Origin of the sequence: Shewanella sp. AC34-MNA-CIBAN-0136 (assembly GCF_040309945.1) — a bacterium.
Taxonomy (GTDB): domain Bacteria; phylum Pseudomonadota; class Gammaproteobacteria; order Enterobacterales; family Shewanellaceae; genus Shewanella.
This window is the reverse complement of record NZ_JBEOPJ010000018.1, coordinates 1-57671: the sequence shown is the minus strand read 5'-3', so window position 1 is coordinate 57671 and position 57671 is coordinate 1. Positions and strand designations below refer to the sequence as shown.

Genomic DNA, 57671 nt, shown 5'->3' with positions numbered 1-57671 from the left:
CTACAAAGCGCCTAGCATCAAGGATCACAACATGATATTGCTGGTTGGTGGAGAAAAAGGTGGCAGTGGCAAAAGCTGTTTAGCACAAAATATTGCTGTACATATTAGCCAAAAACACGATGCAAATGTACTTATGGTTGACTGCGATCCGCAACGAACCACATCCGACTGGATCCAAGCTCGTAATAATGACCCCAGCCTAAAAGCCATCAATTGTATTCAGCTTTATGGAAAAATCCGTAATGATCTACTGAGTCTTAATGATCGGTTTGACTATGTCATTGTTGATTGTGGTGGCCAGGATAATCTAGCAATGCGAGCTGCCATGTCTGTCGCAACCTATGTTGTTATCCCACTTCGTCCTAAGCGACGCGATCTTAAAACCTTACCTCATATGGAAGACATGCTCAGTACTTGTAAAATGGTCAATCCTAAAATGATTGCCGCCATTGTGATAACACAATGCCCTGCACTGCCATCTCAAGGTAAACGGATTTTAGAAGCTAAGGAAGTGGTTGAGTCTTTTGGTTTACGCGCACTCAATTCAGTGACGTTTAGTCGTAACATCTATGATGACAGCGAAGAAAGCGGTTCTTCAGTGCTTGAAATCGATCCTAGCGGTAAAGCGGCAGATGAAATTAGAGCCATTGCCGATGAGCTTTTTGCCATTCCACCAGAAAATAGTTATGAGTTTAACTGATCTTAAGCGCAAGAAACCCAAAGATACCCGAGTAAAGGTATCTGTAGACGACTTTATCGAAGATGCTAATAATTATGCGTTAGGTCTTGGGGCATCGCATGGTCAACCCGATATCACTTCAACAACTCAAGAGTTCTTAAAAGGGCTCGATAAAAAAAGCACTAAAATTTATCGTCATGCCACTTTCACACTGACCGAAAAAAGCATTTCACAATTGGATGAGATAGCCAAAACCAGCAAAGTTGCCAAATCCAAAATTCTCAGAATACTCATTGATGAGTTTTATCAGCAAAGTAGTGTGAAACAATCTGATTTATTGCGTAAAACATCACGTTAACAGCAACAGTTTTTGGTTAATATCTTCAGAATATACTGGCATAGATGCGGTCCTGTGATGCACCAAATACCCAAGTTATAGCGTATTATCGATTGTGAGCAATGATATGTTTAGACAACTCATCATGGTCGACTCATCATGGTCGACTCATTAGTCGTGACAAAACGTGATAGTTCAGCGATGCATCGAAATACAATATCCCGGTTCTAAAACAACCTTAGTTGATAACCTATTATTACTGTTGATAGCTTTTTAACAATAGACTGAAATTGAAATAGTATGGTTTTATATTACACTCACATTTTGAAAACCAGATGCTGAGAACTAGACTTGACTAACCTGTTAATACACGCTCACAAGAGTCAATAATATATCCACCACAATTTGACTGCGTTTAATTAATCCAAAGAGAATATATGTCGTTAATAATACTGCTAACACAGCAAATGTGTGTTTACTTAGTTATCGTTTACTTAGTCAGTAAAACGCCATTGTTTAAACTTTTCGCAGAAACATCAAAAAGATTACCGCACAAAATTTTTATCTATCTGGTGTTCTCCAGCTTTTGCATTATGGCGACTTACTTTGGTGAGCAAACATCTGGAGCCATCGCCAATACTCGTGCTATGGGTGCTGTGTTGGGCGGATTATTAGGTGGACCAGTCACTGGTCTACTGGTTGGGTTAACAGGTGGATTACACCGTTATTCAATGGGTGGATTCACTGATATTGCTTGCGCCATATCCACCACCTTAGAAGGCTTATCCGCGGGTATGATCAGTTATTACTTCAAAAAAGCCGGTAAATCAGAAATGGTTTATCAGCCAATTGTGGTATTTGGTGTGACGTTTATGGCTGAAATAATGCAGATGTCGATAATTGTATTAATCGCAAAACCCTTTGACCAAGCCTGGGAATTAGTCAAACTCATCGCCCCGCCAATGCTACTGATTAACTCATTAGGCGCGGCGATGTTTATGAGTATTGTTCGCGACCAAAAGGCCATGTTTGATAAACTTTCTTCCAGCTTTTCGACTAAAGCACTCAAAATAGCTGAGCGCAGTGTCGGCTTACTGTCTAAAGGGTTTGATTTAGAGTCGAGCCAAAAAGTCGCCCAGATAGTAATAGAAGAAACCCAAGTCGGCGCAGTCGCCATTACCGACACCACTAAATTACTGGCATTTATTGGGCTTGGTGCCGATCACCATATACCTAATACGCCTATTTCCTCAAAAATCACTCTCGAAGCCATCGCACAAAATAGTGTGATGTTTGCTGATGGTGTCGATACCACTTATTCCTGTTCTATATCGCCCAATTGCAGTTTAGGCTCAAGCCTAGTTATTCCGCTGCGCAGTAACGACGAAGTCATTGGCACCATTAAATTATACGAGCCTAAAAACAAATTGTTTTTAAACATTAATCGTACTTTAGGCGAAGGCATTGCCAGGTTACTGTCTAACCAAATTCTTTATGGCCGCTTTGAACAACAGCAAAACTTATTGATACAAGCAGAGATAAAACTACTACAAGCTCAAGTTAATCCACACTTTTTATTTAATGCACTCAATACAATCAGTGCAATTATTAAGCGTGACCCGCAAATGTCTAAACAATTATTACAGCAGTTATCGCAATTTTTACGCATCAACTTAACCCGAACGACTGGACTTGTGACAATGGCTGATGAACTTGAGCACATAGACGCTTACCTAGCCATTGAACGCGCCCGTTTTATCGACAAACTGCAAGTCAACATAGATATTGCTATGATTTATCATCACCAAAAAATGCCTGCATTTACCTTACAGCCTTTGATTGAAAATGCAGTTAAACACGGTACGTCGCGGATGCTTGATGCTGGTGTTATTGATGTTAAAGCCACATTAGACGGCGATGACTTATTGCTTAACGTGACCGATAATGCCGGTTTATATCAACCCTCTAAAAACACAGATGGTTTAGGCATGAACTTAGTCCACAAACGAATTCAAAATTTATTTGGCAGCCAATACGGTATTGAAGTTGAGTGTGAACCCGATGTATTCACCCGCGTTAGTGTGCGTTTACCGTTAAAGGAAATTGACCAATGATCTCGTGCTTAATCATTGATGATGAACCCTTCGCCCGCCAAGCAGTGGCAGATTTACTCGACAAACATCCTGATATCAAAGTCCTTGGACAGTGTAGTAATGCCATTGAAGCACTACAACAAATTAACCTGTTAAAGCCCGATCTGATTTTTGTTGATATTCAAATGCCACGGATAAATGGCATGGAGTTAATCGCCATGCTTAATCCTGAAAAAATGCCACGAGCAGTATTTATTACCGCATTTGATGAATATGCGATCAAAGCATTTGATAACAATGCATTCGACTACTTACTTAAACCCATCGATGAAAAACGCTTTAACCAAACTTTAGACAAAGTACGCACCAACATGACGCCGCAATTAATGACGCAGATACTGCCAACGCAATTAGCCCATTTACCCTGCTACAGCGGCAATAAACTCAAAGTTGTCGCTACCGCTGATGTAGAATTTATAGTCAGTGATGTAGGCGGTATTCATGTGTGCTCCAATAAAGGTTTCAGTCACACCCAATTAACCCTTAAGGTATTAGAGCAAAAAACCGCGTTATTTCGTTGCCATAAACAATACTTACTGGCCCCAAGTGCTATTTCAGAAATTGAAATCACCGACACGGGTGCAGAAGTCACCACCCATAGCGGGGCAAAAGTGCCGGTGTCACGTCGTTATCTTAAAGAGTTAAAGCAGTTGCTTGGATTTCAATAACCAGGTATACACCACATAAAGCGTGACATGCACCACATTTGCCCAACCACCAACACCGCTCAGGATGACTATTTACCGCTTACTCAGCCTTTTTAACCTGTCACTCAGTTAGTCCCAAATTACCTATTTTGATGTTTTAAAATGATGTCACTATAAAAATGGGGAGATAACAAAATGACGTGGTTTTTACTTTGTGTAGGCCTGCTAATTGGCGGCTATTTTATTTATGGGGCTTTTGTCGAAAAAGTGTTCGGCATTAACACCCAAAGACAAACGCCTGCTTTCACTCAGACAGACGGTGTCGACTTCGTACCGATGTCTAAAGGGAAAGTATATTTAATTCAGCTGTTAAACATTGCTGGTGTCGGTCCAATTTTTGGTCCGATCCTTGGTGCCCTTTATGGCCCGGCGGCGATGCTATGGATAGTATTTGGTTGTATTTTTGCCGGTGCGGTTCACGATTATTTTTCGGGGATGTTATCGGTACGCAATAACGGTCAATCAGTTCCTAACTTGGCTGGTAAATATTTAGGTAAAAATGCCAAACACTTTATGAACTTGTTTGCCATTATCTTATTGTTGCTAGTTGGCGTGGTGTTTATCTCTGCTCCTGCAGGATTACTAAGCAAACTTACCGGACTAGATGTCACCATCTTTGTTGGTATCATTTTTGTGTATTATTTAATTGCTACCATCGTGCCTATCGACAAGATTATTGGTCGCTTATATCCATTCTTTGGTGCATTACTGGTCTTTATGTCACTCGGACTGATTATAGCGTTAGCATTATCAACCGAACATACCATGTTACCTGGTTTTGAAATGGGTGACTTCTTTAGCAACTTAAACCCAAATGACATGCCATTATGGCCAGCCTTGTTCATCACGATTGCATGTGGTGCAGTATCGGGATTCCATGCAACACAATCACCTTTAATGGCGCGCTGCGTTGAAAATGAATCAAACGGCCGCTTTGTATTTTTTGGCGCCATGATTGGTGAAGGTGTTATTGCATTAATTTGGTGTGCAATTGCATTATCATTCTTTGGTGGTGTTGAAGGATTGAATGTCGGTATGGCTGGTAACCCAGCAAATGTTGTATACGAAGCATCTAATGGGCTATTGGGTACATTTGGTGGCTTCTTGGCTATCTTGGGTGTCATTGTATTGCCTATCACCTCTGGCGATACCGCATTTCGTTCAGCGCGGTTAATTTTGGCAGAGTTCTTTAACATCAAGCAAATTGAGTTACCGAAGCGTTTATTGCTCGCGTTACCATTATTTGTCGTCGGTGCCGTATTGACTCAAGTCGACTTTGGTATTATCTGGCGCTACTTTGGTGTCGCAAACCAGACTACTGCTGTATTAATGTTATGGACCGCTTCAGCTTACTTACTGCGCTACAATAAATTCCATTGGATTTGTACTGTACCGGCTATGTTCATGACCTGTGTTGTGATTAGCTTTATGTTGAACTCATCAACATTAGGTGCAGGTCTACCGATGACGGTGTCAACCATTGCAGGTTTAGTCACTACCGCAATCATTGCGACAATGATTATTATTAAAACCAAAGGCAAAGGGGATATTGACACTGACGAAGATGACAAAGTTGAACTAGTCAACGAGCTATAGAGGTTAATATCATCAATAAACGGCAGCTTCGGCTGCCGTTTCTGTGTTGATATCACTTTGGCAACAATGTGGGTATAATATTGCCAAACTTAATTAGCTCGCACGGCTCATGACACAAGCAAACAATCCGCTTCACGGCATAAAACTAGAAACTATCGTGACTTCACTCGTTGAAAAGTACGGCTGGGAAGAGCTCGCATCTAGGATAAACATTCAGTGTTTCAAAGATAACCCGAGTGTAAAATCAACCTTGAAGTTTTTACGTAAAACGCCTTGGGCTCGTGACAAAGTTGAATACTTATATCGTAAAGCAAACAAGCTGCCATTACCGCCGCCTAAAGAAGATAGCCGTGGATCATTTTCTGCTAAATCTCGGCCAGCCAAAGCCAAAGTGAATGCGGCTAAACCTGCAGCAAATAAAGTCGTTTCTGCTAAAGCTAGCTCAGAGACTGCATCGACAGAACCTGTGAATGCCAATATTTGGGGAACTAGCTCAAATTAATGTATTCACCTATTCACATTGGTAGGGCTTATAGCGGAAATTCAAAAATTAAGCGCCACACTTTAAGCCCACCACCGACTTGATAACTTAATCCAAAATGTTCAATTTCGACACTGTCTAAGCCTATCGCACTCAAGTTGATAGGTTTAGAGAATGCTAGCGTTGCGCCTATTTCATAGGTGTATGAGGTTAGAACATCTTTCCCAACTGGGGTAACAAATTTTAGTTTATCGAAATACCAGTGTCCGGCAATAAACAATCTCGGTTCAACCCGGACATCTTGCCACTGCCAATCATAATTAACCCCAAAATCTACACCTGTTTTAAAAACCGAATAGCCTTCTGTGCTGTCGTTTTGATTACTTTGGTAACCTGCATAATAAATCCGATTTACCCAAATAGGGGTAAACAAAGGCGCATCAAGTTTATAGAGTGCAGAAACGCCAGTGGAAAAAATACCCACATGACTGTAAGTTGAAAAATTATGTCCATAGCCTAAATCAACATAGCTCTCAAGCGTTAACTTGTCGTCCACCAGCCAGTGATATTCAAGCCCAGGGGTTAGAGTAATTGTGCCGACATTGTTAGGAATGCTGCCTTGAGGTAGGTCATTAAAGGAGTAATCAAAAAAACCAAATGATGCAGTAAAGCGTAACTTCAATAAATAGTCATCTGTTGAGTCAAGCACAAATCCCATAGGAATATTGGCGACAGCAGCGCTTTGGCCAGAAGTTCGATACACACCGCTGCCTAGGTAATTGGCAAATGCATAATGAGACGCGTCAGGTTCAGTGATCAGCTCTGGTGGTGTAGTCGGCGTTAATTCAGTAGCATGACTCATACTGCTACAAACAATAAGCAATATCATCAAAGATAAGCGGAAGGTTACATCTATAAAACGCAGGTAATCAAACAATGATGATTCAATAAGCGGTAAGTTCTGCCTTTGTTTCATCATCATTTAGACTATTATTGTTGCAGACTATTCATCGTGGAAATGGTATTCCGACATCATATGGCCCAACTCTGTTGATTTGGTCTTTAAGTATGATTCGTTATAGCGATTCTTTCCCACTTGTAACGGAATACGTTCTGCGACTTCGATACCCATATTTTGCATCGCCATCACTTTACGCGGGTTATTGGTCATCAACTTTACTTTAGTCACGCCAATTTGCGTTAACATCGGCAAAACCATGTCGTATTTACGCATATCAGCTTCAAAGCCTAAACGCTCATTCGCTTCAACCGTATTGGCACCAGCATCTTGCAGCTCGTAAGCTCTTATTTTATTAAGCAACCCAATACCACGGCCTTCCTGGCGCAAGTACAGAAGAAACCCCTGCCCTTGTTCAGCAATACTCTGCATTGCTGCTTGTAATTGAAAACCACAATCACAACGTAAACTAAATAATGCATCACCGGTCAAACATTCAGAATGAATACGACCTAACATGGGCTCTGTGGGATCCAGTTGACCAAATGTCAAAGCAACGTGTTCTTTACCTGTCGCGGTTTCTTCAAAACCGTGCATAGCAAAAACACCCCAAGGAGTGGGTAACTTAGATGTTGCGATATACTTTACCGACATGAATTAACCTTACGACAACTAACTGTAAAAGAAAATATTAGAACTTAGCAGGCGCAAAACCCGTCACATCTTTTATGCCCATTTCACGGCCTAATGCCGTTAAAGGATGCACAACGACTAAACCTTTAACCGACTTGTTTAACTTACCCATATCGGCTTGTTCGGCTTTAGTCAGCACGCGCTTAAATCCTAACGCTTTCAACGCCACACCTTCTTTGCTAAACTCGCGAGTTTGCTGGCCTTTAATGCTGGCGATTCGCTTAGTCACTGTCGCCACTTCTTTCTTAAACTGCAGGACAATCGTGGCATCGCCACGTGCTTCAGCCGCAGCTAACTTGCGACGAAACTTGTCTAATTTATCATTCAATGTCTGCAGTTCTAGCTTTAAATTCATTTGATTACCTTAAGTGCTTTGGCGTGTTAGTGAATCGTTTACGCTTATACGTTTATCACAACACCGTTTCGGAGGCAGATTATATACCCAAAACCACCTAAGATGCGAATAGCAAACGCTTCATATATGAATGTACAGGCAAAGTTTTTCACCCTGTACAAACAATCTGGATATTATCGCATTACAATTAATCATCAGCGTGAGACGCGGTGCACTTATTGGATAACAAATACTAATGTGTGCTTAAGCCACTTAATACCTAAGCTTTACCATGATTTATGCCCTTTATTGGCAAGTTAACCATGCTCATTCCTCACTCAAATTGTGCAATTGATCAGCAATCAAATCACCAAAACCCATTCTTTGCCACATTTATCACAACACACCATTGCAATACTTATGATAATCATTATCATTCGCAACATTGTTAATAAAGAGCCTAACCCGTTATGACGCCATTACGTTTATCGCTACTCGCCCTTGCTTGTCAAAGTGTGCTGTTTCCCGTTTATGCTCACGCACAAACGCCTACTTCCCAATCTGAGGTTACAACACAACCTGCAGATGATACGACCAATGCATCATCCTCTACCAATTATGAACGAATAACAGTTTATGGCAGACAAAACCAAGTAGTGATGAACTCCGGCTTAGCAACCAAATCTGATATGTCGCTGATGGAAACGCCTGCCGCGGTGGTGATTGTTGATGAAGCATTAATTGATGCCCAAGGCATCACCAACATGCAAGATTTGGTTCGTAACATCAGCGGCGTAACTCAAGCGGGTAATAATTATGGTATTGGCGACAATTTGGTCGTGCGCGGATTAGGCGCCAACTACACTTACGATGGTATGTATGGCGGTGCTGGATTAGGTAACACCTTTAATCCAACTCGTTCACTAACCAACGTGAGTTCCGTTGAAGTACTCAAGGGCCCTGCTACTGGTCTGTATGGTATGGGCAGCGCGGGTGGCGTGATTAACCTTATTGAGAAAAAACCTCAATTTGACAGTAAACAGTTGTTTGAAGCTGAAGTGGGTCAATGGGATAGTTATTCTCTCATGGCTGATTCTACGGGCGGAATAACTGACGATTTAGCCTATCGCCTCGTGGCAAAAACGGCTCGTAGTACAGGTTATCGAGATCTTGGTACCGACCGCGATGAAATATATGGCTCGCTTAAATATGTATTGAATGAAAACCAAAATATTATGCTATCAACAGCATATATTAGCGATGCGATCCCCGTCGATTCAATCGGCCATCCTATCCGCATTTATAACGCAGCTTCAGTCGAGGGGAAAACCGCTGGTGAAGTCAGCTGGCAAGACTTAGTCAACGACCCTACCAGTAATGGTTTACAACTAACAGACGATCAGCGCCAACAATTAACCGACTCGTTAAGCGCAAATGATGGCCTAACACCGTATGAGTTTGGTCATAACGGTCTTATTTCACCAATGGCGAAAGACAATGAAGGCGAAGAGTTGCGCTTTAAACTAAGTCATAATGTGTACTTAACCGATGACTTATTTTTAAACCAACAACTGCAATACCGTAATTACGAAACCAGCTTTGCTCGTCAAACAGGGGCTTATAATTATGTTTATTGGCAACGTAGTGGCGTCATTAACGCTGACCCACGTGCGCCCTTGGTTGAAGATGGCACTCTATACCCTTATGCGGCACGCCGTCAGGAATACCGCAAAGTCTCGGCAGAAGAAAAGTCATGGCAGTATTTTGCCGACTTACGTTATGACTTCGACATTGGCAATATCAGTAACGAATTATTAGTTAATGCTAACTTTGAAGATCGCGATATTCGCTTTAAACAGTATTCAATTTACGACGCAGATTACACCTTGAAAGATGCCGATGGTAATTTGTCATATCAAGGTTCGCTACCGTATATTTATGATATCCGTAACCCCAATTGGGGCGAAGGTGAATTTGAAGACTACGATCCATTATTAACCAGTAACTACAATAAATCTGTCACAGCTTGGGGCTTGGGCTTACAACATGTGGGTTATTTAGGTGGCGGATTTACTAGCCGTATTGGTGTCGCATTCAATGAAATTAAACAAAGTTATGAACACTTGGGTGTCGATGCTCGTTACAGTAGTAGCTTAGCAGACCCTCAACCAGAAGCGGATACCACAGATAACGGTGTAACCTACAATTTAGGCCTAACTTATATGCCTACTGACGATATCTCTATTTTCGTTAATCATTCTAAAGGCCGTACAGCATACAGTGTGTTAGGCGATGTAAAAGGCAATGAAGCAGACCGTGAAGATTCTCAATCTATCAGTAATGATTTAGGTATTCGTGCCAAAGCATTTGATGATCAATTGCTCGCCTCTTTGGTCTTTTTCAAAACATCACGTACTAATGTGGCTTATAGCAATCCAGAATACGAAAGCAGCGAAGCAACACCTGATATCTTCCCGTATTTTTACGACGGCAGCGAAGATACTAAAGGGGTTGAGTTAGATCTGAATGCATATTTAAGTGACCAATGGAAAGTCAACGTTAACGCGGTTTACCAAGATGCTAGAGACAATCAAAATCCAAATAGCAGTGATTATGGCCAACGTCAAAAAGGTGTACCTTATGTCACAGCGGGCGCTTGGGTAACTTATGCCGCAGAATTTGCCTTACCAGCACCGGTATCAATCAGTCTTGGGGCTAAATATGTCGATGAACGCAGCACACACTCTAGCTCATTTGGTATTCCAGATGGTTATGTGCCAAGTTATACGGTAATCGATTCAGCGATTAGTTATGACGTTGAACGTTATAAAATCCAATTGAACATTAATAACTTATTTAATGAAACATATTACGATAAAGCCATGTTCTTAGGCGGATTACCCGGCGAAGAGCGTAATGCGAAGTTAACCCTAACTTATCGTATTTAAAAACATATCAATCTGGATTTTTTTTGCTCGAAATCTAGATCTCAATTTAGCGTTAAATCTAGCGCTAAATTGAGTAACGAGATGATGAAAGCACTGCCTGTGGCAGTGCTTTTTTATCCCTTTCTAACTAAGGACAATTGACTATCTAGGCTACTTGTAGGATAAACAACACATTAATTTAGCGGCTTACCTTAGGATATTATTTCATGGCTAATACCATTTTCACACCATACACCTTGAGCAATGGTGCCATCATCCCCAATAGATTGGTTAAAGCCGCAATGGAAGAAAACCTTGCTAACACCTTACAACAACCTGATGACGCATTGTTCAACTTGTATGAAGCATGGGCAAAAGGCGGCGTAGGATTAATGATCACCGGTAACGTGATGATTGATCCCTTAGCCATGACCGGCCCTGGCGGAGTGGTATTAGATCCCAACAGCGCACTTGAGCCGTTCATCCAATGGGCCAAAACAGCTAAGCAAAATAACGCCAGAATATGGATGCAAATCAATCATCCAGGCCGTCAAGTGTTTAAAGCGATGGGCGGTAAAAATCTAGCCCCTTCTGCCATCGCTCTCGATTTAGGCAAACACTCATCCATGTTCTCTCAACCAAAAGCGATGACAACAGCAGACATTGAAGAGGTTATCCAACGGTTTGCTACCACGGCACAATTGGCTCAACAAGCTGGGTTTGATGGAGTACAAATTCATGCTGCACACGGATACTTGCTGGCTCAATTTTTATCGCCGTTAACCAATCAACGTAATGATCAATGGGGCGGAAAGCTTGAAAATCGTGCCAAGTTATTACTCGAAGTGGTTAAGCAAGTAAGACTTAAATGTGGTGCCGATTTCGATGTAGCAGTAAAACTCAACTCTGCCGATTTCCAACGCGGTGGCTTTGATGTCGACGACGCCGAAACCGTCATTAATATGTTGGCACAGTATCACGTTGAAATGGTGGAATTATCAGGTGGCAGCTACGAAGCACCAGCCATGCAAGGTCGCAGTGCTGATGAGCGAACGTTAGCTCGAGAGGCTTATTTTTTAAGTTTAACAGCGCAATTGGTCCAGCGTAGCCCTATTCCATTAATGTTAACCGGAGGTATTCATCGCCTACCTGTGGCTCAACAAGTTATTGATGCTGGTTTTGCATTATGTGGTATCGCTAGCGCCCTCGCCTTCTATCCTGACTTAGCCAATAGATGGCAAATTCAGCCAGAGTTTGTCCCGTCAATTCCAACAGTCAATTGGCAGAGTAAACCTTTGGCTGGACTGGCGACGATGGCCGTCATTAAACGCCAACTTCGTCGTGTAAGCCAAGGTAAGTCGCCACACACTAATGATTCACCATTGTGGAGTTTATTAATCGATCAATATAAAACCAAACAGCGCACTAAACGTTATCGCCATATTGTGGGTCTTTCTAATCATTAACGGGTTAACGATTAGCGGATTAAACATTTATTTGCTAACGATTAGCGCGCTGACAGTTAAAGAGCTGACAGTAAGCGACTCGTCTTAACGCCTTCATATAAAACGCTAGCGCGTAAAACGATGGATCTGTTGATTGCTACTGCCGCGCCATAATAGCGCGGGGTCGGCTTTGTCTTGCTCATACTTACCGTCAATCAACACATCCACAAAGTTCACCACAGCTTGTTGCTGCGGTGTAAGTTCAGCCAGTTGATAACCGGTCCACAGCCAAATATCTTTATCGGGACATTCCAGCTTTATCCGCGTAACCAATTTTAGTACGACTTCAAGATTGGCGGGATGCAGCGGATCGCCACCACTTAACGACAAGCCTCGACGGTAAATACGAGTATCGATTAAATCGTCAATGATCTGATCTTCTAGTGCCTGGCTAAAGACATGACCAGCATCTACACGCCAAGTACTTTGGTTATAGCAACCTTTACAACCATGCTCGCAACCGCTGACAAATAACGTACAGCGGGTGCCTTCGCCGTTGATCACATCAACGCTATGATATGCACTGTAATGCATTATAAATGCTTCACTCTACGCTTAACCTCTTCTTGCTTACCGAAGTTAAATGGTCGTGCATCTGGGCTACCTAAATAACCACACACGCGACGAGTAACAGACACTCGGCTTGGCTCATGATTACCACATTTAGGACACACAAAGCCCTTACTAGTACAATTAAATTCACCAATAAAACCGCAATCGTAACACTCATCAATGGGAGTATTGGTGCCGTAATATGGCACTCGGCTATAACTGTAATCCCAAACGTTTTCGAGCGCTTCAATATTGTGCTGCATGTTGGGATATTCGCCGTAACAAATAAACCCACCATTAGCGATCGCTGGATAAGGTTGTTCAAAATCAATCTTATCAAAAGGATTTACTTTCTTTTCGACATCTAAGTGAAAACTATTGGTGTAATAGCCTTTGTCGGTCACACCTGCCACTACGCCAAACTGGGTAGTATCAAGCTGACAAAAACGGCTGCATAAATTTTCACTTGGGGTACTGTATAAACTAAAGCCATAACCCGTTTGTTGTTTCCAAGACTCAGTGGCTTGCTTTAAATGACTAATAATGGCGACAGCTTTATCACGTAATTGTGTGTTATCAAACACATGTTCAGCATTGCTATATAAAGCATTAATGGTTTCGTGAAGACCAATAAACCCTAACGAAATTGATGCCCGGCCATTTTTAAAGATTTCGCTCACATCATCATCCGCATTTAGGCGCACACCACAGGCGCCTTCCATATAAAGGATTGGTGCCACTCGTGCTTTGACTCCGGCTAAACGGGCAATACGCGTTTCTAAGGCTTTGCGGGCAATTAACAAACGCTCATCGAGTATTTGATAAAAACGCTGTTCATCTTTACCTGCTTCCAACGCTATACGCGGTAAATTAAGACTGACAACACCTAGATTATTGCGGCCTTCATGGACCAATTGACCATTTTCTTCATAGGCGCCCAAAAATGAGCGACATCCCATTGGGGTTTTAAACGAACCGGTGACTTTCACGACTTGATCATAATTGAGAATATCTGGGTACATGCGCATACTTGAACACGTTAAGGCCATCTTTTTGATATCGTAATTAACATCAGTCGCTTTATGATTCACGCCATCTTTAATGGCAAACACCAATTTTGGAAAGACTGCTGTTTTACGATTTTTACCTAAACCCGCCATACGTACAGTTAACATCGATTGCTGAATTAAACGCGACTCCCACGACACGCCTAAACCAAAACCAAATGTGACAAATGGCGTTTGCCCATTGGCGGTATGCAGGGTATTCACTTCATATTCAAGTGACTGGAATGCGTCATGACACTCTTTTTCGGTTTGTGTCATCGCATAACCTTCTACGTCAGCCACTTGCCATTTTTTTGCGACGCTAAGGTGCTTTTGGTAACTGATTTGCACAAACTCAGCTAACACTTCGTCGATACGGTTAATTGTGGTACCACCATAAATGTGGCTCGCGACCTGGGCAATAATTTGCGCCGTAACAGCAGTGGCAGTTGAGATAGACTTAGGCGGTTCTATTTCAGCATTACCCATTTTAAAACCATGCGTTAACATGCCGGCTAAATCAATTAGCATGCAGTTAAACATCGGAAAAAAAGGCGCATAATCTAAGTCGTGATAGTGAATTTCGCCTTTTTCATGGGCGGCTACCACATCTTTTGGCAGTAAATGGGTTTTGGCATAATGCTTGGCCACAATGCCCGCTAATAAGTCTCGCTGGGTCGGGATGACTTTGGCATCTTTATTGGCATTTTCATTTAAAATCGCACTATCCGATTGCTCAACTAAACCGCGAATAGCACAATTTAATTTACTCTGGGTTTCACGGTGTTTATCTCTATCGTGACGGTACTCAATGTAATGACGCGCCACCGACTTAAACGGGCCCGACATTAATAAATTTTCAACTGCATCTTGTAGTTCGTGAATATCAACTTCGGTCTTCACAGCCATTTGCTGCTCTACCGTCTGCGCTAATTGCTGTGCATATTGATGGTCGGCTATACCTGCAGACTCCATTGCTGCCACAACAGCCTCTTTGATTCGACATCCATCAAAAGCAGTTCGGCATCCATCCCTTTTCACTACTACAAGCATATAACCATCCTTTACAAGCACTATATATAGCGCTTTAATACACGCACAACACAAGATAGAGTGTATTAGACACATTTACGCGGAGTAATACCTTGATCCAGATCATAATTGTCGGCAGTACTTAATATTGAAAAAACACTTGCTATCAACGATAGATATTGTAGGAATAGCAACTAATTTTGACAGGCTAATACAAGGGGATAAAAACGACATAATTTAGCGATTTGGGATGCTTTGCTGAATCGATAATCTGATGTGCAAACGCCATAAGGGTTGTATTTGACAACTTAAAATGGTGCTGAATGACGGTATTAAGTCATTGATCGAACCTTAAATGGCTAGATCAACAACATAAATAACGTACCCACTGTATCTAATGACTCGGTAGTTATCGTTAGATAATTGCGGGTAGACCATTGCGGATAGATCATTGCGGGCAAGTCACTACTAGATAATGACTAAAACACCATGAGTTAACTATGAGATAACTACTAGATAACGATGAGAGAGTGAATAATCTTATCAACTACATCAGACTGCGCAGGTTAGACAATGCCCTAGTTGAATAACAAACGCGGATTTAATGACAAACACCGATAAAATAGCAAGCATTCACTTAGCGGCAATCAACGGGTGTATTTATCATAAACACACCACTATATTCGATACTGCTTCAACATTTCTTTAAGGTCGCTTCGATTAAATGTTTAATATCACTTACAGCCTGCTCACCTGCTTTAATCGCTTCTTTAGCGCGATGAAACTCCATGGTGCCAATATCACCCACATCAGGTACGATGCAAATATCAGGTGGCTCGCCCATTAGGCGTGAACGTTTATGGCGTTGTTCTAAAATATCCATCGATTGTGACATCACCGCCAGCATACCCGGATGGGATTTTGAACTTCCTAAAGAGAATTTATCGGTTAAGCCATTCATATAATCTTTGCCTTTACCCCATAGGTCCATAAAGCCAGATTCAAGCTCGCGCTTTTCATCAATAGGTTCAGACTTAGTGGCTTTGCGGCTTTTTACTTGCTCTGGGATTAAGTGCATTTGGCCACGACGATGGCCATTTAAATCCACCGCAATAACCACATCAACGCCCATAGAGCGAGCTAATGATACCGGCACAGGATTCACTACCGCACCGTCAACAACCCAGCGATGCCCTTGCTGTACTGGGGGTAAAAAGCCCGGCATTGAACATGAAGCCCTAACAGCATGGCGTAAGTCACCTTCTTTAAACCAAATCTCTTGCCCAGAATATAAATCTGTCGCGACTGCAGCAAAGGGACGATTCAGCTGTTCAATGTTAAGGTCGCCAATACGATTAGCCAATACATCAAATACTTTTTCACCACTGATAAGTCCGCCTTTGCGCCAGCCTAAATCCATTAACCCGAGTACATCCCAACTTGAAAATCCACTCACCCAGGTTTCAAGTTCACCCAAATGATTATTGGCATAGGCAGCACCCACTAATGCACCTACCGAACAACCTGCCACTTTGTCAGGATAAATATCTAACTTGGCTAAACCATTCAATACCCCAATATGTGCCCAACCTTTAGCGGCTCCACTGCCTAGCGCTAATCCCACGGTGAGCTTTGTCATCTTTCTTTCCTTCCATGCTCGGTATTCAATTTTACGATACGCCCGCCTGAATCGTCCCATAGCGACGTCGAACTCAGGCAATAATATAAAGCTAAGAAATAGCATAACTAAAGCGACTCTTGTTGGCTATAGCAAGGTGAAACAGCTATAATCGTCGGCTATCATTTTTTAGGGGATTTACCTTTGCAATTTACCGATTTTTCGTTGGACAAGCGCCTGCTTGACAGTCTAAAGCACCTTGGCATTTCTACGCCTACCGATGTTCAAGCGCAAGCACTTCCCATTGCCTTATCAGGTAAAGATTTAATGGCATCGTCTAAAACCGGCTCAGGTAAAACCTTAGCGTTTTTATTGCCCGCAATGCAACGCGTGATATCCACTAGAGCATTGTCGAAAAAAGATCCTCGGGTACTTATCTTGTTACCGACTCGTGAATTAGCCCAGCAAGTTTATGGCCAATTACGTTTATTAGTCGCCAATACCCAATATAAAGCCATTAGCGTACTCGGCGGTGAGAACTTTAACGACCAAGCCAAAGCATTGGCCAGAGATCCACATTTCATTGTTGCCACACCGGGACGTATTGCGGATCACTTACAACAGCGCCACTTATATTTAAATGGCTTAGAATTACTGGTTCTTGACGAAGCTGACCGTATGCTCGATTTAGGTTTTGCGCCACAGCTAAAAGCCATTAATGATGCCGCTGATCATAAGCGTCGCCAAACGTTAATGTTTTCAGCTACGTTAGATCATGAAAGCATCGGTGACATTGCAACAACATTGCTAAAAACACCAAGCCATGTCTCTATCGGTGAGTCTTACACTGAACATAAAGATATTGAGCAACGAATTATTTTGGTTGACCATTTAGACCATAAACAAGCCTTGCTACAGCACATCTTAAGCCAAGAGCAACACAAGCAAGTGATTGTATTTACCGCTACGCGTTCAGATACCGACCGTTTAGCCACGCTATTGGCTGCGCAAGGTTTTGCCACCTCAGCACTCAGTGGTGATTTAAAGCAATCGGCTCGTAACCAAATTATGGATCAATTTGCTCGTGGCCAATCAAAAATATTAGTGACAACCGATGTGGCATCACGCGGCCTTGATTTAATCAACGTATCATTAGTGATTAACTTTGATATGCCAAAGTTTGCAGAAGAGTACGTCCACCGTATTGGTCGTACTGGCCGTGCAGGCGCTAAAGGTGATGCGGTTTCATTTGTAGGTCCTAAAGATTGGGACAGCTTTAAAAAAGTACAATTGTTTTTACGTAAAAATTTCGACCTCACGGTGATTGAAGGCTTAAAGGCCAAATTTAGCGGTCTAAAAGATAAGCCTCAGGCAGGCAAAGCTGGTACCAGTGCAAAAGCAGCTGTGATCAGCAATAGAGTTAGCGCACCTAAAAAACCTAAAGCGGCACCAAAGAGTGATAAACGCTTTATCACTGGCGTCGATGTCGGTGATGCGCCAGTTCGCCGTAAAGTTAAGCCTATTGTCATTATCGAAGACGACGGCACAGCAGAAGACTAAATAGCCCATAAATCGCAGGTAATCTGCAAGTAGATGACCAACAAACCGCGATGACAGAATAATGAATGCAGGGCAGTACACTGCCCTGCAACAAATGAACGATAACGAGCATGCCAACGGCACACTCGTATGAATAAACCAGTAAGGATTAACATGAAAATTTGTGGTGTGGAATTAAAAGGCGGCGAAGCCATTATCTGTTTACTGACCTATGAAGGCGAAACCTATAACGTGCCAGCATGTCGTAAAGTTTCATTCAGTATTTCACAATCAGCTAGCACGGACTCAATTCGTGAGTTTGATTTTGCGTTTAAAAAACTAATGAGCGACTACAAAGTCGATGAAATAGCTATTATTGAACGTGAACAAAAAGGCAAGTTTGCCGGCAGTGCCACCAGCTTCAAACTTGAAGCGGTACTTCAATTAATGGACCTTCCAGTTTCGCTTATTTCTCCATTGATTATTAAAGAGCAATTAAAGCGTAACCCGCCACAAGTTGACTTTGAATCATTGGATCTAAAACGCGTGCAGCTTAATGCATTTGATGTTGCTTATGTTCAGCATAACCGACTCATCTTCGGTAAAGTGTAACCCACCGCTTTCACCGTTCTATATTGGCGTTATCGATACCGACTCAGATAACGGTAACGCCAAAAAATCAGTTGAACTACAACCATGTCAGATACTAAAACTAAAAAACCTAAAGCCCCACCTAAAATGCCAGTCAAGTCGGCAAGCCAATCATTAAAGCCAAAAACAGATCTCAGCCTGTTAGTCACCAGTGCCGACATTAAAAAGCAGCAAAGTGAACAAAGTGCATTGCGTTATTTGAATGGTTATCGTCCTGACGTGGTCGAGAAAATTCGCCAACTCGTTGACGCTAACGCCTTAGCTGCCCACTTTTTAACACGCTACCCCAAAATACACGACGTTCGCACAGACAAAGCCTTATACGATATGGCGCTGACATTAAAAAATACCTATATGCGTCAGTCAGACCCATTAGCCAAAGTCATTTTTGACGAAAAAATCAGCTTAAGCCACCATGCCCTGGGTTTGCATTCTTATGTTAATCGCCGCCAAGGTAATAAAGTGAAAGCCAAAAATGAAATTAGAATTGCAGCACACTTAAAACACGTTCCGTTTGAGCTATTACAAATGGTAGTGGTGCACGAATTGGCCCATCTGCGGGAAAAGGAACACAACAAAGCTTTTTATCAACTATGCAGCTTTATGTTAGCAGATTACCACCAATTAGAATTTGATATGCGAGTATGGTTAGTAGCTGAAGAAGTCGGTCAATCGCCCTATGCGAAGTAATCGATAAGCTATTGGCTCAATATTTTGTTTTAAAAAGACCCAGATACTGAGGGCTTGCAAACAGACCCCTCCATACTGAACAGAACAAATTAATCCATAAGTTAAGCACCGACATATTCAAGTTTGATTGTGTTGTAACTCATTTATGGACAAAGGTTAGTTTAAGATCTGGCCTGCAGCCACTAACGTCGCAAATAACCGGATATCAAAAGCCGCATAGCGCGAAGCGGCGCAGTTCTTGACAGTCCGAGTTATTTTGCCTTGTTAGATTTTTGCCTTGCCGGCTTCTGTTGCCTCTGGAACTTCTACAAGGCTTCCAGATTTACAGTCATAAATATAGCCATAAATTGGAATATCACCTGGAACCATTGAGTTACTTCTGATTCGCTGAACATCCTCCAAAACACTTTTTTCTTGATCACTGATAGTTAACCAATTGATGTATTTACCATCGGTTGTACCACCACCAGCATTGCTATCGTGCCAACCCGAGGCATCAACGCTTGCGGTTTTGAGACTACCAGACAACAAACCACCCATAATTTCATTGTTGAATGTTTCCATCCCACAATCCGTATGGTGAATTACAAACCATTCTTTCGTTCCAAGTAACTTATATGAAATTACCAAGGAACGGATGGCATCATCACTTGCTCGGCCACCCGCATTACGAATCACATGGGCATCACCTTCAGCAAGACCTGCATATTTTGCAGGATCTAAACGAGCATCCATGCATGTAAGTATTGCAAACTGCCTTCCAGGAGGCATTGGTAGATTACCTTTATCTCCAAAGTCAGCCACGTAATTAGCATTTGCAGATGTTACTTCCTCTACTATTTTACTCATCATCATTCTCCTTTGTTTTGCCGCCAATTTTTCTCTATTGCTAGTTTCCACGACAGATTATGAAAACCTAACATTTTAGTCTTTATGCGTTGTGCTATTTGCGACGCATTAATCGCTTGTTGGACTTGGCCGATGCCTAGTCAAAGTTAATTGGCATACTTAATGCTATTTTTGATGCTGGCTCTGGGCTACAGAGCAGTTTTTGGGTCAATTGATATCGAGTAGTGGGTAAGTTTTCATTGGAATCACTTTTCATAGTATTTTTCTATCATACATCTTTAAGCTTGGCTGATTCAATGAGGGTTATAAACTCAATTGAAACCGAAAATTTTTATGATTACATAACGAGAAACAAAACGGCTAATTTACAAAAGGCAAATTATAACTGTGCTTATGCACAGCATTAGAGGTCTATGCCTTCTATGGTATTTGTTGAAAAAAATAGCATGAAGCTCACATGATTGTGAGCTTAGCTTTCGCGGTACAGGTCGTTATTTGGCATCCATGCCACCACGACATTAGTGAATCCATTCACATCAGATTCCAATCGAAATCGAAAGCGTTAGCATTTTCACTCTTTACAACAAAATGGGCCGAAGCCGTATTCAAATGAGATTCAACGCTGAATTAATCCCTATGGCGACCTTTTCGCTCTGTTGTTTAAGTAAATAAGGAAAATATTGCGGGGCAGCGGGGCCAATTATTTTGTAAACTATAAGAGGGAACTACCGTTGGTTTCCTCTTGGTCTGGTGTGGTCGAAGCGCCACGTTCGTAGTGGCCGCAGGCCAGGAAATTAACCATGATCCCTATTTCTATAATGAATTAACATAACTACTTTTAGCTTTAATTACGATAGCTTTAATTACGATAGCTTTAATTACGATAGCTTTCAAGATGATACAACTGTATAAATTGAACAGGAATTACTCACAAGCAGAGCGTTAGATAGAAAGTTCTGTCCAATTCAGTAGATTCAAAGCAGTGCTAGTGGTTTGATCCGCCTTGTGGCTTCATCACGGCCAATACTAGCCCTTTTATCACGAGTCCCTTATCACCAACCTAATGCCGCCATTTTATTATTCGCTATGCTTTTATTAGTAACATGCTCAAACATTAATAACCGAGTCACAATTTTCGCACCTAAGTCCAAGGCAAGATATATAAAAACTGTAACCACTGTAACAACTGGTATATGCTGCAAACCACTGTTAAATCAATTCCTTATTCGATTTATTCTAAGAGAGTTTCATCATAATGACTCTTTTCAAATAAGCAGTTTGTTACAAAGGTTATGACTGGTAAACATTTCAATTTATATCATCTTTATTGAAAGCATTTATCACAATATTTAGAGTAAATATTGTTCGATTTCAGTGCAATGCTGCTCAGCATTGTACCGCTGTAAAACTAATCTAAACTGCAAAACCAAAAGCCATACTCTCAACGTGCTGATTTATAAAATAAAAAAATAATAACCACACTTGGCATAAATCTTCCTTTCATATTGTGTGTCAGTGAAATGTGTAAAACGCAGGTTACATCAGCGTTAACCAACGTCGTTTCTTGCAACAACATCGCCCAGTTCTGTCCCAAATAGTACGATAAGCAGCGTCACACGCGGTATTAATAAACTAAAACACGCTTTAATACCTGGGCAAATTCGGAGTTCATTACAATCAATCTTGGTTATTAGCTGTGTGAATTGGTGACGTATCACACACAAAACCTATTGGAGTGACATGTTAAACGCGTTAATCCCACTTTCAGCATTACTCATATCTAATGCATTCTTAATTCTTGGCCATGGTTTATTACTGACTCTGCTCCCCATTGCGGCGAGTGAATCTGGTTTTAGCGATACTCAAGTCGCTTTAACCGGATCGGGTTACTTTTTAGGATTTGTTTCCGGCTGTTTAGCCACACCCTATATGCTAAAACGAGTTGGGCATATTCGTAGCTTTGCTGTATTGGCAACATGTTACTCGGTGGTCATCTTACTATTTCCTTTATTACCCGTGTTTTATAGTTGGATGTTATTAAGGTTTTTAATCGGGGTGATGATTTCTGGTTTATATATGATCATTGAAAGCTGGCTAAACGGCACGTCAACAGCGAATAATAGAGGAACAATACTGTCTATTTATACCACGCTAAATTTAATCATGGTGATGTGTGGCCAACAACTGTTCAATTTAGGCAGCGAGCACGAATCGATGCTATTCGGTCTAGCCGCTATATTTATCTCTATCGCAATCATTCCGGTGTCACTGACACGTTCATCAGCACCTGCGGTGGTAAAACACGTTAAGTTGAATATGGCCAAGGTATGGCGGCACTCTCACGTTGCATTGATTGGAGCCGTGGTTGCCGGTTTTGTCACAGGTGCATTTTGGGCATTAGCGCCTATTTACGCTAAAGATAATGGTTTTGACAGTATTCAACTCGGTGCATTTTTATCTGCTACCGTCCTTGGCGGAGCTTGTTTTCAAGTACCACTAGGTAAGTTATCCGATAGGTTTGATAGGCGCAGTGTTTTGATGTTTACTGCCTTAGGTGGCTCCTTGGTGTCATTACTCTTCGTCACTCTGCCTTACGTAGTCACTACTTTTGGCGGTTGGCCAGCAGCAATATCAGCCTTTTTTTGGGGAGGGACATGTATGACGCTATACGCAATATGCTTAGCCCATGCTAATGACAACGCCACCGCTGAAGATTTTGTTGAAATAAGCAGTGCCATGCTTATCACTCTTGGGTTATCGTCGGCTATTGGTGCGCCTATGGCTTCACTTGCGATGGGATTATTTGGCGCCAAGGGTTTATATGCCTTTACCAGTTCATGTTTGGCGATTTTCTTCGTGATAGTATTATTAAGACGCCGCAGCCATATTGCCCCCTCAACACTTGCAACAAAAGAAAGTTTTCGTGCCGTCACCGATATGGCAAGCCCAACAGCATATGAAATGGACCCCAGAACTGAGATAGATCCACAAGCGGAAGCACTGCAACGATAAGTAACAACAAGGGACAACCGTTACCGCTAGTATTGAGCACTCTATTAAGTACTGTGATTTAACAACAAAAAATGCAGCCAATATAGGCTGCATTTTTATCGATCAGAGTTCGCTTACACGCGTTGTGATTAGCCTAAATCCATCATCATGCTACGGCTATGCACCAAAGCTTGAAACGCTTGTAGTTGCTTTTTAGGTAATACAGTAGCTTCTGCAATATTGGCTTTCATTGCGTCGATAGGACGACCATTTACAATAAACTCATAATGTAAGTGAGGACCTGTTGAAGCACCAGTATTACCCGACAATCCAATCGGTTGACCACGAGTTACACGTTGGCCTCTTTTAACTAAAAACTTCGATAAATGCAGGTAGCGTGTGCTGACCTTATTGTCGTGTTGAATCACAATATAGTTGCCTGCATAAGGATGTTTAGTCACCATAGTGACTATGCCATCTCCCGGTGCTACGACTTGCGTACCTATTGGGGTAGCAAAATCAGTGCCGTTATGTGGACGAATACGACCAGTAATTGGGTGTTTACGATTAGGGTTAAAGCGCGAACTTAAACGAACTTTTCGGTTAAGCGGAATACGTTGAAAAGCAGGCGTTAAACTTTGACCTTCAATGTCGTAATAATTGCCATCGACATTTTGAAACGCGGTAATGTCGCGACGGCCGGTATTAATACGAATGCCTTCAATCGATGTTGTGCCTGTTGGTTCACCTTCAACAAATTGGTCGTTAACCAAAACCGAAAAAGTATCACCTGCGCGCAACTCACGAGAAAAGTTTAATTTCGTTTTTAACAGAGTTTCAACTTTTTGAATTTCAGCGGCACTTAAACCAGCGTTTTTAGCCGATACATAAAAAGAGCCGTTAATTTCTCCGCCAACGATGCGATTTTGCCAAATGCCATCGATGTTAATGTCATTAACACCGTAAGTTCCGTCTTTAAAACGGGAGAATACCACTTGGTGAGCAGGGCTAAAGTACAGTTCTAACTTATCAAGCTCGCCATTAGCGTTGTCCCAAAATTGAATTCGGTTACCCGGCAGAAGTGTATCTAGTGCTAAGACTTCTAAATCAGCCTCAAGTACTTTATACATGGTTCGTTGGTCGATACCGGCTAATTCAAATAAATGACTTAAGGTATCACCACTTTCAATCACGCGATTTAAAATCGGTGAAATAGGCTTTACCAGCTTCAAAGCGCTATCTTGTTGAGCTATGTGTGGCAATAACGAATCGATATCGATTGCCACTGGAATACGTTGTGATGAAAACTCTTGTTGTGTTGGCCATAATAAAGCCGCCCCGACAACAAATACACTCGCTAGCAAGACTTTCTTGTGCAAGTTTGGCAAGTTCAATTGACTTACCGCTGGCCTTTGGAAGCCCATAATTTTACTCATTAGCAATGTCTAATCCACCCTAAAAGATGACGCTTTATATTTTTTATTTTTCTTTTACTGCAAATTGTTATTGCGATATTGGGCATAAATTCAGTTAACGCTATGCCTTCATGTCGTTTTTATGGTGAATATGACCCAATATTTGATACTACGGCATCCGGTATAAACAGCTAAAAATACGGACTTTTGCACTCAAATTGCATATCAACGCTCTTTTATATCAAAAAATAATCATTTTACAAATATAAAATGATATTTAATTAATAATTAATTTGAACTCGATTACAGTAATCATGGGAGTTTGAGGCAGATCAAGACCCACTTACAGCAAACTCACCCTGCAATTTACTGATACCAAGACCGTTCATTTTAGTCACTTTTATCTGTACGTCGATCCGCTCTTTCATGGCTTCAATATGGCTAATGACACCAATCATTTTGCCCGAAGCATTTAAATTATCTAATGCGTCTAAAGCGGTATCTAACGTTTGACTATCCAACGTACCAAAGCCTTCATCTAAAAACAGTGAGTCAATGCTCGTTTTATGACTAACAAGGTCAGATAATGCGAGTGCAAGGGCCAGGCTCACTAAAAAGCTTTCACCGCCCGACAAGGTTCTGGTGTCTCGTACTGCATCACCTTGCCAGGTATCGAGTACTTGTAGCTCTAACGCATCGGACTCTTTGCGTTCAAGTAAGTAACGACCTTGCAAACGTTCCAGCTGTCTGTTCGCCAATGCCACTAAATGGTCTAAAGTAAGCCCTTGAGCAAACTTACGGAACTTATCGCCTTTTTGTGAGCCAATTAACGAATGCAGATACGCAAGATCGTCGTAATCTTGTTGCATTTGAGCTTGTTCCGCTAGCAGTTGCTGTTGCCCTGCCCGCTTATTGGTATCTTGCTCCAACTCATGGCTTAAGCGCCACAGTGTTTGCTTGTCTTGTTGGTGCTTAGCTTCAATCGTTTGATGTTGCAGCATTATATCGCTGTGTTGAGCAATATCGTATCCGTGTTGCTCTGCCAGCTGCGCTAAATCCGTTTGTTTTGTTAAGGCTTGCTCAACTAACGTATTGGCTTTGACAATGTCGTTATCAAGTTGCAGTTTTAATTGCTGTAAGGTGTGACGCTCTTGTGGCGTCAATAAGGCTTGCTCAAATGATTGTCGATCTGCAAATGGACTTGATTGTAATGCCGCTTGCCATTTTTCCTGCAACTGCTGTAACTCTTGAGTAGCCTTGGTTGTTTGCTGCGTTGTCGATTGCAACTGTACTTGCAAACCAGCAAAATGTTTATCCGCCGTTTGCAATTGTTGTTGAATTGAGACAAATACCTGCTGAGCTTGATCTACTGCGTGTTGGCTAAGCAGCTTTTCATCTTCAACCACTTTCTCTGCAAACACGGCTTTACGCTTTGTGAGTACCGAATCGAGTTGCTCGTTAAGCGTAACCACTTGCTCAGTCACTTCCGCTAGCTTGGTTGCTATTTCAGAGGTGTGTAGATTGTTTGCGGTGAATTTTTCTGCGGTGACACTGAGCTGCTGTTGGTTATCGATAGCCTGCTGCTGCGCTTCAATCCAACGTTCAAGTTGTTGTTGTAAGTGATGAAGCCAAGCGTCGGCATTCTCTAGTGTCGGCGGCGTTAACCCTGTGGCAATAATGTGTGCATCCAGTGCGCTGCTAAGTTGCTGTAGTTGCTTGTTAACAGATTCAATTTGCTGCTGATGACTCACTAAACCTTGGGATAAATTATCAAGCTGTTGTTGCAATAATCCTTGCTGATTAACCAACACTGCCAACGCTTGCTCTGCTTGGGTAGCATTGTGCTGATGTTGATGTAAGGTTTTTTGGCATTGGTTAAGCTGACTTATCGTTTGGGCAAATTGCTGCTGCTTGGCTTCTGACTGGGTAATATAATCAGTTAACTTATGTTGTTGCTGCTCATGTAATTCAAGCGTTACCGCAAGCACCTGAGTATGTTGTTGCCACTGTTGCTCAGTTAATTGTAATTCAGTTTGCGCTAGGCTCAATTGCTTGAGCGAATTGTCAAAGTTAACTTGCAACGCCGTTTGTTGATTTTTCAGCAGCTCACCTTGCTGTTTAATCGCATCAAGTTCAATTTGTAGTTGCTGCATTCTTTGCTCGGTAACAGACACATTCAATGCTTCATAACGCTCAACTAACGGGTGCTCTGTCGAACCACACAATGCACAAGGTTCACCGGCTTTAAGCTTGGCACGCTCTAAGGTTAAATTGGCTATTTGCTGTTCTTGCTGCAATATGGTTTGCAGATCTTTTACTTGCTGATTTTTTTCACTCCACTGGGTTCTTACCTGCGAAAGTGACTGCGCTAAAGCCTGTAAATCAGTGTTAAATTGCACCGATTGACTGCTTAATTGCTGGCATTGTTGCTGCTGACGCACATAATGACTAAATAGCTGGGTTAACTGATAACGCCCAGCTTGCTGCTCGACCAGTTGTTGGTAATCATGATTAATCTGACTTTCGTCTTGGCCAGCCAATAATGCCGTTATTGCTTGCTGGCTGTCGGCTTGTCGAGCCAACGCTTGGGTGACCGTCGTTTTGGCCAGTTCTATTTGTGGCGAAAGCTCAGATAACGTTGTTTGAGTTTGCTCGATATTATGTTGTTGCTGAACTCGTTGAGTGTCAAGTTGGCTCAACTGCTGGTTTAATTGCAACACTTGGCTGTATTGTGTCTGCCAAGCCGCAAACTTTTTGGCCACTTCTTGGCCTTGTGGCAAACTATCAAGTTGTTGCCGTATGTCTTGCTTTGCCGACGTGAGTTGCTGTTGCAACTCCATCAACTGTTGCTGTTGCTCAATCGTTTTGTGTTGTTGCTCAGCCGTTTGCTGATGGCTTAATCTGACCTGAGACAACTGATAGTTCAATTGGCTAATGTGTTGGTCTAACGGCAACACCTGTTTGTCGATAAGATTAAGCAAATCTTTGTGTGCTTGATTGGTTTTATCAACGCCTTGCTTAGCTTGCGTTTGCTTGTGGGTGTGCTGTTGCAGTGTTTGTTCAGCTACACCAACTTGTTCCGTTAACTGTTCAATCTGTTCCGATAATACTCGGGTGCTTAACTGGGCTTTTTGTTGCTGTTCAAATAGAGGCTGGATTTGCTGTGCTGGCTCACTATGTTCAAGTCGAGTTAGTTCATCGCTATGTTGCTGTACGCGAGACAGTGCTAGTTGCTGTTGAGCCTGAACGTTAACTAATGTCTGCTGCGATTGCTCAGTATTGTCCGCCCAGGTAATAAATTGGCTTAATTGAGCTAATTGCTGTTGATCGATCACAAGCGCCTGATTGAGTTGTTCAATCTGTCGTTGCTGCGCCACAACTTGTTGTTGATCAAATAACTCAACACTGCCAAGCTTAGCTTCAAGCACTTTTAGGTTAGTTTTGGCATCAGAAAAATGCTGATGCACTCGTGCTGAAATTAAGCTGTAAATTTCAGTACCCGTTAGCTCTTCCAATAGTTCTGCGCGCTCATTGGCTTCGGCATTTAAAAAAGCGGCAAACTGGCCTTGTGACAACATCATCGACTTAGTGAAACGAGCAAAGTCGAGTCCGGTGATTTCTTCAATTAATTCGGTTTTACGTTTTATCTGACTGGCAAGGATTTTACCGTCACTGAGTTTAGCCAATTCGACTTGCGCATCTTGTAAATTGCCATCGGCTTTGTCGCGCGAACGGCGCTGGCTCCAAAACGCACGATAAGCGACACCTTTAACTTCAAATTCAACTTCAGCTAAACATTCTGCGGTGCCACGAGTCATTAACTCGTTGGTGGTTTTAGAGATGTTACTTAACCGCGGTGTACGATGGTAAAGCGCTAAACAAATCGCATCGAGAATGGTGGTTTTACCTGAGCCTGTAGGACCTGTGATAGCAAATAAACCGTTTTCAGCAAATGGCGATTGGGTGAAGTCGATTTTCCACTCATTTTTAAGTGAGTTAATATTTTTAAAGCGAAGGCTTAGAATTTTCATTATTGCTCACCCTCTGTTGCACTTTTTGTAGCAACGGCTTCTGTCGACGTTTCTTGTAACACATGGCTCGCGGCCGTTTCTTGACTGTTTCGCTCAGACTCAACCTCGGCATACACTTGGTTAAAGCGTTGCTTTATTCGCCCTAACTGTGCCTGTTGCGATTCACTCTCAAACTCTTCTTGCAACAAACGTCGCCCAAATACTTCGTCGACACTGAGCTCAGATAAGGTTTCATTATCGAGCTGCTTAATATGTTGCTGTCGTTGACTGCGGGCACGTTTTAACTGCAATACTTCAACCGCTTTGTCTTGAGTCATGTCGGCAATGCGCGATTGCAAATCAGACAAATAATCTTGTTGTGACACTTCAATGCTCAACCAAGTCGTTTTTGCGGATTCTGCTTGCAAAGCAAATGTGCTTATCTGCTTCTCAATGCTATCTAAGTCGCCTTTTAACACCTGCATCGGCTGGAAAACTGGCACCATTAATGCTGTGATTTGAGATAATTTAGCGTCGGAAAATTCGACCAAAAACACCGATTTATTAGTGGCATTATCTGCCGCGAGTTCATCAAAACTTAACGCTATCGGTGAACCGCTGTAACGAATATGTTCAGATTTTGCCACCACTTGGGGGCGATGAATATGACCTAATGCAATGTAGTCTGCGGCAGGAAACAGCGCTGCATTAAAGGCATCTAAACTGCCAATATAGATATCACGCACGGATTCTGAAGTACTTGCACCCACAGTGGTTAAATGACCTGTCGCAATAATGGGTACTGGCGTAGTAAATGTATTATTGAGTTGTTCAGCTTGCTCAAAACAGCGCTGATACAACTCGCTAATGGCATCACCCAATTTACGTTGTTTATCAATTGATGACTCACCTGATTCACTTAGCACCACATCACGCGGGCGTAAAAAGGGTAAGCCACATAAAATAGCCCCCACTTCACCTTGGCGATTTTTGAGGGTAAATACATGCTCTTCAACATGCTCTAACGCACCTGGAATAACCACAGTATTTAGGCAAGCAAGGAGATTTTTAGATTCGTTCAATGTCGACACAGAATCGTGATTACCGCCCAATAAAATTAACTGGCAACCTGTTTGTTGAATTTGAACAATAAATTGATTGTATAGCGTACGGGCATAACTTGGCGGTGTGCCAGTATCGAAAATATCGCCAGCGACAATAAGCGCATCAACTTGGTGGATGTTGATTTGCTCAAGTAACCACTGCATAAAGGCCTGGTGCTCAGCTGCGCGACTTTTACCATAAAAATATTGGCCAAGATGCCAATCTGATGTGTGAATAATGCGCATAACATCCCTTCAATAAAAACAAACACGTACACCACATAATGCTGGCGTTAATAAACCCAAATTATCGCTACTATGACCACATGTACCGCGATCACATGCACTGCTATCACATGTATTGCGACCACAATAATTTGCCGCTCATGCCCAATGACATCACTACCACCAAAGGTTTAATGATTTTAACGCCTTTGGTCACCACTAAACGTGAACCTAACGTAGCACCAATTGCTTGGCCTACCAGCATAATTAATCCCAATACCACTGCGACTTGACCACCGATTAAAAAGAAAATTAACGACGCAATGTTAGTGGCAAAATTGAGTAGCTTTGCATGCGCGGTTGCCTTGGCCAAACCAAAACCAGCCAATGACACAAATGCTAAGGCAAAAAAACTGCCGGTGCCTGGGCCAAAGAAACCATCATATAAGCCAACGCCCAATGCGGCAGTAAAAGCAAACACACTTGGGGTGAGGACTTGTTGGCGATCTTGTTCACTTATTTTTTTAGAGAATAAAAAATAACAACCAATGGCCAAAATCAAAAATGGCAGCACCACTTCTAATAATTTAGCATCGATCATTTGTACTAATATTGTGCCAATTGATGCACCAATAAAAGCGCATATCAACGACAGTTTGATACTGCGTAAATCAACCATCCCTTTACGTACAAAATATAAGCTCGCAAAAAAGCTGCCACCGCACGCTTGCAGCTTATTGGTACCCAATGCTGCTGCTGGAGGTAACCCTGCCCACATTAATGCGGGAATGGTCAGTAAGCCTCCGCCGCCAGCAATCGAGTCGATAAACCCCGCAACCAGAGCAACAAAAAATAAAATAACCGCGAGTTGGAGCGTGAGTTCAAGCATGGGGAGTCTCGTTATTAGGAATAGCGTGAAGTCGGCTGACATAATATAAGGCGTTATTAGACAATCTTTATCGTCAAAATACAAAGCGTTCTGTGTAATTTATTCCGCTTTACCCAACTAATTTCAGCTTGGGCTAATAAACACTGACCAAATAACGTATTACCCATTAATAAGCTTATATTGACTTAAACATCAGAATTGAAAATCGATTTGAGAAATGGACTACAACCGCTTTGCTGTTCACTTAGGCATTGTTATAGTAGTCGGCCAAGTAAATATTGAGCTGAAGGTTTTATTATGATTGTTATTACCGGCGCAAGTAGCGGCTTAGGTGCTGCACTAACACAACTGTATGCTGCAGAAAATCAACCGTTATTGGTGACAGGTCGCAGTGAGCAAAAATTAGCAGGTGTAATGGCTGGCCTAACTCAACCAGAGCAAGCTAACGTACAAACTCACACAGCAGACTTGTGTGTGGCCGAAGATGTCAGTGCATTATTTTCGCGTTTATCAGCGCCGCCAAGCAAGGTTATTCATTGTGCTGGTAGTGGTTATTTTGGCCCTATCGAACAACAAGTACCTGAAGCGATTAATCAGTTAATCCACAACAATCTCACTTCAAGCATTCTAGTGCTGCGTGAACTTATTAGTCGCTATCGTGATCACAACGTTACTGTAGTAGTCGTGATGTCGACCGCTGCGCAAGCTGGCAAAGCAAATGAGTCGACTTACTGTGCCGTAAAATGGGCCATAAAGGGATTGGTAGAATCGTTACGATTAGAATTGAAAGGCAGCCCGATGAAATTGATTGCGGTATATCCAGGAGGAATGGCAACGGACTTTTGGCAAACCAGTGGCAAAGACATTAATACATCAAGCTTTATGACGGCAACAGAAGCCGCCACCATGCTCAAGCAAGCCTTAATAGCGACAGAACATGGATATGTCTCTGATATCACCATTAACCGAGGTTAATATTCCATAAATTAGTTAACCTAAAATAGAACGAACAGTTTATTATCTCATCCTAGTTGTTTGTGATTTTCTTGAGTTCGTTTTTTTCTTGAGTTTGAATTTATTTGGATAAAAACGGTTTGGTTGACCAGTACCAGCAATATATCCACCCAGCAGGGGCAAAAATGAGATTTAACACAAGAGCGTAAAAACCCACCAAGGGTAAATTTGTGGTTTTCCCCTTGGCAAATCTTAAGGTGAAGAACACCACAACTAAGGTTAAAACGAAAATAATTTGGCCAATCAATGTGCCATTTAACTCCATGATTACACCCTTTAACCATCAAACCCGTTATGCTGAAATAGCAACGACGCTAAGCTGATGATACATCTCATATTAGATTATTGATAAGGCTACTACAATGTGTAAAAAAATCATCGTAATACTGATATCGTTTAGCTTTATTCTATCTTTGTCCGCCTGTGCTGAATTAAAACAGACTGGCAAAGAAATCGGTCACACCACAAAAAAAGTGACCACAGCTATCGGTCACGGGACGCGCGATACCGTTAAAGCTATTGGACATGAAACCAAAGAAGTCATTAATGAGATAAAAGAAGACTAAACTACGTCGCTTTATATAATCAAAAAACCGTTAATGCTGGGCATTAACGGTTTTTGTTCAATTGAATAATTCAATCTATAGTGAAGACTATGTTAGTTGCTAGCAATGTTAGTGCTTACAATGCTCAGTGTGAACATGGTCATCATCTGCAAATTCATTATCGCTGGCTTGGTTTTGCATCACGCCCCAACCATCAGAAATACCGTCAAACTCTTTGGCAAAGTTATTTAACTCAGTTTCTTTAGCCACAAGCGTTGCGTATTCAGGTACCATTTGTAGGCAAACAATCACTTCCCACTTGGTGCTTTCTTCATCAAAGTTAAGCTCAAGCTCACCTTGGAGGTCTTTTTGGCTTAATGCTTCTAAGGCTGACTCGGCATCACGTTGATCGTCAAACACCAAGAAGAAATCTACTTCTATTGATTGAGTAAGGTCAATACCGGCATCTGCCATTGCAGCCAACATTTGGCCATTATCATCTTCTGGGAATTGCATTTATCAATCCTTACTGTGCAGGAACAATTTCAATTGTCGCGCCATTGAACGAAACGACATCGCCAACAACACACTTTTTACGTTTACGAGTATCAACTTCACCGTTGACGGTCACTTGACCTTCGGTAATGACATGCTTTGCTTCGCCACCACCGTTCACTAGACCGAGTACTTTGAGTACTTTGTACAGTTCTACGAATTCATCACCTTGAAGTAATGCAAACGCTTGAGTTTGAGTCGTCACAATAATCGCCTTTTAATCAAAATATTCTGTCTATTATAGCCTATGCCAGTTTAGCAAGCATCAAGCATTTTGAATGGATTATTAAACGCATATGTAAACCCTAACTGATGACAGATTAACTGCCCATCGATAGTTTTATTGGGTTGTTGTTGTTGATTAAATTCTGGCGCACTTAACCCAAGATGCTCAGCGGCAGCAACATAAAACTCACCACGAGTAGGATGAGCGTTTGCAGCAAGATTATAAATAGCTAAAGTATCGTTGCGAGAAAGAATTAAGCTAACAGCAGCAACACAGTCATCTAAATGCACCAGATTAACCGCAACATTGGCGCCGCTGACATCCGTTTTTCCGGCAAAAAAACGTCCGGGATGTCGCTTAGGTCCAACCAAGCCTGAAAATCGTACAACACAGCTATTTTTCATAGCTGAAAACATCGCTTCTGCTTGTAATAATGTACCACTGGTATCATTAAAAGCTGCAGCATCTTGTTCGGTTACAGTTTGAACTAGCGAAGGATAAACCCCAGTCGTACTGATGAAAATAATTTTTTGATATTGGCGTTCACCCATCAAGTTTATTAACTGAGTTAAATAGCCAAGGTAATCAGTTTCGCCTCGTCTAAGTCCCGGTGGTATATTAATCACGATAGCGTCTGCATCGAATAAAGACGAGTTTTTTGCTTGGTTAGTCACATTTGCCAAATCTAACTGATAAGCATCAATACCGGCTTGCTGTAATTGGACTAAATCCTCAGGGTGACGTTTTGAAGCCTTTACCTTAATACCTTGCTTAACTAATTGTGTCGCGAGCGGCAAACCGAACCAACCACATCCGATAATAGTAACTGTATTCATGTATTCTCAATATTACGACGTTAAATTTTAATGATTGAAGTTATTGAAGTAAAAACTAATTGGACTATTGGCTTGCAATGTTTTAATGGCACCCTCAGATAATTCGTCTAATTTCATCACTTCTTGAACTTGAACATCTTCGTTAATTAAAAAACGAAAACTAGGTTCCCCCCCACTGAGGTTACATGACCACACATGTGGCTGTTTTACATCGGCAGTTGTCATCATCACCTTAGCGATGCTTTCGTCGGTTAAGCGCACTATAGTGCCTGGAGGATAAATACCTAATATTTTGACTAAAACCGAAATTAAATTATCACTGTGTTTACTGCTGTGAGTTTTAAATAAAATACCCAGTGCAACTTGTGGCGTTTGGTATTGATGTAACAGGGTTTCATAGTCATTAGCTAATGACACTATTTGGGTGGTGGGTAAAATTTTAGCTTCGGTCAGATTATTAGGAAAACCGCTACCATCAATAAACTCATGATGATGCAACACTATGTCTAACATGGCTTCAGGAAATAATCCGGTGCGGTTAAGCATCTCGTGGCCAAAGTTAGGGTGCATTTTTAAAAAGTTAATTTCATGGTCAGTTAACTCACCACGTTTTTTACGCCGGATTGCCTCTGGGACTTTTAACTTACCAATGTCATGAAACAAGCTGCCTAATGCAATGTCACGAACCTCTTTTTTAGACAGTGATAATGTGTGAGCAATCATCATAGAGATCACCGCAACTGAAATACCATGTTGAGTAACACTAACATCTGTTTCGCCACTGCCCACGAGCGTTAAATGAGGGGTTTCACTTTCATACAAATGATCGACTAAATCTTCAACTAAAGTGGCCGCTTCACGATAAGCACCTTCAGGATCGCTGACTATTTTACCAAAAACGGTTCGACTATCGTTAACCGATTTTACAAAGCGCTGTTGGCTGATTCGCATACTTTTTTTAGCCAAAGGTCGATAATCAACTTCTTGTTCAACAACCTCTTCTGGTGGCTCAATTTCAACGGGCTCATCAACTTTAGGCAGCAAATCATGGCCATCAATCACGTACACAAATGACACATCGAGACCTTTGATCATCTCGATTTGCACTTGTTGTTCAAGCTTTACTTTACTGCGAAAAAAAGGATGGCTTGTCCATGACAAAGGCAGCTTAACGGTTAACCCGATAACCATTTGCGAAACAGGTATTTGTGTTAATTCTGTTTTAGCCAAAGTACTGATCCTTTTTCACATTAGCCAAGTTATGGCCGAGATGATAATGTCATTTCTACGCTAACATTTTTGAAATAGAGCTATGTGTATCAAAGTCATACATTTTAATGTTTTTGGAAAACAATAAATAATAGTGCATTTATACCAAGTCGTACATTATTTCGTATCTGGCTTAATCTCATCATCAGATATGGTTTCGACTTGCACAGTACTATCATCAGGGGTCCAGTCGGTAAAATAGTAATATAGCCGCTTTGATTTGAAGACATAAATAACTGACCAAAACAGAAAAAGTGCATCAATCGAATAGCCAATTTTAAACAAATAGTCATCATGCATCATACGTTGGAACAAAAATAGTCCATCAATAATGAGTAATCCCCACAAAAACCAAGCACTACGTCTAAACAAAGGTATTAATATCGGCCAGCTGCGTTTACGCTCGGCAATAATAAGTCCATAAATCAGTATCGCCCCGACACCAGCAATTAGCGCCGATACAAAATCGCTTTTTTCAGGATAAAATAACCTTACTAAACCAGCACGGTCATTAAACTGGGTTAAGGATGCAATAAAAATACACCAGCCACGGGCTAAAAAGACCAAAATCAAATACAAAAATAATGGCGGTTTGATATGACCACGATCATCTAACCAAGTAATATTACTAAAATTCACAATAAACTCTTATCGGCATGCACCAGCATAAATAAAGCAATACTAGTTTTCATGTTAGTTAGCCGCATTTAATAAATCCATCAGAGCTTGTTCATCTATCACCTTAACGCCCAACTCTTCAGCTTTTGCTAATTTAGAGCCAGCTGCTTCACCAGCAACAAGGCAATCAGTATTTTTCGAAACACTGCCAGCCACTTTGGCGCCCAAAGCCTGTAATTGGGCTTTGGCATCGTTACGATTAAGTTGAGTTAGCGTACCAGTTAACACCCACGTTTGCCCTTTAAGACTAAGCTGCGATTCGTCAGCTTGTTCAATAACAGGCCAAGTAATGCCGGCTTCAAGCAATTGCTCTATTACTTCAATGTTATGTGGCTGTGCAAAAAATTGTCGAATGTGTTTTGCTACAATATCACCAACATCAGCGACTTCGAGCAGTTGTTCAACGCTAGCAGTTCGAATACGCTCAAATTCGGCAAAGTGTTGGGCTAAATTAGCGGCGGTAGCTTCGCCTACTTCGCGGATCCCAAGACTATATAAAAAACGCGCTAATGTAGTGGCTTTAGCGTGTTTAATCGCCGCGACAATATTTGTGGCTGACTTCATCGCCATGCGATCTAACATCGTGATGCTAGAAGCGGTAAGGGAAAACAAGTCTGCTGGCGTTTTGACCAGTTCTTTATCAATTAATTGCTCAACGATTTTATCGCCCATGCCATCAATATTTAATGCTTTACGGGATGCAAAATGTTTAATCGCCTCTTTACGTTGCGCTTCACAAAAAAGTCCACCACTACAACGCGCTACAGCTTCACCTTCTAAACGCTCAACAATGCTTTGACACACCGGACAATGTTGCGGAAAGATAATATCTTGCGCATCATCTGGACGCTGTTCTGGCACGATAGCAACAATTTGTGGGATAACATCACCTGCGCGGCGAATAATCACTGTGTCGCCTATTTTCACCCCAAGACGGGCAATTTCATCAGCATTGTGCAAGGTCGCGTTAGACACGGTCACGCCACCGACAAATATCGGTTTGAGACGGGCAACAGGGGTAACAGCACCCGTTCGGCCAACCTGAAAGTCAACAGACTCTAACAAGGTCATTTCTTCCTGGGCTGGAAATTTATAGGCTATGGCCCATCGAGGAGCTTTAGCCACAAAACCAAGTGTTTGTTGCTTGGCAATGTCATTAACCTTTATGACGACACCGTCGATTTCATATTCAAGCGCACTGCGTCTGGCCATAATATCGGCGTAATATGCATAGACTTTTTCTAATGAATCAGTCACTTTCACTTCGCTACTGACGGGGACACCCCATTGTTGCAGCTGTGTTAGTTGGCCATAGTGGCTTGTTTGCATCGGTTGTGACTCGCCTTCGACTACACCTAATGCATAAGCATAAAACCCAAGAGCCCTTGAAGCGGTAATTTTACTGTCTAATTGGCGCAAACTGCCGGCAGCTGCGTTGCGAGGATTAACAAAGACTTTGTCACCTTTGCTGATTTGACGCTGGTTTAATGCCTCAAATGCCGCTTTAGGCATAAACACTTCGCCACGGACTTCAACTAAATCTGGAAATCCTTCACCGCGTAACTTAAGAGGAATTGAACGAATAGTGCGTACATTTGCAGTAATATCTTCGCCAACGCTACCATCACCTCGCGTTGCGGCGCGTTCAAGAACGCCGAAACGATAAGTAATACTTACGGCCAAACCGTCGAGTTTAGGTTCGCAAACATAATCAACGCTATCGACTTTATCCGTTATACGCTTATTAAAAGCAGCGAAATCAGTTTGTTCAAATGCATTGTCGAGACTTAACATCGGTTTAAGGTGGGTAATTTGAGCAAATTTTTGTAATGCTATACCACCGACGCGTTGTGTCGGTGAATCTACCGATTTAAATTGCGGATAGTCACGTTCTAACTCGGTTAAGCGCTTAATTAATCTGTCGTATTCAGCATCGGGTATTGACGGAGCATCATCAACGTAATAACGAATATTATGTTGGTTAATGGTGTGAGTAAGTTGATCCATTTCAGTTTGAATAGCGTGCATTGTGGCATCCGTCATACAGGTTGTAACCGTGATTTGCTTGATAAAGTGTAAAGGTATAAAACAATTAAGGCCGCTGCTGCGGCCTTAATAAACACATCAACCTACGCCGCATTGAGTCGTCGTAAATAATCTTTTTTGGTTGCATCTGACCAAGGTTGGCGTTGTCCATCCAATAATTCAGCACCGAGATCCTCGGCAATTTGATAAGCCGAGTTAAGCATAATGGTGAAGTTCATCAATGGATCGCCATAGCCAGGTAAGGTCATAAACAACACCACACCTTGGGTGACAAATTGTTCCATATTATCCGGGTCAAATATCCCAGGCTTTAACATGTTAGCGAGTGAAAATAGCACTTTGCCAGTACCAGCATTGTCGATGTGGCGATGAAAAATATCCATATCACCAAATTTGAAATTGAGCGACAACAAACTTGGCAATAATTCTGCGCCTTGGATTTGCTCGCCTGCTTTAGCAACAATGTGCAGTACTAATACATCGGTCGGCTCTACAGGTTCATTTACTGGAGCATCTGCTTTAGGGGTAATAACCTCAGATTTAACCTCTACTTCAGCTTTAACCGCTACTTCAGGGCTAACATCCACTTTTGGCACAGCGGCTTGTACCGTTGGCTTAGTGGGTTCTGGTCTGGCGGCGACAGGTTTACCTGTGTAACTTTCTAATTTGGCTGTACTGGTTGAAGTATTGAATATCTTTTTAGGGGTATTCATTGACGTACTTGCCGTAGGAGCAGGTTTAACATCGTCTTCAACAAATAAGCTTTGTTGCGCAGGCTGTACTACTTTAGGTTGAATATGTTCTGGCTCAGTTTGGTGCGGACCAGGCTGACGCAGTGAGTCTTGTAAAGGAGTATCGGTGAGCTTAGTTGCACCTGAGTGTGGTTTTTGACTTAAATTGGTCTTTAATACAGGCTTAATGACTACATCTTCAACCTCACCGGGTTTACGTACACGCACTTTGCCAATGCCATCGGCGTCAAAACCTTCAGAGTCTCGACGTTTAGCTTGGTCTTTATAAAATCCTGCCATCGGACTTTGTTTCATAGATTTAGGTTGTTGTTTGCGAATCGACCAAAAACCGTGCACTAACACCGCAATAATTGCGATCGCGCCTAATACGAACAACACCAGTTGTAGATCTTTCATTAGATTCCCTGTCTTGCAAATTTATACCGCGTCTGCCATGGCGACGGCGGCTTCAATGTCCACTGCGACTATTCTTGAAACGCCAGGTTCATGCATAGTAACGCCAATAAGTTGATCAGCCATTTCCATTGTTATTTTATTATGACTGATATAAATAAATTGCACACTTTGTGACATTTCTTTCAGTAACCGACAAAAACGTTCGACGTTGGCGTCATCCAAAGGTGCATCTACTTCATCTAGCATACAAAAAGGTGCTGGATTCAGTCTAAAAATGGCAAAGACTAATGATAAAGCGGTTAACGCTTTTTCTCCACCACTAAGTAAATGTATGGTGCTATTCTTCTTACCTGGCGGTTGCGCCATGATGGTAACACCCGTTTCAAGCAGGTCATCACCGGTTAATGCCAAATAAGCCCTTCCCCCACCAAAAACTTTAGGAAATAGCAGCCCTAAATCATGGTTTACCGTTTCGAATGTGGCTTTAAAACGGCTTCGGGTTTCTTTATCTATCTTACGGATAGCGTCTTCTAAAATCGCTAATCCTTTATTTAGGTCGTCATCTTGACTGTCTAAATAAGCTTTTCGTTCTCGTTGCGATTCAAATTCTTCAATGGCTGCAAGGTTGATAGCACCTAAACGTATAATGTTCTGTTTTACTTTTTCAAGCTGTTGCGACCAAACATCAACAGATGCATGTTCAGGTATGTCGGCAATGACCTGTTGTAGCTGAATTTGCTGTTCTTGCAGCAATTGCAGCTGCCCATTCGCCTGCCCTTTTAAGCCCTCACGACGTAACTTTAACGTGCTTATCTTTTGAGTCAAGTCTTGTAACACTACAAGCTGTTGTTTTTGCATCAATACTAAACGGTCTAAACTGGTTTGAAGCTCTGCTTGTTGAGACCGATTTTGCTGTAATTGCTGCTGTAGTGCTTGTTGCTGCTCGAGTGCTTGCGCCAGCTGTGTTGATAATTGACTTAAATCATGTTGGCCTTGTTGTTGCTGATTGTCGAGCAACATTTGTTGTAACTGAGTCAATTGACTGACTAATTCTGTCTGTTTTTCATGTTGTTGCTTTAATTTTTGTTCACTCAATGCTTGCTGGGTAGCATGTTGTTGCACTTGTGCTTGCAGCTGTTTAACGCTATTTACAGCATCGGTGCGAGTAACTTTGGTTTCACGCAATTTAGCTTGGCTTGTTTGCCAAGCTTGTTGAACAACGTCATATCGATTCATCGCTTGCAACAATGTATCTTCTTGCGTCAGCACTTGTTCTTCAAGGGCATCGACATGCATTTGTTTATCACCCATTTGCTGTTCAAGCTTGGCGATTGATTGGCTGCATTGCTGTTGTTTATCGCGTTTCTCAACGGCTTGTTGAGTTAAACTCGTCACCAAAGAGTGCAGTTTTGTCTGCTCTATTTGCAACTGATGACAAGCCTGTTGGCATTGATTCTGCTCTACCTGAGTGGTCGCGGCCCGTTGAGTTAACGATGTCAGAGACTGCTGAGACAATAGCTGTTGTTGCTCAAGTTCTATTAATTGCTGGCTTAAGCTTGTTCGCTCTTGGCTCAGTACAATAGCGGATTGCCCTGCCTGAGTATGATTGAGTACAAAACCATTGCCTATCAAGTAACCTTCTTGAGTGGCAATATATTGCTCAGGAAGCAATGTTGGTAATAACTCTTTTGCTTCACTGAGACTGGACGCCCACACAACATGTTGTAACCATGGCGTTAAATTAACTGGGGTTGTTAAAGCAGGATACGTCACTTGATGCTGTGGCTCAAAACCCACTGTAGGCGGAGAAACGCTCAATGAAGATGTTTGCCCCAACCCTAGAACAGGTAATTGACTTAAGCCTTGTAACACTTTATCGACCGCTTTCTCCCAGCCAGGCACAACCTCAATAACTTGCCATAATTGTTGGCCATCATCTTGAGTATGATCGGCCAGTAACTCATCAATAAATTGCAATCGAGAATGATGACGAGTGACAGTTTGCTTAAGGGTTTGATAAGCATCACTCGCTTCAGTGACGGCTTGTTGCTGCTCAAGTAAGGAAAGCTCAAGTTGACTGTACTGCAGCTGTTTATCATTTAGTTGTTGTTCAACATTAGCTAATTCTGCCGTGCTGTTGTGCAACTGCTGTTGGTTGTTTTGCTGAGCTAAAACAGCTAACTCTGTTTGTAATTGAGCTAAGTACTGTTCGTTTTGAACCAAACTTTGCTGTTGATGGCTCAGCGTCGATTGGCTCAGTGCCAACTGCATTTTATGAGTCGCTAAGGTTTCAGCATATTGGGTTACTTGTTGCTGCTGATCATCACACGCTTCTTCGATAGCAAAAACTTGCTCATCGATTTGCTCAAGCACAATACTCGCCTGTTCATAAGCGGGTTGGTGAGTATCCAATTGCGCAACTAATTGCTGATGAGTATCGGTCATGCTGACAATATTATCGTCAGCTTGTTTGATTTGCTGTTGTAATACTTGAATTTGTTGCTGTAACTGAGAGTCTTGCTGTTGCTGATGAGCAAGCTGTTGCTCAAGCTTGGTCATGGTATTACCGGCTTGGTAATATTGCTCTACCAGCTTATGTTCAGCATCACTGAGCTCAGCCAATTGCTGTTTCAGCTGAATAACACTGGTGTCGCCCTGTTGTGCGGTTTTGGCTAACGCTTCAGATTTAAGCTCACCTTCGGCCGTTTCGGCATCAAGTCTGTCTGTTTGCTGCAACAATTGCTGATAGCGCATCACTAATAGTTGGCTATGCAACTCTCGTTCGCTATTTTTTAATTCGCGGTACTGCAGAGCAGCTTTTGCTTGTTGCGATAATTTGTCTAATTGAGCACCGAGTTCAACTCGAATATCGTTTAAACGTTCGAGGTTTTCACGGGTATGACGAATACGGTTTTCGGTTTCACGGCGACGTTCTTTATAACGCGAAATGCCTGCAGCTTCTTCAATAAACACTCTTAATTCTTGAGGTTTAGATTCGATTAAGCGTGAAATAGTACCTTGCTCGATAATGGCATAACTACGCGGCCCAAGACCCGTACCCATGAATAAGTCGGTTATGTCTTTTCGACGACATTTTTGACCATTGAGGAAATAACTTGATTCACTGTCGCGGTTAACTTGTCGCTTTACCGAGATTTCTTGATAACTGGCATATTGTCCAGTGAGCCTTCCCTGAATGTTCTCGAATACCAGTTCGACACCCGCAACAGAAATGGGTTTGCGTGCCGATGAGCCGTTAAAAATAACGTCGGTCATCGAATCACCGCGCAAATGCTTTGCTGAACTTTCGCCCAGCACCCAGCGCACGGCATCAATCACATTGGATTTTCCGCAGCCGTTAGGGCCAATAATCGCTGATAAGGCGTTATCAAATGGGATTTTAGTTGGGTCTACAAACGACTTAAATCCAGCAAGTTTTATTTGTTTTAATCTCATGTTGCCAGTTCAGGTACGCATTAAAAGGAAAAAGCAGCTCACTTTAGCAATTGAGCAGCTTTTTGTAACGATTTTTATCCTTTTGACACAGTTTATCACTTGTTTTATTGTGCTTGGCTCGTCAAAATCAACAATATAAGTCACAAAATAGGCAGTCTCAATGGTTACCAATTCAATAATCGCCAAGAAAAGTGGTGTGAATTATTTTATCCAAGGGTTTCAATTAATTAAACAACCGGGTTTGCGCTCATTTGTCTTTATACCGCTGATGATCAATTTAGTCTTATTCGCCTCAGCGATGTATTTTGCACTAGGACAATTAACAGCATTATTTACCTGGATGGATGGACAACTCCCAGAATATCTAAGCTGGTTGAATTTTTTATTATGGCCATTAGCCGTACTAACAATGCTAGTGGTAATGTCATTTTTATTCAGTTCCGTAATGAACTGGATTGCAGCGCCGTTTAATGGTTTGTTGGCCGAAAAAGTCGAGCAGCATCTCACCGGAAAAAGCTTAAACACCGGCGGTTCAGTCGATATGATCAAAGATTTGCCGCGAATTTTTGGTCGAGAATGGATTAAGCTAAAATACTATTTACCACGAGCATTATTGTTTTTAGTGTTATTTTGGTTGCCGATTATCGGCCAAACTGCAGCGCCCATTTTATGGTTTTTATTCACTGCGTGGATGATGGCAATTCAATATTGTGACTATCCATTTGATAATCATAAAGTGCCTTTTGATGATATGAAGTTCGCCCTCAAAAATACTAAAGGATCTAGTTTTAGCTTCGGTGCTACCGTGACAGTGTTTTCAATGATACCGATTGTAAACTTTATCGTTATGCCGGTAGCCATTTGTGGTGCAACCGCTATGTGGGTCGATAAATATCGTGACGCCTACAAAAATAGCAGTATTGCCCCAGATTAATCTGTAGAGAATTAATGCTTAGATGCATGGATGCATGGATGCTCCAACAGAGACCAGCTTAGATTACAGCGCCTCAAGACAAGCCCGATAGCGACTATCGGGCTTTTTTATTACATTCACGCAAGCTAATTTAACATTCAGTAACAATTTAGTGATGATTTTAGTACAAGTCGGACCTACGTTTTAAGGACTTTTTTGCGACAATAAGACAAATAACAAAAAATAAAAAAGAGTAAAAGTGATCAACGACTTAATGCCAACTAGCAGCTTACCCCCAATCAACCGATTAATCCGCACCTGTGACGTTATATTCACGTTAGCATTGGTAATATTAAGCAGTTTATTATCTTTTGCTGCGTTTGCGGGGTCGAGCCAGCAATTTCATCTCGACATCCCGACCATCAATGAAGATATTGATCTTGATGGCGACTTTAACGAGCCTGCATGGCAACATGCTACCGAGGTAATACTGCGTTATGAAACCTCTCCTGGAGAGAATACCGCTGCACCAGTGACAACCACAGCTAAAGTCTATGCGTCGAACACCAGCCTATATTTTGCGTTTACTGCCCACGATCCTAATCCGGACAATATTAGGGCAAATCTACGTGATCGAGACAAATCCTGGGGCGATGACATGGTGGGTATTAAATTGGACACCTTCAATAATGCTCGTTTAGCCTACCAATTTTTTATTAACCCTTATGGCGTCCAAAGTGATTCCATAGAAAATGAACTCACAGGCCAAGAAAGTGATGCGTGGGACGGGATTTGGTATAGCAAAGGTAAACTGACCAAAAACGGTTTCCAAGTTGAGGTACAACTCCCTTTAAGACTGTTTAATTTTGATGACAGTAATCCAATTCAAACTTGGGGCATTGAGCTTATTCGCTTTTATCCTCGCAATGAAACCCATCGCTTATCAACTCATAAAATCGACCGTAACGTGTCATGTCAGTTATGCCAATTAGGTATCGCATCGGGTTTAGCCGGCGCAACTCAAGGTAAAGACTTACAACTCACGCCCTCTATTGTGGCAAATCAAAGCCAGCAACGAGACGTGACACAAGCCCAACCTTGGAGCGACGACAGTAATGTCGATGTCGGATTAGATTTACGTTGGGGGATCACACCGACTACCTTACTTAACGCCACCATTAACCCAGACTTCTCTCAAGTGGAAGCCGATGCGGGTCAGCTAGATGTTAACAACACATTTGCACTCTTCTTTCCTGAAAAGCGCGCCTTTTTCTTAGATAACAAAGATTACTTTGATACCCAATTAGATTTGCTACACACCCGCAATATTAGCTCGCCAGATTATGGTTTAAAATTGACCAGCAAAACCGACAACCATACTGTTGCAATATTGGCGGCCAATGACACTCAAACCCAGTTTTTAGTCCCTGGCAATTTAAGTTCTGATGTGGCGATATTAGATCAGCAAAGTCATAACATGGCGGCTCGTTATCGATTTGACCCCAGCAGAGAGTTTTCAATCGGTGGCCTAGTGACCTTAAAACAAGCGGATGATTATCATAACTATGTTGCCAGTGTTGATATAAAGTACCAACCGACGAAACAAGATACTTTTACCGCACAATATGCGCATTCACAAACAGCTTATCCGGACGATTTATTCACTAACTTTTGCAATACGGATGATTGTTTACAACCATCTGAACGATGCGAATTTGGTGATTGTAATATTAACGAACGCGTTTTACGCACCCATAAAGACGATAATTTTAACGACAACATGTACGCGGTTAGTTATCAACACGAACGCCGTAATTGGTATGCCAGTACTCACTACGAATCTACAGGTGATGATTTCCGTGCCGATCTTGGCTTTATCGACAAAATTGATGTCGCAAAATTTGTCGCTGGCGGTGGCTACATTTGGTATCCAGATAATCATTTCTTCAGCAAAATCAACCTCGGCGGCGATTGGGACATTACTCATAATCAAAACAACGAACGACTCGAGCAAGAAACAGAAATGTATATCGAGTTTGACGGCGGACTTCAAAGTTTTATCGCCACAGGGATAGTGCAACGACAACGAGTGGGCAGACGCCACAACCCGAGCATTATTGATATAGAGAATAACACTAGTGAATTTAATGAAACCTTAGGTTGGTTTTACACCAACTTCACTCCTATTGGATCGCTGAAATTAGAACTAGATGTGAACTATGGCGATGACATTGATTTCGCTAATGACAGGCCTGCAACTATCACTATGTTGAATCCGGGTATCGAATGGAAATTAACGGAATCGTTAGTGCTTGATATATCACACCGCTACCAGACATTAGACGTCGATGATGGTCGTTTATTTACCGCTAATCTCAGTGATATGCGCCTCAATTGGCAGCTGACGCTAAACAGTTTTATCCGCTTAAGCAGTGTGTATACTCGCATAGAGCGCGACCCTGACTTATATCGTTACCAACGTCCAAATACACTGTATCAAGATATGGGTAATGAATTGCTCTATGGTTATAAACTTAATCCCCAAAGCGTGTTTTATCTCGGTTATTCAGACGCATTTATTGCTAATGATGACATCGACTCGTTAACCCAAGACGAAAAAACCTATTTCATGAAACTCAGTTACGCTTGGCTGCTTTAGGCATAACCAATAGGTTTACAATTAACCTTGTCGGGACCGCCATAGAGGCAAAAAAGCCGTTGATACTCAAGTATCAACGGCCTTATATTAGCTAACTCATCAGATGAAGTAACTTACTGAGAAACAACTTTATTGCGACCTGCATTTTTAGCTTTATACAGCAACTCATCGGCACGTTGCAGTGCATGGTCTAATGTTTCATTACTCAAGGTAGACACGCCGCAACTAAATGAAACAGACAAATCCCCTGCCGAGGTCATTATCGGGTTGCTTTCACATTGTTCCCGAAATTTATTCACTAGTAGGCTAGCTTTAATGGCATCTAAACCTTTAAAAGCAACAACAAATTCTTCGCCACCAAAACGCGCTACAGTAAAGTTAGCTCCAAAGGCGTTTTCTAAGCGTTGCACAAATTCAATTAACACTTCATCGCCGACATCATGGCCATAGGTATCATTGATTTTTTTAAAAAAATCAATGTCTAATAGTGCCACTGATAGCAGTTTCTGTTCCGAATCATTTTGTTGGTATTGACCAAAAAAATAACGCCGAGTGTAGGCTTTAGTTAAATAATCACGATTGGCTTTACGCCACAAATTACGCATCATATCGAGTGAATCAAGGGTGTTAAGCACTCGACAATGAAACTCTTCATGCACAAACGGTTTTTGTAAAAAATCATTAGCGCCGTTTTTAATAAACTTTGCCGACAAACTTTCATCATTGTCATTAGACAAACCAATAATAGCGATATCTTCACGGTTAAACTGCTCACGTACCCGCAAAACAAGTTCAACACCATCAACCTTTGGCATGTTGTAATCAGTAATAAGCAACTGAATATCAGGCTGCGCCTCTAATACGGCTAATGCTTCTTCACCATCATTGGCTTCAATAACTTTGAACAAATGCTGTTCAAGGAGCATTTTTACAAACTTACGACTCACCAGCGAATCATCTGCAACCAATACTTTAACGTCTTGATTGCGATAAAGCCTGTCAATTAACTTGACCACATATTGATAACTGTGACGTTTATCTTTTGGGATATAATCAACGATGCTGAGTTTCAAGATTTCTCGACGTTGAGCAGCATCTAGATTACTAGTCAGCACGATACAAGGAGTCGAATACGATGCCACTAACTTGACAATATCGCCGTCAGAAGCATCGGGTAAATTTAAATCTGCAACCACTACAAAATATTGATTTTTTTCTAAAAAAACCAATGCACTCGACATATCAGGTGCGATATCCACATGGTATCCAAGATCCTGAACAATCATGTGTTTTAATATTTTCGATACCGTGGTGCTATCTTCTACAATCAACACTCGCAATATGGTCACCTTTATTATTGTCTCGTACTCGAGCTATCTAACACTTTTCAAGTACGATACTACCGATAGAGTAGCCTGCACCAAATGAGCACAACAAGCCTAAATCACCTGTTTTAAAATCTTGGTTAAATTTATGAAAAGCAATAACCGATCCCGCAGAAGCGGTATTGGCATACTCATCTAATACAATAGGCGCTTGAGTTGGTTCAACATTATCACCAAGAAGCTTCTTCACTACAAACAAATTCATGTTTATATTGGCTTGATGAAGCCATAAGCGCTTAAATTCTTCAGGCTTTATTTGTTCATCGGTAAATTGTGCGTCCAAATGCTGGTAAATCATCGGCAGTAGTTCTTTAAACACTTTACGACCTTGCTGATGAAACAGCTTATCTGCCGTGGTTGCATTTTCAGGGTCGCAGCGATTAACAAAGCCAAAGTTACTGCGAATATTACTAGAATATTCGGTTACACAGCGCGTAGACAACACGTTAAAGGCAAGTTTTGATGTAGATAACTCTTCGCGTTCAACCACGACTGCAGTAGCAACATCACCAAAAATAAAATGGCTATCGCGATCGCGAAAGTTGATTTGCGGCGAGGTTAATTCAGGATTAATGACCAACACTCTATTAGCTGTGCCGCCACGAATAGCGTTAACGGCATTCACAATCGCAAACGTAGCCGATGAACATGCCACTAACATGTCATAGGCAAAGCCCTTGGTGCCCATAGCTTGTTGGATTTCAATGGCAATAGCTGGGTAAGCTCGTTGGGTATAAGCACACGCCACAATAACCAAATCGATATCTTCAGCCGTTAAGTTTGCTTGTTGTAATGCTTGGTTCGCAGCTTCAATACCCATCTCGGCTTGCATAGACAAAGATTCAGAAGGTCTATCTGCAATTAATGGCATCATAATATTGGTATCAAGAATACCGTCTTTTACCATGACATAACGGCTTTTAATCCCAGAGGCTTTTTCGATAAACTCACTTGACGAATATGCCAACGCTAGCGTGGTCCCGGACTCAATTTCGGCCGAATGCTGTTGATTAAACTGGTCAACATAACTATTGTAGCTATTAACTAATTCGTCGTTAGAGACACTGTAAGGTGGTGTATATAAACCACTGCCTGAAATCACAACTTTATTCATTTTACTCTACCATTTTTAGTGAATGAGTTAGCGAAAGTTCATTGAGCGCCAAATACATCGATATGGATCACTGAAGGTTTTAACATCGCTTATCGACGACCTTACTGATCAATTGCGTGGCACGACAGAGAAACATTTTGCTGATTAACGCTATTCTAGTATTTTATGATTTAATCTCGTCATACTAAATTAAATTTGTTTGATGGTCAGACCATTGAGTGATGACAATTGACTCCAAAAGCCTAATATAGCAGCATCTATAGGGTTTTTAGAATAAAAATAAACCCCTTAATAACTAAAAAGCATAAAGAAGAACAAACTTTCACTTCTAAATCCTGCTGAGCAGATTATGATTAGACGATGCAACCATAGGAGCAAATAATCCATGAGCAAAATTTTCGAAGATAATTCATATACTTTAGGCAACACACCGTTAGTTCGTTTAAACCGCGTTAGCAACGGTAAGGTGTTAGCAAAAATAGAAGCACGTAACCCAAGCTTTAGTGTTAAGTGTCGTATTGGCGCCAACATGATTTGGGATGCTGAAAAGAAAGGTATACTCACCAAAGATATCGAATTAATTGAACCTACATCAGGTAACACCGGTATTGCACTTGCTTATGTTGCTGCAGCACGTGGTTATAAATTAACCTTAACTATGCCAAATACCATGAGCTTAGAGCGTCGTAAGCTACTGAAAGCATTAGGTGCAAACTTAGTGCTCACAGAAGGCGCTAAAGGTATGAAAGGTGCCATTGATAAGGCTGAAGAAATTCGCCAATCTGCGCCTGAAAAATACCTAGTGCTTGGCCAATTTGATAATCCTGCTAACCCTGAAATACACGAAAAAACCACTGGTCCAGAAATCTGGAATGATACCGATGGTGAAGTTGATGTATTTGTGGCCGGTGTTGGTACTGGCGGAACCTTAACAGGTGTAAGCCGTTATTTAAAAGCACAAGGCAAAACCATTACCTCTGTTGCTGTTGAGCCAGTTGATTCTCCGGTTATTGCGCAAGCATTAGCAGGCCAGCCAATTCAGCCAGGTCCACACAAAATCCAAGGTATTGGCGCAGGTTTCATCCCAGGCAACCTAGATTTATCTATTATTGACCGCGTTGAAGCGGTAACCAACGAAGAGTCTATTGAAATGGCTCGTCGTTTAATGAAAGAAGAAGGTATCTTAGTCGGTATTTCTTCTGGTGCCGCGGTTGTGGCTGCAAATCGTATTGCTGCATTACCAGAGTTTGCTGATAAAACTATTGTGGTTATATTGCCTTCAGCTGCAGAACGTTATTTATCAACGGCGTTATTTGCTGGTGAGTTTAGCGATAGCGAAAACGTACAGTAATAGATTGCTTGAATAGACTCTACATTTGTCTATTATAAAAACCAGCTTCGGCTGGTTTTTTGTTTCATCTCCATAATAAAGCCTAAACGTTGCTCAACTAAAAAGCATCATGCTCATCGCATATATTGCTAACTCCTTGTCTAATTTCGATAAATATTTATTTATTTGTACTAAAAACTAAACCTCAGTTGCAAAGTTGATATAAGTCGCTTGCCTATGCAACAGCCTTCCGTTTTACTTATTGAAGTAAACACTAGTAAACATCAATTTTATTGATACTTAAATGATTCATAAAACGGAGCTATTACGCTGATATGAAATACTCGCTTAAACAAATTACCGTTTTTGATGCTGTGGCCAGTCTTGAAAGTGTTAGCGCAGCTGCCAGAAAGCTATCGATGACCCAATCAGCGGTGAGTATGTCACTTTCTCAGCTAGAGAATTTACTAGACCGTCCGCTGTTTATTAGACAAGGCAACCGACTAACCCTAAGCCATTGGGGCAATTGGTTAAGGCCCAAAGCACGCCAATTACTTCAAGATGCACAACAAATTCAATTTGGCTTACACGAACAACACATAATTAGTGGTCAATTTAAGTTATGTTCGAGCCAAACTGCAGCAGAATATTTATTGCCAAACTTAATCAGCAAAATTGATAATGATTTTCCAGAATTAAGGATTGATCTTGAGGTTGAAAACACCGAACACGTTGTTGAAGGATTAATTAACTACGACTATGACCTTGGTATTATTGAGGGACGTAACGACGATAGCCGCTTACATCAAGAAAAGTGGATTGATGATCATCTTGTGGTAGTTGCCGCGCCGCACCACCCTTATGCCAATGCTGAAAAAATTAGTTTAGCGCAATTGGAACAAGCAAAATGGGTGCTTAGAGAGCAAGGTGCTGGTACTAGACGCATTTTTGAAGGAGCTATCCACGGTGTGCTTGAAAAACTCAATGTGTGGAAAGAATACGAACATGTACTGCTGTTAAAGGCATTGGTCAGAAATGGGTCTTACTTAAGCTGCCTGCCCCATATTACCGTAGAGCAAGATGTTGCTGAAGGTAAGCTGGTTATTATTGATACACCACAGCTTAACCTACAGCGTCAATTGTCTTTTGTATGGCGCAATGATGCGGGTGATAATCCGCTTCGTGATTGCGTCCTAAATGAAGCAAGACGCATGAGTAAAACGCTTTAATGGTATTTGATAACGCCTTTACTTAACCACTAGATGGCTTGTGAAAGGCGTTATCGATTGAGTTGACTATCCCATCACCGAACAAATTTTAGTAGCTATCTGTTCTCGAGTAATAACTCCAAGCAATATTCCCTCATTTACAACAGGAAAACTACTCGGTTTATTCGCAGAAGCATGTCTTAAACGTTCTTCATAACTCATAAAGCGGCTACCGGTATACATTCCGCTAGCGGTAACAGGAAACAACTTCTCTCTGTCGACAACCATTAACTCAACAAGATCGGCAATTTTATCGTTGCCAGATACGGTCATCACTTGCGTCTGCATTAAATCAGCAACATGACTGTTAATGTGTTTGTTATATTCTTCTGACCATAAGCATCTTAATAAATCTTGTTGAGATACAAATCCTAATAAGCGATTTTGTTTGTCGACAACTGGTGCTCCTCGTTCTTGCGCAGCAGTGAGTTGCATCAGTCCTTCATGAATAGAGAGTTCTGGTGATAATGTAAAAGGTGTCGCTTGCATTAATTCACTGACAGTAAGATTAATAATTGATTTAGGCATAGCAGTTCTCCCATTCGTTTTTAGCGAAGGTGTAAGGTTAGATTCATGGTGGATTTGGGTTAATACTGAATGTGATTTGGAAAAATCTGTGGTCGATTGACTGACCATTGGTCGACTTGATATTGGTACGTTAGGTATTGGCTTATCTGAATTAGGCTGGTTAGAAGCAGACATATTTGACATAGCCTGGTTTGAAATAGCCTGGTTTGACATATGCGCGTCAATCGCTGGAATACATTCAGCTAATGCCAACGTGGCTAACGCCATAGGCGCTGTATGATTAGCATTAGAGTGCTTTAATCGTTCGATCATTAAATAAGCAAGACCGACAAATAACGCACCGCCGACGATGTTGCCTAACGTGACAGGAATAAGATTATTAAACAGAAAATGCATTATTGTGATATCAGCAAACTGGCTTGCGGGTACACCAATAGCGTTAAAGAAATCCACCGATGCAAATTGCTGCAACATGATCCCCAGCGGCACCATAAACAAGTTAGCGATACTGTGTTCAAAACCACTGCTGACAAACATGGCAACGGGTAGCATCAGTAAGAAGGCTTTGGTTAGTACGTCTTTACTGGAAAACGTCATCCAGACACCTAGGCACACCAAAACATTACATAATATGCCCAAAATAAATGCTTGGCTCCAATCATGATGTATTTTGTGTTGCGCAATATTTAATGCATTCAAGCCCCATTGACCATCATTGAGCAGGTGCATTTTAGCCCCTAAAATCAACAACAACATCAACATAGCGCCAATGAAATTGCCAACATAGACCCGAGTCCAACACATCAATAAATCTTTAGTAGTAACCCGTTTTTGAGCCCATGCAACACTGCTTAAGACTGTGCTGGTAAAAAGTTCCCCCCCACAAATAACCACTAGAATTAACCCTAAGCTAAACGCTAAACCACCAATAAAGCGCACTTGCCCCCAAGGACCAATTGTTCCGGTCGTTACCGTAATATAAAAAACAAAAGCCAACGCAATAAAAGCACCGGCAAAAATAGCTAAACCGAATGACTCAAGGTGCGACTTAATGACTTTAGATTGCCCGTATTGTTCAGCTTGCTGGCACATGTTGATAACTGCACTATTCGCAGCGTCTTGTGTGTAAGCACTCTGTATCGGCACTGTTGAAGTTTTTGTTGTTAAAGCAGTCATAAACTACATTCCAAATAAACTAATGGTTATTCTTTGGCTGCAGCATAAATATTGTAGGAACAGTGAGACATGTATTATCACTCTACTATTCATGGCGGCCTTCTTGTCGAAACATAAGACTACCTGTGAATAAATCAGAATAAAATCTGATAATAATGATGGCAACCATCAATAATATTGATTCACAATTCGTAATACCAACATCTGAAAAAATAGAATGATACCGATGGTAAAGTTGATGGAAGAGTTGATGGAAGAGTTGATGGATTGATCACTGATACTGATACTGGTATTTTTATTGGTACTGATATTGATACTGATATTGATGTGAATATAGATGTCAGCACTGATGTGCAGTAACGGTTATTCGTAGTTATCTCGCGATGCAATGTAAACCATTATGTTTGCGGCTGTGGAGTCTGTTAAATCAGTATCGTATCAGCTTTTATACACTCAATCCGCAGTTACCCCAAAGTCATGTCGCAGGTTCATCGTTGCAATCTTAAACCTAACTATTATTGACTGAGCTAAAACGGTAACCCGTGCAAAGTCTATCTATACTGCTCACCGTTAATGAAGAGAAAGATATCATAATGGGTATTTACTCTGTTTCCGCTATTACGATAGATAATCATATGCCTACACTTGCCAATAAAAAACGGCAGTAGCCATAATTTATGTCGCAGCGTTCTATCTACATGAGGCTTTATCATCGATGTTATTTGCTGATTTATTTTGTGATTATAAAAACCTACGGTAGTGAATTAGGATTTTATTAGCCATTACAAATGATGGATAGTGTTCAATATTAATGGTGCTTATGGACAGTACTTATGAATAGCGCTTATTGATAAAGTATCTGCAATGTTTCTTACTAGTCTTTTTTGTTTATAAAAAACTCATCTATGACAATCATCTATGACAATCAACATCATGCTAAACATAATAACGAAGCGCATAAAAAATCACTTAAAAATCATTAATATTCAAATAATGAATAATAATCTATTATCAACGAAGGTCAAAACCTAGATTTTTTTACGTAAAAACCACATTAATTAAACTCATGAAAAAAATTTACAATATGTTAAATCGGTAATTTACCTAAAAAAAACGCTAGGTTATAATTTTTCATATAAAAATTAAAAATAATTTATGAACATTTTTTTAACAAATTAAATTTCGGCAGCCACAAACAACACAAAAAACCAATATATTAAAAACCACTTATTAACAACACAAGCTACTTTAAATAACATTGCAATCTTGATGCTTACATTATTACAACTTATTGGCGTTTACGATATCGAATTGTTAATAAAAATGAGCTTAATTGTATATACCCAGCTAATTACCAACCTGATGGCCTGATATTGTTTTTTTATTTAGGTGTGCTTATATCGATAGCTGTGTAACTTTGTTTCATTTTTATATTAAAAATGATCTGAATGATTACACCATAATAAAAAAACATTTTAGGGAGTTAAAATATGCAAGTTAATTCGCATTTAGCCAAAGCTATTCGCTTTGCGCTAATCAGTGGTGTCGCTGTTTCTGCAGCAACCACATTCAATACCTTTGCAGCAGAAGATCAAGCTAATCCAGCATCAACTGTTGAAAGAATATCGGTAACAGGCTCACGTATTATTCGTGAAGGTGCTGTTGCACCAACGCCGGTTACAGTAATTACTGGCGACGAGTTATTATCAACTGGTGTAACAAATATTGGTGAAGCGCTAAACCAATTACCTGCACTAGGTAACACCTACTCACTTGCCAACTCAGGCCGCTTTATTGGTACTTCGGGTCTTAACTTGCTAGATTTAAGAAGCATGGGTACCGCCAGAACACTCGTGTTAGTGGACGGTAAACGCCATGTATCAAGTTCTGCAGGTACTTCTTCAGTCGACGTCAATACCATTCCAAGTGTATGGATCGATAGAGTAGAAGTGATTACCGGCGGTGCATCTGCAATTTACGGTGCTGATGCGGTAACCGGTGTTGTAAACTTCATTTTAAAGAAAGATATTAATGGCTTAGATGTATCAGCAACCAAAGGTTGGGCTGACGATAGTGGCCACAATAAAGACCGTTTCTCATTATCTTATGGTTCTGATTTTGCCCAAGGTGATGGTAATGTTGCCTTTGCGGTTGAATACAGCGCTCAAGAGCAATTAAGAGCATTTGATCGCGATCAGACTTCAACTGCTTTTTCGAGCCTAGCAAATAAAAACCGCACTGAAGATAACAATGACCCATCAGATCCCGACAAAATATGGACTCCTAACGCCGGTCACTACACGATTAGTAATGCCGGTACCTTCAATTTAGATGGTTGGAAAAGCTTTAATCCTGATGGCTCATTAAGCGATGTTTATAGCGGTCAAAATGTTGATGGTATTCGTTGTGCAAATTGTGATGTCACTAACTTAAACCAGTTTGTCGAATTACAACCAGAATTCGAACGTTACAATATTAACTTTAAAGCAAACTACCAGCTTAACGATAATCATAACGTTTATTTTGAAGCTAAATACGTTAACAGCCAATCAACAGATGAAGGCCAACCGGCATTTTTCTTTGGTAACCCGGTCAACGATATCAAAATTGATAATGCTTTTATCAATCCTGAGCTGGTTGCTTTAATGAAAGCAAACAAAGATAGCGACGGTAATTCAGCGCCATTAGATACACTTAATATTCGTCGTTTTATGACGGACTTGGGTGCGCGTATTGAAGATGATACTCGCGAAACTCAACGTTATGTTATCGGTCTTGAAGGTATAGTATTCCAAGATTGGGATTACGATGCCTATGCTATTTATGGTCAAACTGATTTAGAGCGCGTTAATAAAAATAACTTAATCTATGACAATTACACCAACGCCCTTGATTCTGTATTAGAAAACGGGATTGCAGTATGTCGTGATCAGTCAGCTAGAGATGCAGGCTGTGTGCCAGTCAACATTTTTGGTTTTGGCGCGCCAAGTCAAGATGCTATTAACTATATTAATACCGCTTCAACTGGTACATCGATTATTAAGCAAACCGTATTAGGTGGCTCACTAACTAACTCTAGTTTATTTGAATTACCTGCCGGTTATGCAGGCTTCTCTACTGGTGTTGAATACCGTAAAGAAGAAAGTGAGATATTTGAACCTTCAAATGCAGCAGGTACTTTCTTCAATGCATTGGGCGAAGATAAAGGCGATTTTGATGTAAGCGAAATTTTTGCTGAAATCACGCTTCCTTTGCTAGCCGATTTACCAATGGTACGTCAGCTAGACTTAGATCTTGCAATACGTTTTGCTGATTACAGCACCATTGGTAATGCAACAACATGGAAAACGGGCTTAAGCTGGGAAGTTGATGATCAGATCCGCGTTCGTACTACATACTCAGAAGCTATTCGTGCACCTAACATCAGTGAGCTTTATGGTGCTGCAAGCCAAACATTCTTCTCTGTAGATGACTCTTGTCGTGCTAAAAACTTAAATGATCTAGCTGATCCAACTCAACGTCAGGCTAACTGTGCGGCGTTAGGGATCCCTGCTGGTTTTGACGCTGACTACGACGATAAAACACTTGAAGGATTAAGTGGTGGTAATCGCGAGCTAAAAGCAGAAGAATCGAAAAGTTTCACGTTAGGAATTGTTTATCAACCTGATTTTATTGATGGATTATCGATCACTACCGATTATTGGAATATCGAGATCGAAAATGCAATCAGTGCTGTTGGTGCTCAAGATATTATCGACCGTTGTGTTGATTCTCCATCTGGTGTGAATAACGAATACTGTAGTTTGATTACTCGTGATTCAACTAGCCACGAAATTACTCAAATTAGACAGTTCTCGTTAAACATTGCATCTCTTGAAGCTGCTGGTATCGACTTTGATATTGGTTATAACTTTGAAGCCTTTAGTGGTGATGTACGCACTAACCTTATTGCGACTCGTCTATTAAAACGTAAAGACTTTTCATTCCAGGATGAACCAGATACGTTTGAAGAACTTGCAGGCACGGCAGGCTATGCTGAATGGCAAGCAAACTGGAGCCTAAGTTACTCTATCGATAGCTGGGATGTTAGCTGGAGAACGCGCTATGTTGAGGGTGTAAGCCTTTATACTGATAAGGAATTAGCCTTAAACGCGAATCCTAATAGCAACATGGAATTTGACGATTACTTTATCAACGACATGGCAGTTGCATACAACTTCGATTCAGGTATTCGTTTGAAGTTTGGTATCGATAACGTGTTTAACCGTGAACTACCATACGGTTATACAGGTACTGATACTACAAGCTCAGCTTATGACAACGTAGGTCGCTTCTTCCATACTACAGCCTCTTATAAGTTCTAAACTATTCGTTATAAGTGATAGGTTTATTGATACAACGGCATCTTCGGATGCCGTTTTTTTTATCCATTCATGTTTATCAATTTCATGCTTCTCAAGTACTGAGGTAATCCCCCCTAAAAATAGTAGATTTCAAAAGTAGAATTTTCTCGTAATATATACGCAGGGAGATTCTGCATGAAAA

General features: G+C 41.3%; 41 protein-coding genes. 19 read left to right on the top strand and 22 right to left on the bottom strand.

Translation table 11 applies throughout. From position 1 onward, the window contains the following. The first annotated feature begins 31 nt into the window (after positions 1-31). From AAEY94_RS16560 to AAEY94_RS16535, 6 genes are all read left to right on the top strand, one after another. The gene (locus AAEY94_RS16560) at positions 32-700 is read left to right on the top strand and encodes an AAA family ATPase (RefSeq protein ID WP_011637885.1); all 669 of its coding nucleotides are present in this window, start codon (positions 32-34) and stop codon (positions 698-700) included. Next, positions 687-1037, top strand: coding sequence for a replication protein RepA (locus tag AAEY94_RS16555; protein WP_101088122.1), 351 nt, complete (start codon positions 687-689; stop codon positions 1035-1037). The genes AAEY94_RS16560 and AAEY94_RS16555 overlap by 14 nt, the downstream gene beginning before the upstream one ends. Before the next feature lie 416 nt (positions 1038-1453). Then, complete coding sequence (locus AAEY94_RS16550; protein WP_350979281.1) at positions 1454-3130, top strand: LytS/YhcK type 5TM receptor domain-containing protein; 1677 nt, start codon at positions 1454-1456, stop codon at positions 3128-3130. Beyond that, positions 3127-3837 carry a two-component system response regulator BtsR gene (gene btsR / locus AAEY94_RS16545; protein WP_350979280.1) on the top strand — a complete coding sequence of 237 codons (711 nt, stop codon included), beginning with the start codon at positions 3127-3129 and terminating at the stop codon, positions 3835-3837. The genes AAEY94_RS16550 and btsR overlap by 4 nt, the downstream gene beginning before the upstream one ends. Positions 3838-4011: 174 nt before the next feature. After that, entirely contained in the window at positions 4012-5472 is a 1461-nt protein-coding gene (locus tag AAEY94_RS16540; RefSeq protein WP_350979279.1) for a carbon starvation CstA family protein, read from the top strand. Positions 5473-5581: 109 nt separating this feature from the next. After that, complete coding sequence (locus AAEY94_RS16535; RefSeq protein WP_101088114.1) at positions 5582-5974, top strand: VF530 family protein; 393 nt, start codon at positions 5582-5584, stop codon at positions 5972-5974. Positions 5975-6002: 28 nt separating this feature from the next. Here AAEY94_RS16535 and AAEY94_RS16530 read toward each other — a convergent pair whose 3' ends face one another. From AAEY94_RS16530 to AAEY94_RS16520, 3 genes are read right to left on the bottom strand one after another with little or no spacing between them, the layout of a single operon-like run. Next, positions 6003-6935 carry a hypothetical protein gene (locus AAEY94_RS16530; protein WP_350979278.1) on the bottom strand — a complete coding sequence of 311 codons (933 nt, stop codon included), beginning with the start codon at positions 6933-6935 and terminating at the stop codon, positions 6003-6005. Positions 6936-6956: 21 nt separating this feature from the next. Continuing rightward, the gene (gene ribA / locus AAEY94_RS16525) at positions 6957-7565 is read right to left on the bottom strand and encodes a GTP cyclohydrolase II (RefSeq protein ID WP_101088110.1); all 609 of its coding nucleotides are present in this window, start codon (positions 7563-7565) and stop codon (positions 6957-6959) included. A gap of 37 nt (positions 7566-7602) precedes the next feature. Continuing rightward, entirely contained in the window at positions 7603-7959 is a 357-nt protein-coding gene (locus AAEY94_RS16520; protein WP_059746680.1) for a YibL family ribosome-associated protein, read from the bottom strand. Between the two features lie 449 nt (positions 7960-8408). Here AAEY94_RS16520 and AAEY94_RS16515 point away from each other — a divergent pair, with 449 nt between their 5' ends. Continuing rightward, positions 8409-10886, top strand: a complete 2478-nt coding sequence (locus AAEY94_RS16515) for a TonB-dependent receptor (RefSeq protein WP_350979277.1) — start codon at positions 8409-8411, stop codon at positions 10884-10886. 206 nt (positions 10887-11092) lie between these two features. Beyond that, positions 11093-12331 carry an NADH:flavin oxidoreductase/NADH oxidase family protein gene (locus tag AAEY94_RS16510; protein WP_350979276.1) on the top strand — a complete coding sequence of 413 codons (1239 nt, stop codon included), beginning with the start codon at positions 11093-11095 and terminating at the stop codon, positions 12329-12331. 105 nt (positions 12332-12436) lie between these two features. Here the strand turns inward: AAEY94_RS16510 and nrdG are convergent, their stop codons facing one another. The 3 genes from nrdG to rssA form a co-directional block, all read right to left on the bottom strand. Then, positions 12437-12904, bottom strand: a complete 468-nt coding sequence (nrdG, locus tag AAEY94_RS16505; RefSeq protein ID WP_350979275.1) for an anaerobic ribonucleoside-triphosphate reductase-activating protein — start codon at positions 12902-12904, stop codon at positions 12437-12439. Continuing rightward, on the bottom strand, positions 12904-15021 hold the full coding sequence (nrdD, locus tag AAEY94_RS16500) for an anaerobic ribonucleoside-triphosphate reductase (RefSeq protein WP_101088102.1): 2118 nt from the start codon (positions 15019-15021) through the stop codon (positions 12904-12906). The genes nrdG and nrdD overlap by 1 nt, the downstream gene beginning before the upstream one ends. 673 nt (positions 15022-15694) lie before the next feature. Continuing rightward, positions 15695-16639: a patatin-like phospholipase RssA gene (rssA, locus tag AAEY94_RS16495; protein ID WP_101088100.1), complete on the bottom strand. Its 945-nt coding sequence runs from the start codon at positions 16637-16639 to the stop codon at positions 15695-15697. 183 nt (positions 16640-16822) lie between these two features. Here rssA and AAEY94_RS16490 point away from each other — a divergent pair, with 183 nt between their 5' ends. The 3 genes from AAEY94_RS16490 (at position 16823) to AAEY94_RS16480 (ending at position 19498) form a co-directional block, all read left to right on the top strand. Continuing rightward, a complete protein-coding gene (locus tag AAEY94_RS16490) occupies positions 16823-18178 on the top strand; it encodes a DEAD/DEAH box helicase (protein ID WP_101088098.1) in 1356 nt (451 codons plus the stop codon). Positions 18179-18331: 153 nt separating this feature from the next. Next, positions 18332-18769: a DUF3010 family protein gene (locus tag AAEY94_RS16485; RefSeq protein ID WP_101088096.1), complete on the top strand. Its 438-nt coding sequence runs from the start codon at positions 18332-18334 to the stop codon at positions 18767-18769. A gap of 126 nt (positions 18770-18895) precedes the next feature. Continuing rightward, positions 18896-19498 carry a M48 metallopeptidase family protein gene (locus AAEY94_RS16480; RefSeq protein ID WP_101088226.1) on the top strand — a complete coding sequence of 201 codons (603 nt, stop codon included), beginning with the start codon at positions 18896-18898 and terminating at the stop codon, positions 19496-19498. 264 nt (positions 19499-19762) lie between these two features. On the opposite strand, the gene AAEY94_RS16475 is transcribed toward AAEY94_RS16480, so the two are convergent. After that, positions 19763-20347, bottom strand: coding sequence for a beta-class carbonic anhydrase (locus AAEY94_RS16475; protein WP_101088094.1), 585 nt, complete (start codon positions 20345-20347; stop codon positions 19763-19765). A gap of 1740 nt (positions 20348-22087) precedes the next feature. Here AAEY94_RS16475 and AAEY94_RS16470 point away from each other — a divergent pair. Then, a complete protein-coding gene (locus AAEY94_RS16470) occupies positions 22088-23359 on the top strand; it encodes an MFS transporter (RefSeq protein ID WP_182744310.1) in 1272 nt (423 codons plus the stop codon). Positions 23360-23487: 128 nt separating this feature from the next. Here AAEY94_RS16470 and AAEY94_RS16465 read toward each other — a convergent pair whose 3' ends face one another. The 4 genes from AAEY94_RS16465 to AAEY94_RS16450 form a co-directional block, all read right to left on the bottom strand. Further along, positions 23488-24774 (bottom strand): peptidoglycan DD-metalloendopeptidase family protein, encoded by a 1287-nt coding sequence (locus AAEY94_RS16465; RefSeq protein WP_101088090.1) that lies wholly within the window; start codon positions 24772-24774, stop codon positions 23488-23490. A 311-nt stretch (positions 24775-25085) separates the two neighbouring features. Then, positions 25086-28784, bottom strand: a complete 3699-nt coding sequence (locus AAEY94_RS16460; RefSeq protein ID WP_350979274.1) for an AAA family ATPase — start codon at positions 28782-28784, stop codon at positions 25086-25088. Next, complete coding sequence (gene sbcD, locus AAEY94_RS16455; RefSeq protein ID WP_350979273.1) at positions 28784-30112, bottom strand: exonuclease subunit SbcD; 1329 nt, start codon at positions 30110-30112, stop codon at positions 28784-28786. Before sbcD ends, AAEY94_RS16460 begins: the two co-directional genes overlap by 1 nt. A 106-nt stretch (positions 30113-30218) precedes the next feature. After that, entirely contained in the window at positions 30219-30980 is a 762-nt protein-coding gene (locus AAEY94_RS16450; RefSeq protein ID WP_041413055.1) for a TSUP family transporter, read from the bottom strand. A gap of 297 nt (positions 30981-31277) precedes the next feature. On the opposite strand from AAEY94_RS16450, the gene AAEY94_RS16445 reads away from it, so the two are divergent. Further along, positions 31278-31955, top strand: coding sequence for an SDR family NAD(P)-dependent oxidoreductase (locus AAEY94_RS16445; RefSeq protein WP_335692276.1), 678 nt, complete (start codon positions 31278-31280; stop codon positions 31953-31955). Positions 31956-32356: 401 nt separating this feature from the next. Continuing rightward, positions 32357-32560: a hypothetical protein gene (locus AAEY94_RS16440; RefSeq protein WP_101088078.1), complete on the top strand. Its 204-nt coding sequence runs from the start codon at positions 32357-32359 to the stop codon at positions 32558-32560. Positions 32561-32668: 108 nt separating this feature from the next. Here the strand turns inward: AAEY94_RS16440 and AAEY94_RS16435 are convergent, their stop codons facing one another. From AAEY94_RS16435 to AAEY94_RS16400, 8 genes are all read right to left on the bottom strand, one after another. Further along, positions 32669-33055, bottom strand: a complete 387-nt coding sequence (locus tag AAEY94_RS16435; RefSeq protein WP_162022792.1) for a ribonuclease E inhibitor RraB — start codon at positions 33053-33055, stop codon at positions 32669-32671. A gap of 10 nt (positions 33056-33065) precedes the next feature. Next, on the bottom strand, positions 33066-33299 hold the full coding sequence (locus AAEY94_RS16430) for an RNA-binding S4 domain-containing protein (protein WP_101088074.1): 234 nt from the start codon (positions 33297-33299) through the stop codon (positions 33066-33068). 50 nt (positions 33300-33349) lie between these two features. After that, positions 33350-34156: an SDR family oxidoreductase gene (locus AAEY94_RS16425; RefSeq protein ID WP_350979272.1), complete on the bottom strand. Its 807-nt coding sequence runs from the start codon at positions 34154-34156 to the stop codon at positions 33350-33352. Between the two features lie 27 nt (positions 34157-34183). After that, positions 34184-35386, bottom strand: coding sequence for a cyclic di-GMP phosphodiesterase (locus tag AAEY94_RS16420; protein ID WP_350979271.1), 1203 nt, complete (start codon positions 35384-35386; stop codon positions 34184-34186). 156 nt (positions 35387-35542) lie between these two features. Beyond that, a complete protein-coding gene (locus AAEY94_RS16415; RefSeq protein ID WP_101088068.1) occupies positions 35543-36064 on the bottom strand; it encodes a DUF2919 domain-containing protein in 522 nt (173 codons plus the stop codon). A gap of 54 nt (positions 36065-36118) precedes the next feature. Further along, entirely contained in the window at positions 36119-38131 is a 2013-nt protein-coding gene (gene ligA / locus AAEY94_RS16410; protein WP_350979270.1) for an NAD-dependent DNA ligase LigA, read from the bottom strand. A 101-nt stretch (positions 38132-38232) separates the two neighbouring features. Beyond that, positions 38233-39297 (bottom strand): cell division protein ZipA, encoded by a 1065-nt coding sequence (gene zipA / locus AAEY94_RS16405; RefSeq protein ID WP_192115946.1) that lies wholly within the window; start codon positions 39295-39297, stop codon positions 38233-38235. Positions 39298-39318: 21 nt separating this feature from the next. Further along, the gene (locus AAEY94_RS16400) at positions 39319-42753 is read right to left on the bottom strand and encodes a chromosome segregation protein SMC (RefSeq protein ID WP_350979269.1); all 3435 of its coding nucleotides are present in this window, start codon (positions 42751-42753) and stop codon (positions 39319-39321) included. Between the two features lie 160 nt (positions 42754-42913). Between AAEY94_RS16400 and cysZ the strand changes: the two genes are divergently transcribed. Together cysZ and AAEY94_RS16390 are read left to right on the top strand one after the other, a co-directional pair. Next, a complete protein-coding gene (gene cysZ, locus AAEY94_RS16395; protein WP_101088060.1) occupies positions 42914-43687 on the top strand; it encodes a sulfate transporter CysZ in 774 nt (257 codons plus the stop codon). 253 nt (positions 43688-43940) lie between these two features. Further along, complete coding sequence (locus AAEY94_RS16390; protein ID WP_350979296.1) at positions 43941-46325, top strand: carbohydrate binding family 9 domain-containing protein; 2385 nt, start codon at positions 43941-43943, stop codon at positions 46323-46325. 113 nt (positions 46326-46438) lie between these two features. On the opposite strand, the gene AAEY94_RS16385 is transcribed toward AAEY94_RS16390, so the two are convergent. Together AAEY94_RS16385 and AAEY94_RS16380 are read right to left on the bottom strand one after the other, a co-directional pair. After that, complete coding sequence (locus AAEY94_RS16385; protein WP_174839635.1) at positions 46439-47665, bottom strand: response regulator; 1227 nt, start codon at positions 47663-47665, stop codon at positions 46439-46441. Positions 47666-47702: 37 nt separating this feature from the next. Then, a complete protein-coding gene (locus tag AAEY94_RS16380; protein WP_350979268.1) occupies positions 47703-48824 on the bottom strand; it encodes a beta-ketoacyl-ACP synthase III in 1122 nt (373 codons plus the stop codon). 385 nt (positions 48825-49209) lie between these two features. On the opposite strand from AAEY94_RS16380, the gene cysK reads away from it, so the two are divergent. After that, positions 49210-50175 carry a cysteine synthase A gene (cysK, locus tag AAEY94_RS16375; protein WP_101088056.1) on the top strand — a complete coding sequence of 322 codons (966 nt, stop codon included), beginning with the start codon at positions 49210-49212 and terminating at the stop codon, positions 50173-50175. A 314-nt stretch (positions 50176-50489) separates the two neighbouring features. Continuing rightward, the gene (locus AAEY94_RS16370; RefSeq protein WP_162022785.1) at positions 50490-51383 is read left to right on the top strand and encodes a LysR substrate-binding domain-containing protein; all 894 of its coding nucleotides are present in this window, start codon (positions 50490-50492) and stop codon (positions 51381-51383) included. A gap of 66 nt (positions 51384-51449) precedes the next feature. Here AAEY94_RS16370 and focA read toward each other — a convergent pair whose 3' ends face one another. Next, entirely contained in the window at positions 51450-53126 is a 1677-nt protein-coding gene (focA, locus tag AAEY94_RS16365) for a formate transporter FocA (RefSeq protein WP_350979267.1), read from the bottom strand. Between the two features lie 1490 nt (positions 53127-54616). Here focA and AAEY94_RS16360 point away from each other — a divergent pair. After that, a complete protein-coding gene (locus AAEY94_RS16360; RefSeq protein ID WP_101088049.1) occupies positions 54617-57490 on the top strand; it encodes a TonB-dependent receptor domain-containing protein in 2874 nt (957 codons plus the stop codon). Positions 57491-57671: the final 181 nt, after the last annotated feature.

Excerpts from the sequence above, each read along its gene's own strand:
- ligA (WP_350979270.1), bottom strand. The coding sequence starts at position 38,131 with ATGCACGCTATTCAAACTGAAATGGATCAACTTACTCACACCATTAAC.
- AAEY94_RS16450 (WP_041413055.1), bottom strand. The coding sequence starts at position 30,980 with ATGCTTGAACTCACGCTCCAACTCGCGGTTATTTTATTTTTTGTTGCT.
- AAEY94_RS16465 (WP_101088090.1), bottom strand. The coding sequence starts at position 24,774 with ATGAGTAAAATTATGGGCTTCCAAAGGCCAGCGGTAAGTCAATTGAAC.
- AAEY94_RS16470 (WP_182744310.1), top strand. The coding sequence starts at position 22,088 with ATGTTAAACGCGTTAATCCCACTTTCAGCATTACTCATATCTAATGCA.
- AAEY94_RS16535 (WP_101088114.1), top strand. The coding sequence starts at position 5,582 with ATGACACAAGCAAACAATCCGCTTCACGGCATAAAACTAGAAACTATC.
- AAEY94_RS16485 (WP_101088096.1), top strand. The coding sequence starts at position 18,332 with ATGAAAATTTGTGGTGTGGAATTAAAAGGCGGCGAAGCCATTATCTGT.
- AAEY94_RS16555 (WP_101088122.1), top strand. The coding sequence starts at position 687 with ATGAGTTTAACTGATCTTAAGCGCAAGAAACCCAAAGATACCCGAGTA.
- AAEY94_RS16520 (WP_059746680.1), bottom strand. The coding sequence starts at position 7,959 with ATGAATTTAAAGCTAGAACTGCAGACATTGAATGATAAATTAGACAAG.
- AAEY94_RS16475 (WP_101088094.1), bottom strand. The coding sequence starts at position 20,347 with ATGAGTAAAATAGTAGAGGAAGTAACATCTGCAAATGCTAATTACGTG.
- nrdD (WP_101088102.1), bottom strand. The coding sequence starts at position 15,021 with ATGCTTGTAGTAGTGAAAAGGGATGGATGCCGAACTGCTTTTGATGGA.
- AAEY94_RS16480 (WP_101088226.1), top strand. The coding sequence starts at position 18,896 with ATGCCAGTCAAGTCGGCAAGCCAATCATTAAAGCCAAAAACAGATCTC.
- cysZ (WP_101088060.1), top strand. The coding sequence starts at position 42,914 with ATGGTTACCAATTCAATAATCGCCAAGAAAAGTGGTGTGAATTATTTT.
- AAEY94_RS16390 (WP_350979296.1), top strand. The coding sequence starts at position 43,941 with ATGCCAACTAGCAGCTTACCCCCAATCAACCGATTAATCCGCACCTGT.
- AAEY94_RS16360 (WP_101088049.1), top strand. The coding sequence starts at position 54,617 with ATGCAAGTTAATTCGCATTTAGCCAAAGCTATTCGCTTTGCGCTAATC.
- ribA (WP_101088110.1), bottom strand. The coding sequence starts at position 7,565 with ATGTCGGTAAAGTATATCGCAACATCTAAGTTACCCACTCCTTGGGGT.
- AAEY94_RS16400 (WP_350979269.1), bottom strand. The coding sequence starts at position 42,753 with ATGAGATTAAAACAAATAAAACTTGCTGGATTTAAGTCGTTTGTAGAC.
- AAEY94_RS16440 (WP_101088078.1), top strand. The coding sequence starts at position 32,357 with ATGTGTAAAAAAATCATCGTAATACTGATATCGTTTAGCTTTATTCTA.
- nrdG (WP_350979275.1), bottom strand. The coding sequence starts at position 12,904 with ATGCATTACAGTGCATATCATAGCGTTGATGTGATCAACGGCGAAGGC.
- AAEY94_RS16540 (WP_350979279.1), top strand. The coding sequence starts at position 4,012 with ATGACGTGGTTTTTACTTTGTGTAGGCCTGCTAATTGGCGGCTATTTT.
- zipA (WP_192115946.1), bottom strand. The coding sequence starts at position 39,297 with ATGAAAGATCTACAACTGGTGTTGTTCGTATTAGGCGCGATCGCAATT.
- AAEY94_RS16380 (WP_350979268.1), bottom strand. The coding sequence starts at position 48,824 with ATGAATAAAGTTGTGATTTCAGGCAGTGGTTTATATACACCACCTTAC.
- AAEY94_RS16425 (WP_350979272.1), bottom strand. The coding sequence starts at position 34,156 with ATGAATACAGTTACTATTATCGGATGTGGTTGGTTCGGTTTGCCGCTC.
- AAEY94_RS16560 (WP_011637885.1), top strand. The coding sequence starts at position 32 with ATGATATTGCTGGTTGGTGGAGAAAAAGGTGGCAGTGGCAAAAGCTGT.
- AAEY94_RS16435 (WP_162022792.1), bottom strand. The coding sequence starts at position 33,055 with ATGCAATTCCCAGAAGATGATAATGGCCAAATGTTGGCTGCAATGGCA.
- AAEY94_RS16460 (WP_350979274.1), bottom strand. The coding sequence starts at position 28,784 with ATGAAAATTCTAAGCCTTCGCTTTAAAAATATTAACTCACTTAAAAAT.
- AAEY94_RS16550 (WP_350979281.1), top strand. The coding sequence starts at position 1,454 with ATGTCGTTAATAATACTGCTAACACAGCAAATGTGTGTTTACTTAGTT.
- AAEY94_RS16515 (WP_350979277.1), top strand. The coding sequence starts at position 8,409 with ATGACGCCATTACGTTTATCGCTACTCGCCCTTGCTTGTCAAAGTGTG.
- cysK (WP_101088056.1), top strand. The coding sequence starts at position 49,210 with ATGAGCAAAATTTTCGAAGATAATTCATATACTTTAGGCAACACACCG.
- AAEY94_RS16445 (WP_335692276.1), top strand. The coding sequence starts at position 31,278 with ATGATTGTTATTACCGGCGCAAGTAGCGGCTTAGGTGCTGCACTAACA.
- AAEY94_RS16530 (WP_350979278.1), bottom strand. The coding sequence starts at position 6,935 with ATGATGATGAAACAAAGGCAGAACTTACCGCTTATTGAATCATCATTG.
- AAEY94_RS16510 (WP_350979276.1), top strand. The coding sequence starts at position 11,093 with ATGGCTAATACCATTTTCACACCATACACCTTGAGCAATGGTGCCATC.
- focA (WP_350979267.1), bottom strand. The coding sequence starts at position 53,126 with ATGACTGCTTTAACAACAAAAACTTCAACAGTGCCGATACAGAGTGCT.
- AAEY94_RS16370 (WP_162022785.1), top strand. The coding sequence starts at position 50,490 with ATGAAATACTCGCTTAAACAAATTACCGTTTTTGATGCTGTGGCCAGT.
- btsR (WP_350979280.1), top strand. The coding sequence starts at position 3,127 with ATGATCTCGTGCTTAATCATTGATGATGAACCCTTCGCCCGCCAAGCA.
- rssA (WP_101088100.1), bottom strand. The coding sequence starts at position 16,639 with ATGACAAAGCTCACCGTGGGATTAGCGCTAGGCAGTGGAGCCGCTAAA.
- sbcD (WP_350979273.1), bottom strand. The coding sequence starts at position 30,112 with ATGCGCATTATTCACACATCAGATTGGCATCTTGGCCAATATTTTTAT.